At 65.0% G+C, this 49,574-nt stretch carries 40 protein-coding genes (1 of these 40 only partly in view); 26 read left to right on the plus strand and 14 right to left on the minus strand.

Annotated elements, in window-relative coordinates; genetic code table 11:
* A protein-coding gene (locus OKA04_RS11755; protein ID WP_264501357.1) for a S1 family serine peptidase crosses the window boundary here: on the plus strand, nt 1-1,769 show its 3' portion. It extends 592 nt beyond the left edge of the window; the window shows 1,769 of its 2,361 coding nt (coding positions 593-2,361); its start codon lies off the left edge, out of view; it ends in the stop codon at nt 1,767-1,769.
* Nucleotides 1,766-2,086, plus strand: a complete 321-nt coding sequence (locus OKA04_RS11760) for a hypothetical protein (RefSeq protein WP_264501358.1) — start codon at nt 1,766-1,768, stop codon at nt 2,084-2,086. The genes OKA04_RS11755 and OKA04_RS11760 overlap by 4 nt, the downstream gene beginning before the upstream one ends.
* A 78-nt stretch (nt 2,087-2,164) precedes the next feature.
* Here the strand turns inward: OKA04_RS11760 and OKA04_RS11765 are convergent, their stop codons facing one another.
* Complete coding sequence (locus tag OKA04_RS11765; RefSeq protein WP_264501359.1) at nt 2,165-2,875, minus strand: EF-hand domain-containing protein; 711 nt, start codon at nt 2,873-2,875, stop codon at nt 2,165-2,167.
* A gap of 790 nt (nt 2,876-3,665) precedes the next feature.
* On the opposite strand from OKA04_RS11765, the gene OKA04_RS11770 reads away from it, so the two are divergent.
* The 18 genes from OKA04_RS11770 to OKA04_RS11855 all read left to right on the plus strand — a co-directional run bounded on the left by OKA04_RS11770 (nt 3,666) and on the right by OKA04_RS11855 (nt 22,650).
* On the plus strand, nt 3,666-4,385 hold the full coding sequence (locus OKA04_RS11770; protein WP_264501360.1) for a cytochrome c3 family protein: 720 nt from the start codon (nt 3,666-3,668) through the stop codon (nt 4,383-4,385).
* A 69-nt stretch (nt 4,386-4,454) separates the two neighbouring features.
* Nucleotides 4,455-7,784 (plus strand): TAT-variant-translocated molybdopterin oxidoreductase, encoded by a 3,330-nt coding sequence (locus OKA04_RS11775; RefSeq protein ID WP_264501361.1) that lies wholly within the window; start codon nt 4,455-4,457, stop codon nt 7,782-7,784.
* 45 nt (nt 7,785-7,829) lie between these two features.
* Nucleotides 7,830-9,323, plus strand: coding sequence for an NrfD/PsrC family molybdoenzyme membrane anchor subunit (nrfD, locus tag OKA04_RS11780; protein WP_264501362.1), 1,494 nt, complete (start codon nt 7,830-7,832; stop codon nt 9,321-9,323).
* Between the two features lie 40 nt (nt 9,324-9,363).
* Nucleotides 9,364-9,957, plus strand: a complete 594-nt coding sequence (locus OKA04_RS11785; protein WP_264501363.1) for a DUF3341 domain-containing protein — start codon at nt 9,364-9,366, stop codon at nt 9,955-9,957.
* A gap of 45 nt (nt 9,958-10,002) precedes the next feature.
* Entirely contained in the window at nt 10,003-10,701 is a 699-nt protein-coding gene (locus OKA04_RS11790) for a c-type cytochrome (RefSeq protein WP_264501364.1), read from the plus strand.
* A gap of 13 nt (nt 10,702-10,714) precedes the next feature.
* The gene (locus OKA04_RS11795) at nt 10,715-12,097 is read left to right on the plus strand and encodes a hypothetical protein (protein WP_264501365.1); all 1,383 of its coding nucleotides are present in this window, start codon (nt 10,715-10,717) and stop codon (nt 12,095-12,097) included.
* A gap of 35 nt (nt 12,098-12,132) precedes the next feature.
* The gene (locus OKA04_RS11800) at nt 12,133-12,930 is read left to right on the plus strand and encodes a c-type cytochrome (protein ID WP_264501366.1); all 798 of its coding nucleotides are present in this window, start codon (nt 12,133-12,135) and stop codon (nt 12,928-12,930) included.
* 29 nt (nt 12,931-12,959) lie between these two features.
* Nucleotides 12,960-14,474 (plus strand): cbb3-type cytochrome c oxidase subunit I, encoded by a 1,515-nt coding sequence (locus OKA04_RS11805; protein WP_264501367.1) that lies wholly within the window; start codon nt 12,960-12,962, stop codon nt 14,472-14,474.
* Nucleotides 14,475-14,523: 49 nt separating this feature from the next.
* Entirely contained in the window at nt 14,524-15,267 is a 744-nt protein-coding gene (locus OKA04_RS11810) for a hypothetical protein (protein ID WP_264501368.1), read from the plus strand.
* A gap of 27 nt (nt 15,268-15,294) precedes the next feature.
* Entirely contained in the window at nt 15,295-16,074 is a 780-nt protein-coding gene (locus OKA04_RS11815) for a c-type cytochrome (RefSeq protein WP_264501369.1), read from the plus strand.
* A gap of 29 nt (nt 16,075-16,103) precedes the next feature.
* On the plus strand, nt 16,104-18,005 hold the full coding sequence (locus tag OKA04_RS11820; protein ID WP_264501370.1) for a cytochrome c oxidase subunit I: 1,902 nt from the start codon (nt 16,104-16,106) through the stop codon (nt 18,003-18,005).
* 54 nt (nt 18,006-18,059) lie between these two features.
* Nucleotides 18,060-19,973 (plus strand): cytochrome c oxidase subunit 3, encoded by a 1,914-nt coding sequence (locus tag OKA04_RS11825; protein WP_264501371.1) that lies wholly within the window; start codon nt 18,060-18,062, stop codon nt 19,971-19,973.
* A gap of 52 nt (nt 19,974-20,025) precedes the next feature.
* Nucleotides 20,026-20,397: a cytochrome C oxidase subunit IV family protein gene (locus OKA04_RS11830; protein WP_264501372.1), complete on the plus strand. Its 372-nt coding sequence runs from the start codon at nt 20,026-20,028 to the stop codon at nt 20,395-20,397.
* Between the two features lie 29 nt (nt 20,398-20,426).
* Complete coding sequence (locus tag OKA04_RS11835; protein ID WP_264501373.1) at nt 20,427-20,627, plus strand: hypothetical protein; 201 nt, start codon at nt 20,427-20,429, stop codon at nt 20,625-20,627.
* 21 nt (nt 20,628-20,648) lie between these two features.
* Nucleotides 20,649-20,873 (plus strand): hypothetical protein, encoded by a 225-nt coding sequence (locus OKA04_RS11840; protein WP_264501374.1) that lies wholly within the window; start codon nt 20,649-20,651, stop codon nt 20,871-20,873.
* A 15-nt stretch (nt 20,874-20,888) separates the two neighbouring features.
* Nucleotides 20,889-21,674 (plus strand): cytochrome c oxidase subunit II, encoded by a 786-nt coding sequence (locus OKA04_RS11845; protein ID WP_264501375.1) that lies wholly within the window; start codon nt 20,889-20,891, stop codon nt 21,672-21,674.
* Nucleotides 21,675-21,775: 101 nt separating this feature from the next.
* The gene (locus OKA04_RS11850; RefSeq protein WP_264501376.1) at nt 21,776-22,084 is read left to right on the plus strand and encodes a DUF3820 family protein; all 309 of its coding nucleotides are present in this window, start codon (nt 21,776-21,778) and stop codon (nt 22,082-22,084) included.
* 164 nt (nt 22,085-22,248) lie between these two features.
* Nucleotides 22,249-22,650: a hypothetical protein gene (locus OKA04_RS11855; RefSeq protein ID WP_264501377.1), complete on the plus strand. Its 402-nt coding sequence runs from the start codon at nt 22,249-22,251 to the stop codon at nt 22,648-22,650.
* Between the two features lie 49 nt (nt 22,651-22,699).
* On the opposite strand, the gene OKA04_RS11860 is transcribed toward OKA04_RS11855, so the two are convergent.
* Nucleotides 22,700-23,143, minus strand: coding sequence for a pyridoxamine 5'-phosphate oxidase family protein (locus OKA04_RS11860; protein ID WP_264501378.1), 444 nt, complete (start codon nt 23,141-23,143; stop codon nt 22,700-22,702).
* A 154-nt stretch (nt 23,144-23,297) separates the two neighbouring features.
* Here OKA04_RS11860 and OKA04_RS11865 point away from each other — a divergent pair, with 154 nt between their 5' ends.
* Nucleotides 23,298-23,849 carry a helix-turn-helix domain-containing protein gene (locus OKA04_RS11865; protein WP_264501379.1) on the plus strand — a complete coding sequence of 184 codons (552 nt, stop codon included), beginning with the start codon at nt 23,298-23,300 and terminating at the stop codon, nt 23,847-23,849.
* 12 nt (nt 23,850-23,861) lie between these two features.
* Here the strand turns inward: OKA04_RS11865 and OKA04_RS11870 are convergent, their stop codons facing one another.
* The 11 genes from OKA04_RS11870 to OKA04_RS11920 form a co-directional block, all read right to left on the minus strand.
* Nucleotides 23,862-24,860 carry a D-2-hydroxyacid dehydrogenase gene (locus tag OKA04_RS11870; RefSeq protein WP_264501380.1) on the minus strand — a complete coding sequence of 333 codons (999 nt, stop codon included), beginning with the start codon at nt 24,858-24,860 and terminating at the stop codon, nt 23,862-23,864.
* A 49-nt stretch (nt 24,861-24,909) separates the two neighbouring features.
* On the minus strand, nt 24,910-26,637 hold the full coding sequence (locus tag OKA04_RS11875; protein ID WP_264501381.1) for an ABC transporter ATP-binding protein/permease: 1,728 nt from the start codon (nt 26,635-26,637) through the stop codon (nt 24,910-24,912).
* Between the two features lie 57 nt (nt 26,638-26,694).
* Nucleotides 26,695-28,428 (minus strand): sensor histidine kinase, encoded by a 1,734-nt coding sequence (locus tag OKA04_RS11880; RefSeq protein WP_264501382.1) that lies wholly within the window; start codon nt 28,426-28,428, stop codon nt 26,695-26,697.
* A complete protein-coding gene (locus OKA04_RS11885; protein ID WP_264501383.1) occupies nt 28,425-29,111 on the minus strand; it encodes a response regulator transcription factor in 687 nt (228 codons plus the stop codon). Before OKA04_RS11885 ends, OKA04_RS11880 begins: the two co-directional genes overlap by 4 nt.
* Before the next feature lie 127 nt (nt 29,112-29,238).
* A complete protein-coding gene (locus OKA04_RS11890; protein ID WP_264501384.1) occupies nt 29,239-30,102 on the minus strand; it encodes a S1 family peptidase in 864 nt (287 codons plus the stop codon).
* Nucleotides 30,103-30,171: 69 nt separating this feature from the next.
* Nucleotides 30,172-31,383, minus strand: coding sequence for a M29 family metallopeptidase (locus tag OKA04_RS11895; protein ID WP_264501385.1), 1,212 nt, complete (start codon nt 31,381-31,383; stop codon nt 30,172-30,174).
* Nucleotides 31,384-31,516: 133 nt separating this feature from the next.
* The gene (locus tag OKA04_RS11900; protein ID WP_264501386.1) at nt 31,517-32,764 is read right to left on the minus strand and encodes a GNAT family N-acetyltransferase; all 1,248 of its coding nucleotides are present in this window, start codon (nt 32,762-32,764) and stop codon (nt 31,517-31,519) included.
* Between the two features lie 57 nt (nt 32,765-32,821).
* Entirely contained in the window at nt 32,822-34,171 is a 1,350-nt protein-coding gene (locus OKA04_RS11905) for a DUF1552 domain-containing protein (RefSeq protein WP_264501387.1), read from the minus strand.
* A 29-nt stretch (nt 34,172-34,200) separates the two neighbouring features.
* Nucleotides 34,201-36,741, minus strand: a complete 2,541-nt coding sequence (locus OKA04_RS11910) for a DUF1592 domain-containing protein (RefSeq protein ID WP_264501388.1) — start codon at nt 36,739-36,741, stop codon at nt 34,201-34,203.
* A gap of 107 nt (nt 36,742-36,848) precedes the next feature.
* On the minus strand, nt 36,849-37,340 hold the full coding sequence (locus OKA04_RS11915; protein WP_264501389.1) for a bifunctional nuclease family protein: 492 nt from the start codon (nt 37,338-37,340) through the stop codon (nt 36,849-36,851).
* Nucleotides 37,341-37,389: 49 nt separating this feature from the next.
* Complete coding sequence (locus tag OKA04_RS11920) at nt 37,390-37,623, minus strand: hypothetical protein (protein WP_264501390.1); 234 nt, start codon at nt 37,621-37,623, stop codon at nt 37,390-37,392.
* Nucleotides 37,624-37,650: 27 nt separating this feature from the next.
* On the opposite strand from OKA04_RS11920, the gene OKA04_RS11925 reads away from it, so the two are divergent.
* Both OKA04_RS11925 and OKA04_RS11930 read left to right on the plus strand, forming a co-directional pair.
* Nucleotides 37,651-37,902, plus strand: coding sequence for a hypothetical protein (locus tag OKA04_RS11925; protein ID WP_264501391.1), 252 nt, complete (start codon nt 37,651-37,653; stop codon nt 37,900-37,902).
* Between the two features lie 130 nt (nt 37,903-38,032).
* The gene (locus OKA04_RS11930) at nt 38,033-38,302 is read left to right on the plus strand and encodes a type B 50S ribosomal protein L31 (protein WP_264501392.1); all 270 of its coding nucleotides are present in this window, start codon (nt 38,033-38,035) and stop codon (nt 38,300-38,302) included.
* 272 nt (nt 38,303-38,574) lie between these two features.
* Here the strand turns inward: OKA04_RS11930 and OKA04_RS11935 are convergent, their stop codons facing one another.
* Nucleotides 38,575-39,759, minus strand: a complete 1,185-nt coding sequence (locus OKA04_RS11935) for a DUF6607 family protein (RefSeq protein ID WP_264501393.1) — start codon at nt 39,757-39,759, stop codon at nt 38,575-38,577.
* Between the two features lie 270 nt (nt 39,760-40,029).
* On the opposite strand from OKA04_RS11935, the gene OKA04_RS11940 reads away from it, so the two are divergent.
* The 3 genes from OKA04_RS11940 to OKA04_RS11950 all read left to right on the plus strand — a co-directional run bounded on the left by OKA04_RS11940 (nt 40,030) and on the right by OKA04_RS11950 (nt 48,888).
* Nucleotides 40,030-40,611, plus strand: coding sequence for an ECF-type sigma factor (locus OKA04_RS11940; RefSeq protein ID WP_264501394.1), 582 nt, complete (start codon nt 40,030-40,032; stop codon nt 40,609-40,611).
* On the plus strand, nt 40,589-42,805 hold the full coding sequence (locus OKA04_RS11945; protein ID WP_264501395.1) for a serine/threonine protein kinase: 2,217 nt from the start codon (nt 40,589-40,591) through the stop codon (nt 42,803-42,805). The genes OKA04_RS11940 and OKA04_RS11945 overlap by 23 nt, the downstream gene beginning before the upstream one ends.
* A gap of 221 nt (nt 42,806-43,026) precedes the next feature.
* The gene (locus OKA04_RS11950; RefSeq protein WP_264501396.1) at nt 43,027-48,888 is read left to right on the plus strand and encodes a beta strand repeat-containing protein; all 5,862 of its coding nucleotides are present in this window, start codon (nt 43,027-43,029) and stop codon (nt 48,886-48,888) included.
* Nucleotides 48,889-49,574 lie beyond the last annotated feature (686 nt).

A 49,574-nucleotide genomic window follows, 5' to 3' on the forward strand; every position in this document is an offset into this window, starting at 1 on the left:
GCTATCCGAACCGCCTGCAAGAGGTGGAGCTGCCGCTCGTGGATCTGGCGGTCGCGAATGCCACGCCCGTCTACAGCGGAACCCTGACGCAAAACATGCTGCCCGCCGGAGTCGCTGCGGGCGGGAAGGACGCCTGCTACGGGGACAGCGGAGGCCCGTTGATCGTGCCGTCTCCCCACGAGCCCGGCTGGATGCAGGCGGGGGTGGTGAGCTTCGGAGCCGGTTGTGCGAAGCCGGGCGCGTACGGGATCTACACGCGCATCGGGAATTTCCGCGACTTCATCACCGGCCACATCCGGCCGAACTACGCCGCGTGGGAGAGGGCGAACGGGCGCAGCGGCGAGAATCTCGATCCCGACGGCGACGGCTGGACGAATTTCGAGGAATGGGCGCTGCCCGATGGGGGCGTCATCGAGCGGACCGTCGTCGATAACTACCTCCGGATCCGCTACCTGCGTCCGAATGTGGCTCCGGAGGCGGACTACATCCTGGAGCATGCGGCGACCGATGCGGGCCCGTGGTCCCCGGTGGCCGCCCGAGACTGGGGGATGACGCGTCTGGACGATGTCATGATCCTCTCCGCCTGGCGGCTCCCGCTGTCGGCGGATCACGGGGTCTATCGCGTGCGGGTTGAGATCTCCCGCGACTTCGTGCCGGGGAATCGGCCCTTGGCCTTCCCCGGCACGGCCACCGGCCAGCTCGGCTCGCAGGACCGGAGGAGTCAGGGGCAGATCTACCAGACCTACGCGCTGGATTTCCCGCCCGGCACGGGGCGGGTGGCGATCTCGCTGCGCTCGACGGATTTCAAGGCGATGCTCAGGATTCAAGGGCTCGGTGCCGGTGGCACGATCGTGGATATCGATGGCAATCAGGGCATTGGCGTCGGCGGGACGGACGAGTGGCATGAGTTCACCCCGGAAGGAGGGCGCCGCTACCGGGTGTGGGTGACCACCACGGACAGCGGCGAGGCGGGCAGGTATCAGCTCAATGTCTTCGACCCGCTGGCTCTCGCTGCCATGCCGCCCTTGGCCGCCCCGCGGGCGAAGCCACTGGTCGGAACGCTGGCCGGCGACGAGCTCCCTGACCCCTTCTTTCTGCCGGGGAGCTTCTTCTTCAAGGATGACTACCGGCTCGACCTCGCGGCCCTGCCTGCCGGGCGGCTGCTGGAGGTCCGCATGACTTCAAAAGGGCGGCCTTTGAAGGAAATCGACGATTTCCTGTCACTCATCGATGGGGAGAGCGGCCAGATGATTGCTGCAAATGACAACTTCGCGGGCAAAAAGAATGACGCCGGGCTGCGATTCCTGCCCGTCCCGGGAAAGACGTACCTTTTGCGCACTTCCTCCGCGGTGGAGAGGGACGTCGGGACATATCAATTGGCCGCCACCTCGCCCGTGCCCGGTGCGAAGAAAAGCCCGCTCGGCGGGATAGGCATCGGAAGCTCAGTGAGCGGGAAATTGACCGGCTCCAGTGAACTCGACGACCGCTACGCCACCTTCAAGTACGACTACCTGCTCGACGAAACGACCGCCGACCAGAGGGTGGCGGTCACCTTGGAATCCGCGAAGTTCGACGCCTACCTGACCGTGCTCGATGCCTCCGATCTGACCGTGGTCACCGAGGGCGATTCCGGCGGGCCCGATGGCGTCCGTGACAATGCGCGGGTCGAATTCCTTGCACGCGCGGGACACCGCTATTTCATCAGGGCCACGACCTACGAGCGCCTTGAAAAAGGCCCCTTCATCCTCAAGACATCTGCTGCTCCATGACCGATCAACCCTGGTTTTTGCCTGCCGCCTTTGGTGCGGTGCTGTCCCTGCAACTCGTGCTGCTGGTCATCCTGCTGCGGCTTTCCTCGCGGGTCTCCGGCCTGTCGCGGCAGATCGCCCCGCCCGCCTCGTCACCCGCGGCCCAGGAGCTTGCGGAGCGGAAGGAAGCGACCGGCGAGCAGAAGAAGTTGTTCGCGGAATTCATCGCCGAGGATCCTTCGCGGAGCGACCTTCCGAAGAAGGAGCAGTTCGCGGAATTCCGCAAATGGCGCGACCGCAAGGGCCTGAATTGGAAGGGCTCGGGAGACGCGGTCTGACCTTTCCACCCGCCTGGAAAAAAGAAGGGAACGACGGTTGCCCGCCGTTCCCTCGCATGATGCGCAAACTGCTGGATATCAGAGCACAGGCTGCACCTTCGGTGCGCCCGGGTTCCACTCGTCGCGGGTGAGGACGCCGTTGTCGTCGGAGTCTTCCTTCGCGAACTTCTTGGCCACGGTGGTTTCCTTGGCGTTCTTCGGGAAGGTCAGGGCGAACTCGGCCATGGTGAGTTCGTCGTTGTTGTCGCGGTCGGCGAGGTCGAACTTGTAGTACTTCGCGCCTTCCGGGCCCTTTGCCTTGCCCTTCTTGTAGAGCGTCCACTCCGCGAGGGAGAGGCCGTTGCTTTCATCGGCGTCAGCCTTGAGGAAGCGCTTGATGATCTCGATGGGGACGGTGTTGCCGAAGGTGTCGTAGAACTCCTCGAGGCTGATCGAGCCGTTGCTGTTTTCGTCAGCGGCGGCGAAGGAGATCTCTTCCTTCGTCGGCGGCTCGATTTCGCCGACGGCGATGAGGTACTCGTTCAGGGAGATAAGTCCCGAGCGGTCGGTGTCAGCCTTCTTGAAGGAGCGCTTGATCTTCTGGTTGGAGGTTCCTTCCGGCAGGGTCGTGGTGTACTCCTCGACGGTCAGGCCACCGGATTCATCCGTATCGGCTTCGTTGAAGTCGATGGTACCCGGGCTCAGAACGAGTCCAGCGAAGGCAGCTCCACTGAAGGTGAGAGCGACAGCGGCGGTGCGCAGGCCGCTGATAAGGGTGCTGTTACGATTGGTCATGGTATTGTGCTGCATCTTGCGGATGCGACGTGCGGGCTATCCGCACATGTGTGGGGCGAGCAAGAGAAATTCCCGGAAAGAAGATGAATTCACACGATTTTCATAATCCAATGTGACACAATTGTTGATCGACATGGTTGGAATCTGTTAGATGAGTTGAGGGCGGAGTGATCGCCGGTCATCGGTTGCGGTGAGCGCGATCCATGTGGATCAATGGCTTGTCTCCATTACACGGCTCCCCTACACACCCTACATGGAGGCCTTACACGACTTCCGTGATGCGGTACGAGCTGCCGTGGCGAATTTGGCGGCGGATTTCACAGCTTTTGCTTCGCGGTGGTCTGTCCGGGCCGTCTGGTCGCATCAGTCACGAAGGGGTGTCGGAAACGCGTGGGAGGAAAAAGGGAGTTCCTAGGGGAGGGGAGAGGCTTCCGGTCTTGGCGATTTCCCGATCTCGCCCGGGATTTTCCGTGTCATCGGCCCGCGAATGGGTCGGAAAAGCGGTGATCGTCCCGTGAGAACCATCGGGTAGTGCGCAGGCGCGCATTCGGTCCCCGGCCCCCTTCTTATAATAGGAAGCGACTCTTGCCGGGGCGGATTCCAGCCTGATCCGGTCGTCCGCAATTGGGGTTGCGCAGGTTTTTTGGAATTCTATCCGTTTTTCCGGTTGCCAGTGCCGAGAGCGGTTTGCAGACTCCGCGCCCGCGCCGCCAGATCCCCACGGAATGGGTCGCGAAAGAGCTTGTGAAAAATTTCACAAGCGCCCTAAATTTCCTCGCCGAGCACGAACAGACGCACCTACGTCATGGCCAATTTCTTCCCTCGCTGGACCAATTTGCTGCCGCTGAAAATCGCCGTTTGTGCCGGTTCGGTCGCGGTTGGAGCGGTGTTTGCAGTTTCTTACTACGCGACGCCAAAGACCCTCGTGGAGGGCTATCAGCCGTCGCAGCCGATTCCCTTCTCCCACAAGATCCACGTGGACCAGCTCGGCCTCGACTGCCGCTACTGCCACTCCTTCGTGGATGTGTCCGGCACCTCGAATGTCCCGACGAACAATACCTGCTGGAACTGCCACCAGCACGTCGCCAAGGACAGCCCGAAGCTCCAGCCGCTGCGTGACCGCATGATCGATCCCGATCCGACCGACCCGTCGAAGCGTCACCCGGACTTCGGCAAGCCGATCGAGTGGGTCCGCATCCATAAGACGCCGGACTACGTGTATTTCAACCACTCCGCGCACGTGAATCGCGGCATCTCCTGCCAGAGCTGCCACGGTCGGGTGGACCAGATGGAAGTCGTTTACCAGGAGCACAGCCTCTCGATGGGCTGGTGCCTCGACTGCCACCGCGAGCCTGAGAAGCACCTGCGGCCGCTCGAGGAAGTCTACAACCTGAAGTACAGCGACGCCGACGTCTCGAAGTACACCAAGGACGCCGGGGTGAAGACCACCCAGGACCTCGGCCTGAAGCTCAAGGAGCACTGGAAGATCGCACCGAAGGAAAGCTGCGCGACCTGCCACCACTGATCCGATCCGCCCGCTCTTCCGTTTCTTTTTTCATCCCCTTTCCGCAATCCCGCCCGCCCGCACTAGCCCATGAGCAAACGCATCTGGCAACATCCCGAAGTCCCCGCCGGTGAAACCACCGTCTCTTGGCGTGGCGTCGGCCAGCTCGAGGACACCCCGGCCTTCCGCACGTGGATGGAGCGCGAATTCCCGCAGGGAGTCGCGGAAATGAACAACCAGGAGGACGCCGAGACCTCGCGCCGTTCCTTCCTGAAGCTCATGGGTGCCTCGACGGCGCTGGCCGGCTTCGGCCTCGCTGCCTGCCGCCGCCCGGAAAGCTACATCGTCCCTTACAACAAGGCGCCCGAGTGGGTCATCCCCGGCAAGGCGACCTACTACGCATCCAGCCGCCCGTCCGCCTCCGGCGCGGTGCCGCTGGTGGTGACTACCTTCGAAGGCCGTCCGACCAAGCTGGCTCCGAACAGCCTGCATCCGGACATTTGCGGCACGGATTCCTTCACCCAAGCCTCCATCCTCGACCTATACTCGCCATCGCGCTCGCGCAAGACCCTGAAACAGGGAAAGCCGGTCGCCCGTGGTGAATTCGAGGCCGTGCTGGCCACCCTGGCCGCCGACAAGGCTGCGAAGATCGGCTTCGTCTTCGGTGAAGACGTCTCCCCGACCCGCGCCCGCTTGGCCAAGGAGCTGGTGGCGAAATTCCCCGCCGCGCAGTTCTACAGCTACGAGGCACTCACCAGCGCGTCGCCCTTCCTCGGCGACGGCGTCCGCCCGGTGGCGGATTTCTCGAAGGCCGACCGGGTGCTCGCGCTCGATTGCGACTTCGCCTCGCTCGATTTCCACGGCTCCACCATCCCGTTCTTCCAGCGCCGCAAGCCTGAGGGCGGAGACTACTCGAAGAAGCCGGATGCCGCGGCGATGAACCGCATGTATGCCATCGAGAGCGCCTTCTCGCTCACCGGTGGCATGGCGGATCACCGCCTGCGCGTGAAGCCGAGCCAGATCGCCGGCATCACCGCCTACATCGCCGCCGCCCTCGGCGTCTCGCAGGTCACGCCTTCCGAGGCCACCACGGATGAGAAGGTCATTTCCTGGCTGAAGCCGCTGGTCGCCGACCTGCAGGGTGCCGGATCGAAGGCGATCGTGCTCGCCGGTTCGCGTCTGCCGGAAGGCATCCGCATCCTGGCTGCCGCGATCAATGAGAAGCTGGGCAACACCGGCGAAGGCAAGGCCCTCCGCTACGTCCGCACCGAGAACGAAGGCTTCGGCGACATCGCCAAGCTCAAGGCGGATCTCGACGGCGGCACGCTCGACACCCTCTTCCTCCTCACCCCGGGCAACCCCGTCCTCGATGCCCCGGCCGATCTGAAGATCGCCGAGTCCTTTGCCAAGGCGAAGACCGTGATCCACCTCGGCGAGCGCACCGACGCCACCGCCCGTGCCGCCACCTGGCACGTGCCCGCCAGCCACTACCTCGAGAGTTGGTCGGACGCCCGCACCGTGAACGGTGTCTACACCGTGGTGCAGCCGATGATCCTGCCGCTCTACGACGAGTGCGCGAGCGAGCTGGAAATCCTCTCCGCCCTGCTGACCGACGAGGGCAAGCTCGTCACCGGCGAAGGCGAGGCCGGCGCTCCTTCCCCCGCCTACACCGAGGTCAAGAAGACCTTCGCGGCGGTCGGCGGCAAGAGCACCGAGGCCTGGCGCAAGCTCCTGCGCGATGGCTTCCAGCCCGGCACTTCCTACGAGACCGCTTCCGTCACGCTGCCTGCGGGCAAGGTGACCCTGCCGACCGCTTCGGCTGAAGGCCTTGAGGTCGTCTTCGCGACCGACGCCTCCGTTTACGACGGCCGCTGGATCGACAACGGCTGGCTGCAGGAAGCTCCCGATCCGATTTCCAAGCTTTGCTGGGACAATGCCGCGCTCATCGCGCCGCAGACCGCAAAGGACCTCGGTCTCTATGACGAGATCGTGGCACTGGAGCACAAGCGCGCCGGCGTCGGCGAGGACGGCGAAGGCGAGCACCGCACCGGTCCGGTCATCCGCATCAAGCTGAATGGCGCGGAACTGGAAATCGCGGTGATGATTTCCTTCGGCCAGTCCGAAAACACCATCGTCCTCCCGCTCGGCTACGGCCAGGGCTTCGATGACGAGGACAAGTTCAACCGCGGACCGAAGCACACCGGCACCACCGGTCAGGTCGGCATGAATTCCGGCTTCAATGCCTACCCGCTGCGCACCACCGCCACCTCCTACTACGCCACCGGCGCGGTCGTGGAGAATGCGAACAAGCGCTACCCGCTGGCCGTGATCCAGGAGCACCACGCCATGTATGGCCGTGCGCTCGCCCGCGAGATCTCGACCATCGACTCCGGTGACCACAAGGGCGGCTTCGAGGAGCAGCTCCACAATGTGAAGCTTCAAGGCAACGACGGCCACGCGCCGCCGAACATCTCCCTCTACAAGCAGGAAGGCGTGAAGGGCGCGGATGGCAAGCCCACCCCGCACCTCAGCGACAAGCTGCACCAGTGGGCCATGACGGTGGACCTGTCCTCCTGCATGGGCTGCAATGCCTGCCTCATCGCCTGCCAGGCCGAGAACAACATCCCGATCGTCGGCAAGCAGCAGGTCGCCATGGGCCGCGAGATGCACTGGGTCCGCATGGACCGCTACTACGCGATCGACAAGGAGAACACCTTCGACCCGGGCAACCCGGAGCTCATCTGCCAGCCGGTCTCCTGCGTGCAGTGCGAGAGCGCCCCGTGCGAAACCGTCTGCCCGGTGAATGCCACGGTCCACACCGAGGACGGCCTGAATGCGATGGCCTACAACCGCTGCATCGGCACCCGCTACTGCGCGAACAACTGCCCCTACAAGGCACGCCGCTTCAACTTCTTCGACTACAACAAGCGCAACCCGCTCGTCGCCCACAACCTCTACAAGGGTCCTCTCGGCGAGAAGCAGGTCGGCACCGCGCCGCACCTCCAGCGCAACCCGAACGTCACCGTCCGCATGCGCGGCGTGATGGAAAAGTGCACCTACTGCGTGCAGCGCCTGAAGGATGCCGTCATCCGCCAGAAGCGCGGCCAGAAGCAGGAGGCCCTGCTCTCCGGCAAGGCATCCCCGGACTCCGGCGTCACCGAGAACACGCTGCGTGTCTCCGTCGATGGCCTGCGGGTCGCGTGCCAGGAGGCCTGCCCGGCCGGTGGCATCGAATTCGGCAACCTTCTCGATGGTGACAAGTCGGCGATGAACCGCGCCAAGGCGAGCGAGCGCAACTACGACCTGCTCCACTACATCGGCACCAAGCCGCGCACCAGCTACCTGGCCCGCGTCAAGAACCCGAATGCGCAGATGCCGGACTCCAAGTTCGTCGGCAAAGCCACCATCCACATGCACTGATCCCGGTCAGTCCCACGAGTTCAGTCTTTCTTCTTCCTCTCGATCATGGCCACTGCCACCGAACACGCGCCGAGCACTCCCCGCCAGGGACCGAAACTTCCGGTCCTGGAGCGCGAGAAGCTGATTCTCAACGGCCGCTCCTACCACTGGATCACCGAGCGCATCTGCAGCGTGGTGGAGAATCGCCAGCCCTTCCTCTGGTGGCTGCTCTTCATCCCGTCCGCCATCATCGCGGCACTGGGCGTCGGCCTCGGCCTGACCTACCTCGTCTCGACCGGTGTCGGCGTCTGGGGCATGTCGAACCGCGTCTTCTGGGGCTGGGACATCACGAACTTCGTGTTCTGGATCGGTATCGGCCACGCCGGCACCCTGATCTCCGCCGTGCTCTTCCTGACGCGGCAAAACTGGCGAACGTCCATCAACCGCGCGGCGGAGGCGATGACCATCTTCGCCGTGATGTGCGCCGGTATCTTCCCGGCCTTCCACGTCGGCCGTGTTTGGATGGCGTGGTTCCTCGCGCCGATCCCGAATGCCAACTCGATCTGGCAGAACTTCAAGTCGCCGCTGCTGTGGGACGTCTTCGCCGTCTCGACCTACTTCACCATCTCGCTGATCTTCTGGTTCATCGGCATGGTGCCGGACCTCGCGACCATCCGCGACCGCTGCAAGCCCGGCCTGCGCAAGACCCTCTACGGCATCTTCTCCCTCGGCTGGCGCGGCGGCAACCGTCAGTGGAGCCACTATGAAATGGCCTACCTGCTCCTGGCGGCCCTTTCCACCCCGCTGGTGCTCTCGGTGCACTCCATCGTGTCCTTCGACTTCGCCACCTCGGTGGTCCCCGGCTGGCACACCACCATCTTCCCGCCCTACTTCGTCGCAGGCGCCATCTTCGGTGGCTTCGCGATGGTGCTCACCATCATGGTCCCCGCTCGCCAGCTCTACGGCCTGCACGACGTGATCACGATGAAGCACATCGACAACATGGCGAAGATCATCCTGCTCACGGGCACGATCGTCGGCTACGCCTACCTGATGGAGCTCTTCGTCGCCTACTACTCGGGCGCGCTCTACGAGATGGAGGCCTTCCGCATCCGTATCACCGGTCCTTACTGGTGGGCTTACGTCTCGATGATGTTCTGCAACGTGATCGCCCCGCAGGTCTTCTGGTGGAAGGCATGCCGCGAGAACCTCTGGGTCATCATGATCGTCGCCATGCTCGTGAACATCGGCATGTGGTTCGAGCGCTTCGTCATCATCGTCACCACGCTGACCCGCATGTTCCTGCCGGGCGACTGGAAGACCTACTCGCCGAGCTTCGTGGAGATCTTCCTCTTCGTGGGAACCATCGGCATGTTCCTCACGCTCTTCCTGCTCTTCCTCCGCTTCCTGCCTTGCATCAACATCGCGGAAGTGAAGTGGACCCTCCGCGAGTCCGACCCGCATTTCGACGATCACCACGACCACCCGGACCACGGCGTCGCCGTCGAGGAGGCATACCAGCACGAGCTGCACTCGAAGGCCACCGAGGCCAAAGCGTGATCCCCTGCACACCGGAACTTCTTACTTGGCACTTCCAACAGTGAGTACTACCCGCAAACGCGTTTACGGTTACCTGGCCGAATTCGGCAGCGCCTCCGCCCTCTACAAGGCCGCGGAAAAGGTGCGCGACGCCGGCTACCGCAAATGGGACTGCCACACGCCCTATCCCGTGCACGGCCTCGACGCCGCCATGGGCATGAAGCGCTCCATCCTGCCGTGGTTCGTCTTCTGCGGCGGCACCCTCGGTCTCCTCACCGGCTTCTTCCTCGCCTCCGCCACCCAGACCGAGATCTGGGGCTGGATCCCGGGCCTGACGAAAGCCATCGAGAGCTACCCGACCGTGGTGCAGGCGAAGCCCGCGAACATCTTCACCGTCCCGGCCTTCTTCCCGATCATGTTCGAGCTGACGATCCTGTTCTCGGGATTCACGACGCTCTTCGGCCTGCTCGCGCTGATGAAGCTGCCGCGCCTGAATCACCCGCTCTTCGCGAGCCGCCAGTTCCACCGCGCGACCGACGATGCGTTCTTCATCGCCGTCGAGGCCCGCGACCCGAAATTCAACCAAGAAGGCACCCGCCAACTCCTCGAGGAGATCGGCGGCAAGAGCATCGAACTCGTCGAAGAAGAGGACTGATCCTCGGATTCCAGATCACCGGTTCCCCATTTCAGATCTCCAGTCGTGAAATACTTCTTCCTCGCTTACGCGATCATCGCCGCGCTCTTCATCGGCCTCATGCCGGTGCGTGGCAGCAAGTCCCCGGACACGCCGATCCGGCTGTTCCCGGACATGGACGAGCAGGACAAGCTCAAGCCCCAGAAGCCGAGCGAGTTCTTCGCCGATGGCCAAGGCGCGCGCTTGCCCGTCCACGGCACCCAGGCACTCGGTCTGAATCCGGAAGGCCTGAAGGAATTCGGCGGCATCCCCGAGCTTGAGTTCGGCGGCCCCGTCAGCCACCTCGCCACCGGCGGCATCGAGGACTACTTCGCCAATGGCATGCCGGAAGAGCTCCACCTCACGAACGAGAACGTGGGCGCCTTCCTCAAGCGCGGTGAAGAATCCTTCAACGTCAACTGCGCGATCTGCCACGGCAAGTCGGGCGACGGACAGGGCATGACCAGTCATTTCGGCATCCCCGGCATTGCCAATCTCACGCAGGACACCTACGCGCAGGCCGTCTACCCGGACGGCCGCCTCTTCCACGTGATCTCCGAGGGCAAGGGCAACATGGCCGCCTACAAGCACAACATCGCCCTGCGCGACCGTTGGGCGATCGTCGCCTACGTCCGCGCCCTGCAACTCGCACGCAAGGCACCTTACGACGTCGTGAAGGATGTCTTCGACAAGGCCGTCCCCGCAGCGCCCGCGCAAGCCCAGTAATTCCCTTTCCCAGATGGCACACCACCACGTCACTTCCGCCGATATCCCGGTTGACGGCGAACGCCTCGTCAGCTCGAAGGTCGAGGCCGTCAAGCGCATCGCCGGCTACACGTCCCTTCTGCTCAGCCTGATCAGCGCTTACCTGCTGTTCGGTGCCAAGCCGAATATCGCCGCGCCATTTGCCTACTCCTGGCTCTTCGCGCTGTTCTTCTTCTTCACGCTCGCCGCGGGCGGTTGCTTCTGGACGCTGTTGCACAATGTCTCGAACTCGGGGTGGGGGACTTCGGTCCGCCGCATCATGGAGAATCTCGGGTACGTGTTCCCTTTCATGTTCATCTTCGCCTGGCCGCTGCTTGTGCCCTCGGTCCAGCAATGGCTCTTCGAGTGGATGAACACGCACCGTGCCGCGGGTGGCGCGATCTTCGAGGGCAATATCGGCTCGCTCTTCGGCTTCTACGGCACCGACTCGATGGAGCAGGCGCTGACCGCGAAGCATGAGGCCCTGCTGGTGAACAAGCAGTGGTACATGAACCAGTTCGCCTGGTATGCCCGCTTCTTCTTCTACTTCATCGGCCTCGGTCTGGTGATCCACACGCTGCGCAAGTTCTCGGTCAACCAGGACACCGATCCGAACCCGACCACGAAGAACCTCTTCAAGGCGCGCTTTCACTCGACCTACACGCTGATCATCTTCGCGATCACGATCACCTTCGCCGCCATCGACTGGCTGAGCGGCCTCCGCTACGACTGGTTCTCCACCATGTGGGGTGTCTACATCTTCGCGGGCACCGCGCTGAACTCGATGGCCGTGATCATCATCACCGCCACCCTGATGCAGCGCGCGGGCTACCTGAAGCACGTCGTCACGCCGGAGCACTTCCACATCAAGGGCAAGCTGCTCTTCGCCTTCACCGTCTTCTGGGCCTACACCGGCTTCTCGCAGTACATGCTGATCTGGTATGCGAACATCACGGAAGAAACGACCTACTTCCTGATCCGCAACACCGGCGACTGGAATACCGCCAGCATCGCGCTCGTCTTCGGCCACTTCGTCATCCCCTTCGTCATCCTGCTGCAGGCCTGGCTGAAGAAGAACTCGAAGACGCTCTCCATCATGGCCGGCTACACGCTGGTGATGCATGCGCTGGATCACTACATCATCACCATCCCGGAGCGCTCCGTCTCGCTCTACGGCATGGCTTTCGCGGGCGACAAGCGCCTGGCCGACTTCCTGAATGTCTCCACGTCCGTCCCCGGTGCATTCTGGGGTGACATCCTCGCCTTCGTGGCGATCGGCTCCGGCTTCATCTTCTTCTACCTGCGTGCCCTGACGCAGACCGCGACCTACCCGCACCGCGACCCGCGCATCCTCGAATCCGCCAACGTTTCGAACTGATCCGCCCCGGCACCCCTTACCTGGCATCTTTCCAAATGTCCTCCACCAGCGACAATCCTCTGGCACGTTTCTCCGCCTTCTTCTGGGCGGTGGGTGTCTTCTCGCTCTTCGGCGTCATCGTGCTCGCGCTGAAGCTCTTCTCTTCCGATACCTCGGAGCACAATCCGCTGGAAGAAGAGGCTGCCAAGGCCCGCTACGAATTCCGCAAGACGACCGACGAGGCCCAGGCCGCGGGCTTCGCTTACAAGGAAGTCGAGAAGGGCAAGACCGTGCAGGTCCCGCCGCATGACATCTTCGCCCACCTCGGCGAGTCGCTGGTTTCCCAGAAGCCCGCTCCGGTGAAGGACGACGCACAGATCGTTCCGGGCTCCGACACCCAGGAAGACAGGAACAACCAGAAGGGTCCTGACATGTCCCTCGTGGACGCAAAGACCCCTGCGGCCGACACCCCGATCGACCCCGCCGTGATGGCCAAGGGTCAGGCCACCTATGCGATGTGCATGGCGTGCCACGGTGCTGCCGGTGAAGGCGGTCCGGTGGGGCCTCCGCTCGCGGAGTCCGAGTGGGTGACGGGCCCGGTTTCCAATCTCATCCGCATCCAGCTCCGCGGCTTGCAGGGCCCGATGCACATCAAGGGCCAGCTCTACACCCCGCTCGCGCCGATGACCCCGATCATCGCCACGCAGGATGACGAGACCATCGCCTCGGTGCTCACCTACATCCGCAACAGCTTCGGCAACAAGGCGGCACCGGTGCTGCCCGAGCAGGTCGAAATGCTCCGCTCCGAAGTCGGCAAGTCCATGCTGACCGAGGCCGACCTGATCAAGCCCTGATCCGACCAGATCTCTTTCCCTTTTTCTCCATGTCTGCCGCTACACCCCAGACTTCCGACGCGATCCGCCGCGCGGAGATCGACCTCTCGCTGCGCCACCCGGTGATGTTCTTCTTCACCAGCGGTGCTGCCTGGTTGGCCGTGGCCATCCTGCTCGGCATCATCTCGTCGGCGAAGGTCCACAGCCCCGGCTTCCTCAGTGACTGGGGATTCCTGAGCTACGGCCGCGTGCAGCCCGCGCACATGAATGCGCTCATCTACGGCTGGGGCTGCCAAGCCGCATTCGGCGCGCTGGTGTGGCTGATGGCCCGCCTGTCCCGCCAGACCTGCCGTGCCGCCGGTCTCATCCTGACCGCCGGTCACGTTTGGAATTTCTCCGTCAGCCTCGGCGTCATCTGCATCCTCGCGGGCAAGGGCACGGGCATCCCGTGGATGGAAATGCCGGTCTTCGCTTGGGTGCCGATGCTGCTCGCCTACGCGGCCATCGCGATCTGGTCGATGATCCAGTTCAAGGTCCGCCCGGCCGGTCACGTCTTCATCTCGCAGTGGTACATCCTTGCCGCGCTGATCTGGTTCCCGTGGGTCTTCGCCACCGCGCACATCTTCGTCCACGGCTTCTCCGGCTCCCCGCTGATGGCTGCGGCGATCAATGCCTGGTATCGCTCGGCACTGCTCTTCCTCTTCTTCCTCCCGGCTGGCATCGCTGCCGCCTACTACCTCATCCCGAAGGTGACCGGTCGTCCGGTGTATAGCTACACGCTTTCCTCCCTCGGCTTCTGGTCGCTCGCGATCATCGCCCCGTGGGCCGGCATGCAAAAGCTGGCCGGTGCGCCGATCCCGAACTTCCTGCCCTACGTCGGTGCCGCTGCCACCATCCTCGTGGCAATCCCGGCCATCGCCGTGGCGGTGAACCTGCTGAAGACCGCCGCCGGAGCTCCCGAGACGGTGGTGAACAGCCCCACGCTCCTCTTCACCGTCGCCGGTCTCTTCGGCCTGCTGGTGACCGGCTTCGCTGCCACCTTCCTGAATACCCCGGCCGCCCTGCCGCTCAGCCAGTTCTCGCTCTCGCAGTATGGCTTCGATATCCTCGCGCTCTACGGCTTCTTCAGCTTCGTCGCCTTCGGCGTGATCTACTTCGTCGTCCCGCGCGTGACCCGCCGCGAGTGGCTCTCCAGCCGTCTGATCAAGATGCACTTCTTCCTCTCGATCTACGGTGTGGTCACCATCGCGATCGTCGCCATCTTCGGCGGCCTGATGCAGGGCCATGCCCAGGAGGACTTCAAGCAGCCGTGGGAGAATGCGATGACCTACTCATACCCCTACGCCGTGGCCATCACGCTGGCGTGGTGCTTCCTGCTCTTCTCGAATGTCTGGTTCTTCATGCACCTCGCGCTGATGTGGCTGCGCCTCGGCCGCCGCTCCTCGCACCCGACGCTGCTCGGCCACGGCCACCACGACGACCTGCACGATGCGACCCACGGCCCCGAGGGCGACATCGACAACGCCGGCCCCGGCTCGGCACCCGCCCACTCCCACGCCCACTAATTCGTAAGGAGTACCCCTTTCCGGATCTGAGATCTCAAGTTTCCCTTCCATGACCTTCCGCTCCTTCGCACTCGGTCTCACCCTGGCCTTCGGCATCGCCTGGATGTCCGTGGTGGTCGTGCCGTTTTTCTCGATGCGCGATGTCAAGCCGGTCGCCTTTGACGAGGCTGCCGACGGCAAGACCGGCATCTATTTCCCGAAGCGCACCGGCCGTGTGGCCAATGGCGCGGAAGTCTATGCCGCGAACGGCTGCTACCTCTGCCACACCCAGGTGATCCGCACCACCGACGCCGGCAATGACCTCGGCCGTCCGGACTGGGGTGGCAACAAGCTGGATGAAGCCCGCGGTGACACCCGCCGCGAGTCCACCGTCTTCGACTACCAGGGTGAGAAGTTCGCCCAGATCGGTGTGTCCCGCCTGGGTCCCGACCTCTTCAACGTCGGCCTGCGCGTCGAGAACTACGTGAAGGATACCGGTGAGAACCCGAAGGCCTGGCTGCTGGAGCACCTCTACGACGCCCGCCTCGACCCGGCCAAGTCCACTTCCAAGTGCCCGCCGCATCCCTTCCTCTTCGAGGAAAAGAAGATCGAGGGCCAGACCCCGGCAGACGCGGTCCCCGCACCGGTGAAGGAAGGCTACGCAATCGTCCCGACCCCCGCCGCGGAAGCGCTGGTGAGCTACCTGCTCTCGATGAAGCACGATGACGCCCTGCCGAAGGCCATCAACCCTGCCCCCGCCAAGGCTGCCGCACCGGCCGCCGCCGCTGCCCCGGCTCCTGCCGCCGCCCCGTAAGGCTGAAACGTTTTTTCCCTGTCCGAGATGATCGATCCATCCAAGCCCGACCTCGAGGAATCGGTGAACGTCACCGAAGCCCACGAGCGCGTGATCCGCGGCGCCGCCGCCGCTTCCCGCGAGTCCAAACTCAAGGAGAACGGTGCAGAGCCGATCTCGCTCTGGGTGCTCATCATGTGCGCCGTGCCCCTGCTCGCCGCCGGATGGACCCTCGGCAAGGCAGGCAAGCTTTTCTCCTACAAGGACATCACCCGCGAGGGCTATGTCCGCTTGATCCCGGATGACGGGGAGGGAGTGAAATTGCCGCCTGTCCCATGGCTGGAAGCATCGATCAAGAAAGGTCATAAGGAGTACTCCAAGTGCACCGGTTGCCACGGCGCCGATGGCAAGGGTGACGGAGCTTCCTATCCCTCTCTCGCTGGTTCGAAGTGGGTGAACGGGGAGACGGAGGTCTTCGCGATGGTGATTCTTAACGGCCTCACCGGACCGACTTCTTCCGGCAAGACCTACGGTGTGATGCCTGCCCAGTCCGCCGGTCTCAGCGGTGAGAGCCTGGCCCACCTGATGAACTACATCCGCCACTCCTTTGGCAACGACGCGAGCGGCGGCGGCAGCAAGCCGGAAGCCGTGGTGACGAAGGAAATGGGTGCCACCGCGCTGGAGATTTCCGGGAAGCGCGCCAAGGCCGGTGCTGCAGTCACCGGCGACGAATTGACTGCAGACCACCACAAAAATCTCCCGGGCACCCCGATCGACCCCAAGATGATGGTCGATCCGATCACCCTCGAACCGGCGGAAGCCAAGTAACTTCAGCCTCTTAACTTTTTCTCTCAAGCATGAGCGCCCACGCCCACGCCGCCGACCACGGTCATGGTCACGGTCACGACGACCACCACCACCACGAGCAGAGCTTCATCCAGAAGTACATCTTCTCGACCGATCACAAGACGATCGGCATCCAGTACGGTCTGACGGCCATGGCCTTCCTGGCCTTCGGCTTCTACCTGATGATGGTGATGCGCTGGAGCATCGCCTATCCGCACGAGCCGCTGCCGGAGTGGATGAGCTGGCTCTTCACGGACAACTGGAAGGCCCGCTGGCTCCAGGATGGCAAGGTGACGGGTGAGACCTACAACATGTTCGGCGCCATGCACGGCACCATCATGGTGTTCCTCGGCATCGTGCCGCTCGGCTTCGGTGCCTTCGGCAACTACGTCACTCCGCTGCAGATCGGCGCGGTGGACATGGCCTTCCCGAAGCTGAACATGGCCAGCTACTGGATGTATCTCGCCGGTGGCCTGGTGATGTGCGCCTCCTTCTTCATGGAGTCCGGTGCCGCCAAGTCCGGCTGGACGAACTACTCGCCGCTCGCCGGATTCGCGGACGGCCAGATCGTGAACCAGTGGCTCGCGGGACAGACGCAGTGGCTCGTCGGCCTCGTGCTGCTGATCTCCTCCTCGCTGCTCGGCTCGGTGAACTTCATCACCACGATCATAAACCTGCGCGCCCGTGGCATGACCTGGATGCGCATGCCCTTCTTCGTCTGGGCGATGCTCGTCACCGGCTTCCTGCTCCTGCTCGCCTTCCCTCCGCTGGAAGCTGCCGGCATCATGCAGCTCATGGACCGGGTGACCCACTCGTCCTTCTTCATGCCGTCCGGCCTCTACACCTCGAAGGAAGGCCTGGCTGATCTCTCCGGCGGTGGTTCCCCGCTGCTGTTCCAGCACTTGTTCTGGTTCCTCGGTCACCCGGAGGTATACGTTCTCCTGCTGCCCGCCATCGCCTGCGTCGCGGAAATCATCCCGGCCAATACCCGCCGCCCGCTGTGGGGCTACAAGGCGATGGTCTATGGCGTGCTGGTCCTCGGCTTCCTGTCCTTCGTCGTGTGGGCTCACCACATGTATCTCACCGGCATGGGCCCGGTCGTCTCGACCTTCTTCCAGACCACCACGGTGCTGATCTCCATCCCGTCGGTGATCCTGCTCACCTCGATGATCATCTCGCTGTGGGGCGGCTCCATCCGCTTCACCCCGGCGATGGTCTGGGCCTGCGCCTTCCTGCCGATGTTCGGCATCGGCGGCCTCACCGGCCTGCCGCTGGCCTTCAACCTGGTCGACCTCCACCTGCACGATACCTACTACGTCATCGGCCACTTCCACTACGTGGTGGCCCCGGGCATCCTCTTCGGCCTCTTCGCCGGTGTGTATCACTGGTATCCGAAGATGACCGGCCGCCACATGAGCAACTTCCTCTCTCATGTCCACTTCTGGCCGAGCCTGGTGTGCATGAACCTGATCTTCTTCCCGATGCTCACGCAGGGCATGGCAGGCTTCCACCGCCGCTGGTACAACGGTGGCGATGCTTACCTCGCGAAGGCAAAGGACAGCGTGAACGTCTTCGGCCTGACCGTCGCCGAGCACATCGACCTGAACATCGTGATGTCCATGGCTGCCTGGGCCCTCGCCCTCGCACAGATCCCCTTCATCATCAATCTCTTCACCGCGTGGAAGATCGGCCGCAAGGTCGAGAGCGACAATCCTTACAACGCCACCACGCTGGAGTGGGCGACGCCGACGCCTCCGGGCCACGGCAACTTCCTCACCGAGCCCTCGGTCTACCGTGGCCCGTATGAATACAGCCGCCCGGATTGCGACGAGGACTACCTCCCGCAGTGGGAAGCACCGAAGCGGGACAGCGAAACGCCCGCCGAGAAACCCGCAACCCCGTCCGCTCACTGACGATTCGGTCCCGAGCCTGAGAAACTTGGCACTGAAAACCAGACCCTTTTCCCAATGGAAATCCCCTATATCGTCACCCCACGCAAGGACACGGGCCTCTTCAATTCGAAGATCGCCATCTGGCTGTTCCTCGCGTCGGAAGTCATGCTCTTCGGCGGCTTCTTCTCGGCCTACATCTTCCTCCGCATCGATGCGGACTATCCATGGCCGGAGCGCACGCTCCCGGTGCTGCCGGGCCTGATCAATACCTTCGTGCTGATCGCCTCGTCGGTCACCGTGGTCTTCGCCTGGGCGTCGCTGAAGCTCCGCCAATGGGGCAAGTTCCAGGCCTACATGCTCTTCACGGTCTTCTGCTCCTTCGTCTTCATGGGACTGAAGGGCATCGAGTACTACGTGAAGCTCCACCACCAGGCTCTCCGCATGCCGGACTACTCGGTCGTGGAAGGTCACCTCGGCTACAAGCCGAAGGACGGCGTGCATCTTGGCCACGACGAAACACTCAAGGACGACCAGATCGCCCGCGACGTCAACGGCAAGAAGCTCGAGGAAAACCTCATCAACTTTGAGGCCTCGCAGATCACCTATAACACCGTCCGCTACTACAAGCCATGGGTGGAGGGCGTCATCGTCCGCGCTGCCGAGCAGTTCGACACCGTGGTGTTTGAAAAGACCTTCGTTGCTGGCATCGAGGAGGCTGCAGCCACCGCGCTGGAGTCGGAAATCGACAACTTGAAGGAAGGCGAGGCCGACCCGGCGATTCCTGATGCAGCAAAGGTATTCCGCAAGGGAGATGAAATCACCGTCGATGGTCTTCGCCGTTTCATTGCCGAGCAGGAGGAAGCAGAAGTTCCTGCCTTGGCCCGGGAGAAGAAGATTGCCGAAACCCTGATCGCTGCCGCGGTCAATAAGCCGGCCACCGTCAAGCTCGCTGCCGATCTCAAGCTTCAGACCGCTCCGGGCAAGGAAGTTGTCTTCGCCAAGGGCACGGATCTTTCCGTCAAGCTGCTCGACGACATCAAGGCTGCCCACCTGGCCGCCCGCTCGAACAACTCTTCCCACCGCATCGACAGCCTGCGCGAGGAGTGGGACAAGGCTCACAAGGAGAATCCCGGCAAGAAGGGCTGGGAGATCGCCGACAAGGTGAAGGTGAATGAAGAAGCCATCGCCAAGGACATCATGCCGGAGGCGGCCACGGTCGCCTTCAAGGTGAGCCCGGCCACAGTCTTCCACTTCCGCCCTCGCGATATCCAGGAAGGCGCTGCCGCCGGCACGCTGCGCGATGCCACGGCTGTGGCAGGCAAGATGCTCGAGAGCCCGATGAACTTCCACTACGTGGACGCCATCGACTTCCGCCACCTCGCGATGAAGGTGTCCGAGAAGATCGGCCGCCACGACGAGGCCGCGATCGAGAAGGCCATCGAGGAATCCTGGCTGCTCAAGGAAAACGCGAAACTCCGCGAGGTCTGGGAGAAGCAGCAGAAGGCCCTCGGCCAGCTCACCGAATTCCTCGCCACCAAGGGCAAGGTGCCGACCGCCAAGGACAAGTACCGCATCGGCTGGCAGGAGATGGATTACTACATGACGACCGACCTCGCCAACGTGCAGATCGACCCGTCGAAGTACGCAATGCCGAAGTCCAAGGAGAACCTGAAGGAGGAATTCTTCGGCCCCGACTACAGCACCCGCAAGTTCCCGCACCTCGAGGTGCCGCGCGATAAGGTCCAGTTCTCCTCGAAATTCGAGCCGGCTTGGAACACCTATTACGCGATCTACTTCACGATGACCGGCCTCCACGGCCTGCACGTCATCGGCGGTGCGCTGGTGCTCGCCTACTACCTCTTCTGCGGCAAGAGCATGTATCTCAGCAATCCCGAGTGGCTTGCGAACCGCGTCGAAGTCGGCGGCCTCTTCTGGCACTTCGTCGACCTGGTCTGGATCTTCCTCTTCCCGATCCTGTATTTGATGTAAGTTCCCGGAAGACTTCCCACTCTCGCCTCTCAAATTTCAGATTCCCGCATCCATGGCCGATTCTCCTGAAGCAATCCAGAAGTCGCTCCGCCTTTACAAGCTGATCGGTGCCGCGCTCTTCGTCGGCACCGTGGTCACCGTCGCGGTGGCCACCGTCCCGGCGCTCGACTTCGGCAAGCACGGCTTCGACACCGCCGACATGGTCCTCGGTCTCGCGATCGCGTCCGTGAAGGCCTCGCTCGTCGCGGCCATCTTCATGCACCTCAATCACGAGAAGAGCCTCATCTACTGGGTCTTCGGATTCGGCATCATCGGTGCCGTCATCCTGCTTCTTCTCACCGGCCTCGCCGAGTCGGATCCGCTTCACTACAATGGATTCAAGGATGGCGTGCCCGGCTCCGATGTGAAGATCCAGCACCACTGATATCCGATCCACCCGTACGTCCCGCTGCCATGTCACTCCGCGCCTTCCACATTGTTTTCGTCACGGTGAGCACGCTGCTCTTCGTGTTCCTCACCGTGTGGGCCTTCGCGTTTGCGGCGGACCGGACGGCCATCATCACCACGCTCGGCGCGATCAGCGCGGTCTGCGCGGTGGTCATGCCGGTCTATGGCGTGTGCTTCTACAAGAAGGTCCGCAACATCGTCCTCTGAATCCCTGATCCCGATACGGCCATGATCGATACCCTGCTTGCCTGCGCCACCTGCGCCGCGAATTTCAAGGACGACGGTCCGAATGCGGCCGGCTGGTCCATCTTCGTGATGCTCTGCATCATCCTCCCGATGCTCGCCGGCGTGGTGTTCTTCATGGTCCGCCTCATCCGCCGCAGCGACCTAGGTCTCGATCCCGAGCTGCGCGACGATCTGCCTGCTGCTGCCGCCGCCGCTCCTACCCGCTGACGCCTTCCCTTTTCCATGAGTCCCTCGAAATTTCTCAGCATCCCCGAAAACTTCTCCGCCCACGGCGGCCGGGTGGACCACCTCATCGATGTGGTCCACTGGTTCATGATCGCGCTTTTCGTGGGGTGGACCTTGTTCTTCCTCTACTGCCTTTTCCGCTTCCGCGCTTCCGTCCATCCGAAGGCGTCGTATCACGGCGTGCGCAACCACATCTCCAGCCACCTGGAAATCGCCGTGGTCATCATCGAGGCCGTGCTGCTGCTCGGCTTCGCCATCCCGCTGTGGAAGGAGCGCACCGATACCTGGGAGACGGTGCAGAAGCAGGATCCGGTGCGCGTCCGCGTCGTCGGCTGGCAGTTCGGCTGGACCTATCACTACCCCGGCAAGGACGGGAAATTCGGCCGCATCAATCCGCTGGTCCGCACCGCGAACAATGACGTGGCGCTCGATCTGGACGACCCGAATGCGCAGGACGACTTCATCGCTTCCAACCTGAAGATCCCGAAGGGCCGCCCGGCGATCCTGATGATCACCTCGAACGATGTGATCCACAACTACGCGATCGTCCCGATGCGCATCCAGCAGGACGCCATCCCCGGCCGCGAGATCCCGATGTGGTTCACGCCGACCAAGACCCTCGAGACCTCCGTGGTCTGCGGCCAGCTCTGCGGTGAGAAGCACGGCGACATGGTCGGCCTTATGGAAGTGGTCGAGGACAAGGCCTTCCGCGAATGGGCGGACACCGAGTCCGACAATGCGCTCAAGAGCCGCGCTCCGAAGGAGACGACCGCGAGCCGCTGAGACTCTGCCGATCCAGATTCTTTTCCCAAGGCGGGAAGCTCTCACGGGCTTCCCGCTTTGTCGTTTCCACGTGGCCGGTGTAGCGTGGCCGTGTGATGGACATGGACCGCGAGGACTTCCGCAAGCTGCTCGGCGAGATCGGCCAGATGCGGATGCCATTTGGCAAGTACGGGCCCGCCGGGGTGCCGCCGCGAGGCATGCCGATTTACGACCTGCCGCCGGAGTATCTCTCGTGGTTCAAGCAGCGCGGCTTTCCAAAGGGGAGGCTGGGCGAGCTGCTGGCGATCGTCTGTGAGATCAAGGACGTGGGCATGGACCTCGTCTTCGACCCGCTGCGCGAGGCGAATGGCGGTCGCGTGACCTACCGGGTGAAGCGCCCGCGCGAGCGGAATTTCGGGGAAGGGGATTGAGCGGGGAATGTGGAAGTGAAAGTGGCCGCGGCTTCCAGCCGCAGGTCTTCACAGGACTGGTGCAGGGGCTGGTGCGGGGCTTGCGGCTGGAAGCCGCAGCCACTTTTTGCGCAACTCGGAATGCCGCTTGACCCTGAAATGAGTGATCGGCAGTTAAGTTCGGCGTGAAGGCCTCTTTCCTGATCCTGGTGACATATGTCGGTTTCGCGATCACGGCACATGCCGGTCGCGGCGATGGAGGTTCACCGACCGCGCCGCCTGTAATCATTGGCGGTGGAACGGTCGGAGGTGTGGATCCGGAACCTGCCGCTCCCGAGTGGAAAGCGATCGTGCTGTCCGCCTACGCTGACGGTGTCCTGAGCCGTCCGGAGCGGCGGGTGATCGTCCGCTTCCTGGCCGGGATCCCCAAGGGCGAACGAAAGAGCTACTTCCTCAGTTGGGTCCGCTTGCAAAGCCAGATCGGCAGGAAGGCGAATCCCGCCGTCGTGGCCGGAACGGTCGCCGCGTGGGCGGTCTCCGACTCCGCGGGTGGGGCCGATTGGCTCGCCAATCAGCCGGGGCGTTGAGGGGGCTGTGCAAGGCTTGCGGCTGGAAGCCGCGGCCACTTTGTGGGTGCTACAGCGGCACCTCATGATACTCCAGCGCCCATTCCTTCATGAAGCGGACACGGCTCGGCTCGATGCGATACACGACCAGCTCCGGGTTCTCCGGGGTGCCGAGATACATCCGCAGCAGCGGGTTCTTCTCCCAGATCGCATCTAACAGATCGCGGTCGGTCTCCACCTTCGCGGTGCCGGTGATGCGCACCTGATGGTGGTGCTCGTCCATGTAACAAAGCTCCACGCGCGGGTTCGCGGCGATATCGCCGGTCTTGTGATAGGCCCGCAGGTTCGCGACCCACACCGTGAAGTGCTCCGTCTTCACCGGCGAGACGGGGCGCAGCCGCGGCTGGCCGTCGTCATCGGTGGCGAGCATGGGGAACTTCGCCGACTTCATCGTCGCCATCGCGAGTTCGGGGAGCTGCGCGGGATCGACCGGCTCGGGCTGGGGCTTCGGCATGCTGGGAAGATCGACGGGACGGGCGTTCTTGAGAAGCGGAACTTGCCATCCTGCCGCTAGCGATGGATTGCACTTTTCCTTGGTCCATGGATTGCTAGGATGGCCGTGCCCGGTCCGGTCGTGCACTCGGGCGCCAAGACGATTTCCCCCGGAAATGCCCCGCCTCTCGAAAGACCAACACTCGCAACTCACCGGCCAAGTGGACCGGTGGCTGAAGAAGACCTACCGCGAGCAGCTCGACCTGCCGGCGCTCGCCCGGGAGATCGGCATCACCCGTTTCCTGCTCTGCCGCCTCTACCACGAGCGCTCGGGCAAGACGATCCGGCTGAAGCAGCGCGAGATCCGCATCCATCACGCGGCGAAGCTGCTATCCAGTGGCAGCCGCAAGATCAGCGACGTGGCGCGCGCGGTCGGCTACGGCAGCGCGAGCCATTTCACGAAGGCCTTCCTGGAGGAGAAGGGCGTGCTGCCCACCGTGTGGAAGAGCCGCCCGAAGATCGTCGCGGTGCCGGAGACCGCGGGCAGTCTGCCGCCGCCGGGGCTCACCTTTGTGCGCGCGACCGTCGGCGAGGTGCCGCCGGAGCTTTCCTATGGCTCGGGCCAATGGCTGCCGGCCTGGAGCGGTGCGAGCCAACCGCAGGCTGCGCGCCGCGCTCCGGTGCGTGGCAGGAAGCGCGCGCTGGATGGCAATGCCTTCGCCGACTGACCGCGGCGCGGATCAATAGCCCTTCGCCGGATCGACCCGGTTGCTCAGCGCCATGCCGCGGGCAAAGCGGGAGAGATTCGTCAGGACGAGCTGGTCCTGTCGCTCCGGCCGTTGGTCGGATGCCCAGGCGACGTGGGGCGTGATGACGACATTGTCCATCTTCCACAGCGGGTGATCCTTTGGCAGCGGCTCGGGATCGGTCACGTCGAGACCGGCACCGGCGAGCTTCTTTTCCTGGAGTGCCTTCACCAGCGCATCGGTGTCCACGATCTTGCCGCGCGAGACATTGATGAGATACGCGCCCTTTTTCATGGCGGTGAATTGGGCGGTGCCGAGCATCTTCTCGGTCTGCGGCGTGTGCGGCACGCAGCTCACCACCACGTCCGCCTCGGGCAGCAGTTCATCGAGTTCGTCCGGCTTGCCGCTGCGGTCGAGAGTCTGGGAGATCGGCAGGTCCTTCGGATCGATCGCGATGACCTTCATGCCGAAGGCCTTCGCCCGCTCGGCCACCTGCGTGCCGATGCCGCCGTAGCCGATGACCATCATCGTGCGGCCGCGCAGCTCGATCATCGGCAGCTTCGCGTCATTGCGGCCCCATGCGCCGTCGGCCTGCGCGCGCTGGTAGGCGGCCATGTTCCGCGTTAGCGAAAGCAGCAGGGCAAAGGCGTGGTCGGCGATCTCCGGGCCCTGCTGGATCTTGAAGTTCGTCAGCGCCACCGTCCCGTCCTTGATCTTCGGCAGGGCGGTGTAGCGCTCGATGCCCGCGCCGTGGATGTGGACCCATCGCAACTTCGCGCCCGTCTCTAACAGGCCCTCGTCCGGCGTGCCGACGTAGCCTTCCGCCGTCGCGATCTTCTCCTTCGCCTCGGCGGCGTTTGCATAGAAGTCGAGCTCCAGCGTCGGGTGCTTTTCGGCCAGCCCTGCCACCTCGGCCTTCATCGACTCCGGCAGGAGCACGGTCTGTGCGGAGGCGGTGCCGAGCAGGCAGGCGAGGATGAGGGCGGCTTTCATGATCCGCAGCTATACGCGAAGGAGGGCCCCCGCGAAACAAGGAAAGGAATCATGAGGTGGTCTTCTCCAGGTCCGCGGTCTTCGTGATCTCCCATGCACCGTCCTTGCCGATCCTCATCAGCCAGTCGTGATACTTCAGCAGCGTCGAGCGATGGCCCACGCTGACATAGGTGTAGCGGTGCTCCTGGAGGTAGCGGTAGAGCAGTTCCTCATTCGGCTCGTCGAGCGCGCTGGTGGATTCGTCGAGGAAGGCAACGGCGGGCCGCTTCATCAGCAGCCGTGCGAAGGACAGCCGCTGCTGCTCTCCGAGAGAGAGCATGTTCGCCCAGTCCGCCTCGCGGTCGAAGTCGCCTTCCACGCGCTTCGCGAGGTCGGGCAGGTTCACCGTCTCCAGCACTTCCTGCAGCGTGGCGGGGTCGGTATTCCGCCGCGCCTCCGGGTAGTCGAGCTGCGTGCGCAGGCTGCCCGGCACCATGTAGGGGCGCTGCGGGAGGAACATCATGCTGCGATACGGCGGGCGGCCGATCTTGCCGTCGCCGGAATTCCACAGCCCGGCGATGGTGCGCAGCAGCGAGCTTTTCCCGGAGCCGCTCTCGCCCATGATGAGCAGGCTCTGGCCGGGCTCGAGCTGGAAGCTGAGGTCGCGCAGCAGCGTGCGCCCGCGATCCGGCGTCTCCACGGTGAGGCCGTCGAGCGTGATGGTGCGGCTTTCCTCGCTGATCTCGATGTGCTCCTCCACCTCGACTTCCAGGTCATCTTCCACGTCGCGCTCGTCGAGGAATTCCCACAGCGATCCGAGGCGTGTGACGCCTGCCGCGAAGGCGCTCAGCCGCTCGAACTGCGTGATGAAGAGCGACACCGCCGCGAGGAAGGCCGCGAAGGCACCCATGGCCTGCGTGATGGTGCCAAACTCGACCTTCCCCTGCAGGAAGAGCGGCGCGACGATCGCCAGCGGCAGGATCAGCGCGAGGGAATTGTAGCCCGTGGTGAAGAAGGCGAGGTTGCGGTTCCAGCGGATCAGCACCGACATGTTTCCCACCACGCCGCCGAGCCGCCGCCGCAGGTCGCGCAGTTCTTTCCGCTCGCCGCGGTAGAAGGCGATGGACTCCGCATTGTCCCGCACGCGCACGAGTCCGTAGCGCAGGTTTGCCTCGCGTTCGTACTGGAGGTAGTTCAGCCCGATAAGGCGGCGGCCGATGAGGAAGGACATCAGCGTGCCGAATGCGGCATAGCCGATGAGCACGGCGACCAGCGTCCCGGAGATCATCCACAGCTCGCGCGCGAAGCCGAGGATCTGGATGACCGAGTTGATCACCAGCAGGGTGAAGGAGAGGGAGGTGGTGGTGAAGTTCTTCGCGTCCTCCGAGATGCGCTGGTCGGGGTTGTCGATTTCCTCGTGGCCGTGCAGCCGGTAGTAGGCCCGGTTGTAGAAGTACCGGATCATGAAGGTGCGCGAGAGGAAGTCGCGCCAGTTCAGCGCGAGCCGCTCCTCCACATACCGGTAGAAGGCGGCGAGCGGGATGCTCGCGGCGAAGGTGCCGATGTAGATCCACAGCGCGCGCTGGAAGCCGACGGTATCCTGCTTCTCCAGCGCGGTCATCACGTCGCGCATCACGCGCAGCGAGAAGATGGCGACCCACGTGACGGCCACGGAGAGCGTGACCAGCGTGCCGAGCTGGATCCATGCGCGCGGCCACGTCCTGCCGAAGAAGTAAGGACGGATCAGCCGCCACAACTGCTTCCAGACATGGCGCGTGAATTTCGGCGGCTGATCCATGGGCAACCTCCACCGGTCGGCGAGGTCCGTGAATCCCGCGAGCGAAATTCGTGTCGCTCACCGGGCGGCCAGCGGCAGCACGAGGACGAAGCAGGCACCTTTTTCCGACTTCGCCAGCAGGAGATCACCACCGGCGGTCCGGGCGAGGCGGCGGGAGAGCGAGAGGCCGAGCCCGACGCCGGGGCGGCTCTCCGCAGCGGCGGCGGCGGACTTGTGAAAGGCGCGGAAGACGCGGCGGTGCTCCCGCGCGGGAATACCGGGGCCATGATCGCGGACCTGCAGCTCGAGCGAGCGGCCCTTGAGCACGGCCTCCAGGTGTAACTCGGGTGGCGTCGAGCCCGCGGCATACTTCGCGGCATTGTCGATGAGATTGAAGAGCACGTGCTCCACCGCGGTCACGTCCGTCCTCACGATGGCCTGCCATGCGGGAGCATCGAGATCCGCCTTCAGGGAAAGCCCGGTTTCCAACAGCCGCTCGGCAAGCCGCTCGATCATCGGCCGCACCAGATCCCCCGCGCCCAGCTCCACGGTGGTCGCCCGCGCGCTGCCGCGCTCGATGCGCGAGAAGGCGAGCACGTTCTCCACGAGGTGCGAGAGCCGCTCGGCTTCGCGGCGCAGCGTGCGGAAGTAGGCGCCGCGCTTCTCCTCCTTCACCGCGCCGCTCTCCAGCATCTCCGAGTAGAGCTGGAAGGTGGTGAGCGGCGTGCGCAGCTCGTGCGTGACGGCGGAGACGAAGGACGCGCGCTTTTCACTCAGGCGGAAGAGTCCGCCGACGAGCAGCCAGGTGGCGGCGATGGCGAGGATGGCGGTGATCCAACCCGCGGCGAGCGGCAGCCAGATGGCGCGCGGGATCTCCGGCGCGAGGGCCATGGCGTCGGTGCCTGCCTCGAATCTCAGCGGGAAGCTCGCGAGCATCATGCCTGAGCTGTCATCGGGGCTCGCCGCACGGGTGAGGCGGGCATTCGGGAAGAGATCGCCGATCCTCGCGAGCAGCGCCTGCTGGAGCAGCGCGGCATCGATCCACGTGCCCTGGATGGCGCGCAGCAGCGAGCCGTCCGTGGTCTTCCACTGGAGATGTCGTAGCAGGAAAAGTTCGCCTGAGACCCATGCGGGGCGGGGCAGGCCATTGCGCGCGAGTGCCCAGTCCGGGGCGACATTCCAGGTGGAGTGCGGCACCGCATTCTGGAGGAATACCTGGTCCTCATACTTCGCCTGGCTGACGTCCAGCGCGCCCTTCACGGCCTGTCCGCGGGTGGCGAGTTCCTTGCGGTTCGCCTCCACCTGGTAGGCGCTCGTCGCGCGCTGTTGTTGCTGCTGCTGTGCGATGGCCTTCCCCTCCTGCGGCGGGGCGGGGGAGGGAGGGGGGGCGGACCATGACATCGGCAGGTCCGGCATGGCATTGCAGACCGAGGGGAAGATTTCGCTGTCGGAGGTGCCGAGGCCGAGCACGGAGCGCAACTCGGCGGAGACCTCCGGGCGATCCAGCACGAGCGAGCCGTCTTCCCGAGCCTCGAAGCGCAGGCGGATCTCCTGCTTCGGCGGCTCCTTCGATGGCGGGGAAATCACCGGGCGCTGTGCTTCATCGGCGATCCATGCGGTGGCGGCGGCGTCCATGCGCCAGAGGGCGAGGCGGATGTTTTCCTGCTCGATGGCGCGGGACTCGGCGAGCGCGCGTTCCCGCTCCGCGGAAATGGTGCCGCGGGTGATGGCCGCCATCGCGCCGAGCAGGGCGACCGCGCACACGGCCACCAGCCCGTGGACCAGCAGGCAATCTTTCCGCTTCAGGCTCATGTGTGGAATCTCCATCCCTTGCCACGCACTGTCACCAGCATCTGCTGGTCGCGGTCGCGCAGCTTTGTCCGCAGGTGCATGATGTGCATGTCCAGCGTGCGTGTCTCCGTCCGCCCGGGATCCAGCCCCCAGACGTGGCGGAGGATTTCATCCCGCGAAACGACTCTGCCCGCGGCATCCAGCAGGTAGCGCAGCAGCCCGGTCTCGCGTTCGGAGAGATCCGCGCCATCGCCATCGTGGAAGGCGATCTTGCCCGAGGTGAGGTCCACTCGGCCGCCGGGCAGGTCCCGCTCCTCCGCCGGGGCGGGGCGCTCGCAGGTGCGGCGCAGCACGGCCTCCACGCGGGCGAGGAGCTCGCGCACGCTGAAGGGCTTCATCACGTAGTCGTCCGCGCCGAGGCCGAGCCCGCGCACGCGGTCATTCTCCTCGCCGCGTGCGGACAGGATGATCACCGCCTGGCCGGGCCGCTTCTTCTTCAGCTCGGAGAGGATGGAGAAGCCGTCGCGCCCCGGCAGCACCAGGTCCAGCAGCAGCAGCCGGTAGTTTGCACGCAGCGCGAGATCCAGCCCGCCGTTTCCCTCGCCCGCCTCCAAAGTACGATAACCACCGTACTCCAGCGCATCGACGACCCCGCGGCGGATCGCGGCGTCGTCCTCGATCACGAGGATGGTGGTATCAGACATGACTTGCCGGAATCATCTCACCGGCTTCCCGGACAAAAGAAAAGGAGGTTCTCATCACGAGAACCTCCTATCCGGAAACCGGGGCGCCGTCCGTAAACGGCGTGTAAATTCAGCTTCGTGCGCGGCTTTACTTCGCGCCTTCTGCCAGCGCGCGGATGGCATCCACGGGCACGCAGTTCTTCACGACCATCTGCATCGGGCCGTTCGGGGTGCCGTCCTCGGAGTTGTAGTAGATGGTCTGGGTGCTGGAGACCATGCCGACCACTTCGCCCGCGGTATTGAAGACAGGGCCGCCGGAAGAGCCCTTCGCGTAGTCCGCGGTGATGGACATCCAGGTGGCGGCACCCTTCTCGCGGTGTGCGGGCTGGTGGTAGTAGCGAGAGACCTCGCCGGAGGTTTGCATGAAGTAGCGGCGTCCCGGGTGGCTGATCACTCGGATCTTTTCACCGATGGGTGCGGCCTTCCCCAGCGGCATCGGTTGGAAGCCTTCGCCCTTCACGCGGAAGAGCGCCACGTCCGCGTCCGGATCCACGGCCACCACGGAGGTGATGGGGTAGCACTTGCCCTCGCGGTCGCAGATGCCCATCGCCGCGCCCTTGGCGGATGCCAGCACGTGGGCATTCGTGGCCATCAGGCCGTCCTCGCTCACGCACCATGCGGTGGCCACGCCGCCGGCGTGCCAGTCCGAGCACTTGTCGCACTTGTAAACCGAGCCGACGAGGAAGATGGACTTCGAGATCTGCTCGTAGTCCGTGGAGGCCACCGGCTTCTGCTCCAGCGTGATCGGCTGCTCGGAAGCAACTGCGGCCTTCGAGGTTTTCGCGATGTCATCGGCGGCCGGGATGCCTTCGTTGCCGACGAATGCGCCCACCCCGGTCTGGAAAGAGCGCATCAACTGCCCGTCGTCGATCACGGGCGGCGCCGCGATCGACAGGACGGGAGACAGCAGGATGGCGAGCAGCAGCGGCTTGAAAGGAGGCAGGTGGGGCATTACGCAGATAAAGCGAGTCAGCCCCTGTTTTTTTCTATTATTCGGATTTTTCCAGCGGAAAAACGCCGCTCAGCCCTGGCTGCCTGCCAGCGCATCCATGAGATAGCGCGCCGGGCGGAAGTTCTCGATGAGCACCTCGCGCTGGTTGCCGCGCTTCATGCGGACCTGCTTGATGTTGAAGTTCGGCGTCTTGTGCGGAGCGAAGAGGATGTCGTCGTGCGTCGAGTTCTCGTGCTTCTTGAACATGTCCGGCACGATGTCACCGCCGAGATGATCGTCGCGGCCGGTGGCCAGGTGGCAGGTGCCCAGCACCTTCTCGTCCTGGATGTCCGCGCCGGAGACGGGCAGCACCTGCGTGCCGAATCCCAGCTCGCCGAGCGTGCCGGTCATAGGGTCGTCCTGCAGGCGGGCATTGTGGGCGTCGATGGTGGCCTGGTTTCCCTCGATCAGCTCGGACTTGATGATGTTGCGGTTCTCCACCGTCAGCACGCCGAGGGTGCCGTCCTCGTATTTCATCGGGAAGTGGCCGCGTGCGTCCTGCGGCACGAAGTAAACTTCACCGGCAGGCAGGTTTGCGATGTCAGGCATCTCGCCCTGGCAAAGGCCGTGCGACTTCTGGGCCTCCTGACCGCCGAGGCCGAGCCACGCGGTGAGGATGCGGCCGTCTTCCAGCGCGAAGTCGATCTCGATGTCGTCCGCCTTCGTCAGCGCCAGGCGCAGCTTCTCGGCGTCCTTCGAGACTTCCTCGTAGTCCACGGCCAGGCCGGAGCCGAGGATGATGTCATTCAGCCCGTGCAGCGTCGCGCCGCGGAAGCCGAATTCCTTCGCCTTCGCCGTGAGCGGCGCGGTGGCGGAGAAGGTGGAGATGCAGAGGATGAGGTCGTACTTCGTGTAGATGTCCGCATCCAGCGAGAGCTGCTTGCCGTCCGTGTCCCACACCTCGTCCTGCAGGTCGAGGTTCGAGCCATGGGTGGTTTTGTATGCAAACATTTCGCCGCCGGTCATGCCGAGCTCGGCCATGGCGCCGTTCTTCAGGCCTTCGTAGAAGGCCTCGTGTGCCTTCTTCTGCACCGGGAAGCCGGGCTGGGTGAGGAAATTGAAGTCCTTGATGAGCCCCGCAGGCTCGTCGAAGTCGGTCAGGATGCAGACGCGGCAGCCCTGGGTCGGCAGGAAAACGGTGCCCAGCAGGCGGACGAGATCGAAGGCCGGGAAATCGCGCTTCTCCGGGTGGAGCATGATTTCCTCGGAGAGGTAGGCGGGGAGGCTGGCGCAGGAAGACATAGGGCCTGAAGCTAGGACCGATGACCGGCGGCGCAAGGGCACTTTTCTGTCACTCGGGACACGTCAGGGCGGCGGATGGGTTTCCGGAAGCGGGGATTCCGGCTCGCGTGGATACGAAATCCCCGCCCTGACCTCAGGCCTTCGCCACGGTCTTGAAGGGGTTCCGCTCCGGTGCCTCGTCGTGCTCCACGCAGAGCAGCAGGCGCTTGATCAGGGTATTGAGCACCGGTTGCCGGTGGCGGAGCATCACGCCAAAGGATTCCGGCTTCGCGCCGAGCGCGGCCTTTGCCTCTAGCGCGGTGCGGCCAAAGGAAACCCGCCTGCATCCCAGCGCGATGGCATCGGAGATCCCGGCGTGGAGCAGCCTCAGGTAAACCGGCAGCCCGGCCGCAGCCTCGCGGTCAAATCCGATGTGGTAGGCGTACGCGGTCTCGCCGTCCGCGAGGGTGATGAGGAAGCCCAGCATTTCATCCCCCCGCCAGATCGCGCTGCAGCGCATGCGCTCGCCGACGGCCTGCTGCAGGGCGGGGAAATACTCCGGCCTCAGCTCGCAGGGCCGGAAGTCCGCCTTGCGGTGCACCTCGCGATAGAGCTCGTGGACGCGGCCTTGCTGCGGGCCGATGTCCGGCAGCAGCCCGACGGTGCAGCCCGCTTGCTCGATGGGCTTGAAGACATTGTTGCGGATCCCCGCGCGGTACTTCGACGAGAGGCTGGCGAGGTAGTCGCCGTGGGAAGTCCACGAGGGATCGAGCGCGAGCACCATGTTCGGCTCCGTTTCCACATAGCGGAAGCTGAGGTTCGCGAGCGACGAGGCTCCCGCGCGGTAGGGCGCGTGGATGTCCTTGATCAGGACGAAGTGGGTCTTGCCGCGCAGCTTGTCCGCCATGCGGACGCGGTAGAGGACTTCGGCCACACCGTGCCAGATGATGTCTTCCGGGAAGTCCGGCACGAAGGCGACGCCGTGCTGGCCGTAGCTCAGGAGATTCCCGCAGATCAGGACCCGCTGGTTCACCTTGCCCGCCAGCTTTTCCAGTGAGGGGCACGAGCACGAGCAAGCGTCCGGTGCGGGTTCCCTCTGCTTCCGCACCTGGCCGATGCCGATGTCGGCGAGCTGCATGCAGACCGCCGCGACGGGCCGGTGCGTGGCGTCGTAGATGAGGGCGTAGCGCGGCTGGATATTCGCGGGCAGCACGCCCTCGAGCGTCGCTAGGTAGCTGCGGGACAGGAAGAATCCCGCGCTTTCCGTCAGGAGGTTCCACGCGTCCGCATCGAGCATCCCGATCCGGTCGGCGATGGCGTAGTGGAGCCCTGCCGGGCCGCGCAAGCGCTTGCGCTCGGCGAGCATGTCGCGCACCGCGAGCGCCCTGCGGATGATGTTCATGAGGGACTATCTGACAGATCTTTGGCCGGACTCAACCCCGGCTTCGCGTCGCACCACTCACAGCATCTCCGTGAATTCGCCGGAACTGTCGGAGAAGGCGGGGCTTTCCACGCCCATCTTCTGGGCGACGGTGAGGAGGACGTTCGTGAGCGGCGGGTGCTTCTCCGGGTCGTGGGCGATGTGGCGGCCGTGCTTCAGGCCCCAGGCGGAGCCACCGGCGACGAGCAGCGGCAGGTCCTTCGGCGAGTGGTCGCCGCCCGGGCCGCTGTTCATGCCGGAGCCATAGACGACCATGGTGTGGTCGAGCATCGGGCGGCCGCCCTCGTCGGTGGACCGGAGGAAATCGAGGAAGCGGGCGAGGCGCTCGAGGTAGCCGCGATCGACGGCGGCGAGCTTTTTCAAGGTGCCGGGGTCGCCGCCGTGGTGGGACAGCTCGTGGTGATTCTCCCCGCCGACGCCGAAGCCGCCCGCCTCGCGCGCCCACTCGAAGGTGATGACCCGCGTGGCATCGGTGACGAAGGCGAGGTAGGAAAGCTCCAGCATCACATCCAGCCACATCGGGCGGTCGTGCGCATTCCCCGGCTGGCTGTCGAGCTGCAGGCCGTCGCGGGCGATCTCCGGCTTCGGCACGTCGACCCACTCGACCTGTCGCTCCACGCGGCGCTCGGTCTCGCGCACGGCGGCCAGGTACTCGGCGAGCTTGTCGCGGTCGGCGCGGCCGAGCTTCTTGTCGAGCGCCTTGGCCTCGCCGAGCACTTCATCGAGCACGCTGCGCTTCTCCGCATAGCGCTTCAGCGTGGCATCGCGCGAGCCCGCGTCATCGGCCACGAACATGCGCTCGAAGAGACGCCGCGGGCTGTTCTCCGCGGGCAGGGGCGTGCCATTGCGGTCAAAGGCCAGCGTGTGGCTGTGCAGGGCGGTGCCGGTGCCGGATTCATCGCCGATCTCCAGCGAGGGGAAGCGGGTGTGCGCGGCGGTCCGCTCCGCGATGATCTGGTCGATGGAGACCGTGTTCGTGTAGTCCTTCCCCGGCACGGAGCGCAGGTCGGCGCCGGTCAGCCAGGTATCCCCGCCGCTGTGGCCACCGGTGCAGCGCGGATGGCCCAGGCCGCTGAGCACGGAGAAGTGGTCTCGGTGGTCGCGCAGGGTCTCCAGCGTGGGCGAGAGGGTGTAGCCCTTCCCCTGGTCCTTCGGCAGCCAGTCGAGGATGTTCACGCCATTCGGCACGTAGCAAAAGATCGCGCGCGGCACCGGGGCGCTGCCGGACTTCCCGAGCGGGCGGTAGGTCGATGGCGCGGCCTGCAGCGAGCGCGGCAGCATCGCCTCCAGGAAGGGCAGCCCGAGCGTGACGCCCAGGCCGCGCAATGCCATGCGGCGGGGAATCGGGGAATGGAGGAGCGGTTTCACGGGTCAGCTTGGCTAGGTGATGGCGTGGCTTACTTGGTGAGGAAGGCCTCGGACAGGACGATGGCCTCGATGAGTGAACGTAGCGTGTAGCCGCCGCGTTTCATCTCCGCCGCGTAACCGCGCACCGCCGGTTGGTCGGCGAATCCGAGTTCGCGGCCGAGCGCGTAGGTCGCCAGCCTGCCGGAGAGTGCATTGAGGAAAAGGTCCTCATCCTTCAGGAGCTGCTCCTGCAATCCGGCGACGCCATGGAATGCGGTGCCGTCCGGCATCTTCGCGCTGGCGTCGATGAGCGGGTCGTCCCGCTCGATGCGGCCGTTGTAGCCGTGGCCCTCGCGGTCGCGCCATTCGCCGGCAGCATTGAAGTTCTCGAGCGCCAGGCCTAGCGGGTCGATCTTGTCATGGCAGCGCGCGCAGGACTCGACCTGCCGGTGGATCTCCAGGCGCTGGCGGACGGTCGCCTTGTCGATGCCGGGGACCTTTGGCTGGATCTCGCCGACATTCGCGACCGGCAGCCCGGGATCGCGGCCCAGCAGCGTCTTCAGCACCCAGGTGCCGCGCAGCACGGGCGAGGTGCGGGTGCCATTCGAGGTGATGGAGTGCATCGACGCCTGCGTCACCAGCCCGCCGCGCGCGCTGCCGGGCGGGACGGCCACGCGGCGGATCGCATCGCCCTTCACGCCGGGGATGCCGTAGTGGCGGGCGAGCCGTTCATTGATGGTGACGAAGTCGCTGCGGATGAAATTCCTCGCGTCGAGGTCGTGGCGGAGGATCTCGGCGAAGAAGCCCTCCGACTCGCGGACGATGGAGATCTCCAGATGGCGGTCGTAGTCCGGGTAGAGCGCGGGCACCGGGGGATTCGCGCCGACCTTGCGCAGGCCCAGCCACTGCCCGGCGAAGTTCGTCACGAGCGCGCCGCTGCGCGGGTCGGCGAGCAGGCGGCGGACCTCGGCCAGCAGCACTTCCTTTTTCAGCAGGGTGCCATCGTCCGCGTGGCCGCGCAGCTTCGCATCCGGCATGGAGGACCAGAGGAAGTAGGACAGGCGCGAGGCGAGCTCGTGGGCATCCAGGTGCCGCGGCGCATCGCCCGCGGTCTCCGGCTCCACCAGGTAGAGGAAGTGCGGGGACGCAAGCGCGGCGGCGAGCGGCACCTTGATCGCGGCGGTGAAGGTCGGCTTGTCGGCCCGCACCTTGTGGAAGAGCGCGAGCTTTGACGCCACCTCGGCGTCGCTCACCGGACGGCGGTAGGCCAGCGGGAGGAAGCGCGCCAGCACCGCGCGGGCGCGGGCGTCCTCGTCGGTGGTCTCGGCGCTCCCAAGCACCTGGGTGGCGGACGCGGGCGGCCAGCTTTCCACCAGCGGGCCTTCCAGCTCCAGCCAGTCGACCAGCAATTCCGGCCGGGCGAAGGAGTCGCGCTCCTGCATCCAGAAGTTCTCCAGATGGCGCGGGACGTCGTAGGCGTAGTCGAGCGAGATGCCCGCATCGGCGGGGGTGAGCCGCAGCTTCACCTCGTAGGTCGCGGGCTGGGCCACGGGGGCATCCACGTCCATCTCCGCGATCACCAGCGGTGCCCCGCCGAGGTGCCGCGTGATCTTCACCCGCGGCGGGCCGTAATCATACATCCGGTGGGTGCGGAAGTGCGCGACATTCGTGGCAAAGCCCTCGCGATGGTATTTCTCGCCGCCGGGGTCATTGGCGAGCTGATCGTCGAGTTGCTTTTGCAACAGGTCCGTCGCGCTCTTCACCACCTGCGCGCGGGTCGGGATGCGGCCGGCGGCGCGGAAGCGCAGGATGTATTCGCCCTCCGCCGGCACGCTGAAGGCGCGGAAGCCGATGCCCCGGTCCCAGGAGGCGTGGTGGACGACGGTGAAGCCGTTCTCCACCGCATTCTCACCGCGGTTCAGCAGGATGTTGTTCCCGTCGCGCTTCACCCGCAGGCGGTCCATGCCCGCGGTGTTTTCCTCGGGCTCGAAGCGCCATTGGATCGGCTCCGGCCGCGGGCCTTCCGGCATGGCCAGGTCGAGCGCGCGGGAGGCGGCGGCATAGTAAAGCTCCACCTGCATCGGCGAGATCGTCAGCGCCTGGCCGATATTGTCGAAGCCGCCCGCCGAGGGGTCATCGGGAAAGGTGTCCGATGGCGAGTAGTCGATCCCGAGCAGGTCCTGGATCGTCCGGTCATACTCGGAGCGGTTCATGCGCCGCATCACCACGCGTCCCGAGCGGCTGGCGATCTCGGCGCGGGCGAGCGCCTGCTCCACCCACAGGGCGAATTTTTCCACGTCCCCGGCGTCCGGCTGGGGCTCGTCCTCCGGGGGCATCTCGCGGGCGTTCACCGCGTTCAGGACTTCCTTCCACTTTTCCGCCGCGTGCGGATTGGCAAAGTCCGGCGACAGCGTGTCCAGCCGCAGGTGGCCCTTCTGCTTGTCCGGCCCGTGGCAGGAGATGCAGTGCGCCTCGAGGAAAGGCGCCACCGCTTCCCGCATGCCCGCGGCCTCCGGCTCCTGCGCGAGGAGACACGGCATCAGCCCGGCGAATCCTGTGAATCCGGCGAGGAACCGGACACGGCGGGGCACGGCGGGTGGGCGGAACATGCGCCTCCATGTGAGGCGATGGTGTCCCTTTTGGCGAGGAAATCCCCGGGAAAGGTCTTCCTGTGGCCGCCTCGGGCCCGTCGCGCTATTCAGGCGCCGCCGCCGAGGTCCATGCCCTTGTCACGCATGTCCTGCAGGACGGACGTCATGTCCTCCAGCGTCTCCCACAGCTCGCGCAGCACGAAGATGGGTGCCCCGGCGCGCACGGCTATGGCGATGCAGTCGCTCGGGCGGGCGTCCAGCTCCACGATCTTGCGCTCCATGATCTCGTTTTCCGCCTCCAGGATCAGGCGGGCGTAGTAGATTTCCTTGTCGATGGCCACGATGACCGCGCGGCGGACCTTTGCGCCAAAGGCCTCCAGCGTCAGCAGGTAGAGATCGTGGGTCAGCGGCCGCGGCGGGGTTTCCCCGGCGAGGGCGGCATTGATCGAGGCCCCGATCGCGAGGTCGATGTAGAAGACGATGGACTTCTGCCCATCCCCCAGGAAGACGGCACAGCCGGCAGGGGTGGGCAGCAGGGCGATGGGTTCGACGCGGACCAAGTCAGGCACGTCGCATTTCTCGCCGCGGAACCGTGGCAATCCAAGATGAAATCGTGCCGTGCTGACAAAGCGCGGGGCGGGAGGATCCTCAACAGGACTTCCGGCTCGACCGGCGGACCCAGAATGCGATTCCAGCCAGCGGGATGACAAGGAGCATGATCTGTAAAAAGCCCTGTCCGTCCGCCATCAGGGAAAGTCCCAGTAACCCGGACAGAGCGGACAATCCGGCATACAGGGCCAGGAGCGAGATGGGGAGGCTGACGAGAATCAGGATGAAGAACCTGAAGCAGCGCGCGGCCTTGGTCTCAGCGGGGTTGCTCATTGTCTGAGTTTAGTTCATCTAATGACGATGAAACCAGCCTATGAAGACGGGTGGAACCCTTCGAAGGTTGCTGAATATCTTTTGGCGAACCCTTACTACGTTGAATGGTATTCAATCGAAGAGCAGCCGACACAGTGGATCGCTGCTGATGGCAGGCTTTTCGTTATGATGGATGACGATGAGGCTCGTTGGCTCGCCACATGGAAATTTGTCGAGGACAGGGGCCGGGTGACGAGGGCGGAGCTGCTTGCGGAATTCGGTGCTCCACAGGCCGATTGAGGCGATTCCGACCGCGGGATACTTTAAAAATTAGGCCTGCGTCACCCGGTCCGCCCGCTTGACACCGGGCTGGTGGCGTGCATCCTCCGCCCTCCCGTCGCGTCGGTAACGTGCCGGGCCCTCTACCGTCATGAAAAAGGATCTCCATCCCAAGTACAATCCGGTCGTCTTCGTTGACATGACCACCGGTGCCCGTTTCGTCAGCCGCTCGACCAAGTCTTCCGACAAGAAGGAAGTCATCGACGGCGTGGAACACTCGCTCATCTCGATCGGCATCACGTCGGACTCGCACCCGTTCTTCACGGGCAAGTCCACCTTCGTCGACACCGAAGGCCGTATCGACAAGTTCCAGAAGCGCTTCGGTGCGGTCCGCCGCGCCACCAAGCCGAAGGTTGGCTAAGCCGCTTCGCGCAGCAATTTCCCAAGCGCCCGTCCGCATCCGCGGCCGGGCGTTTTTCTTTGGCTGGCATTGGAAGCTAAAGAAAGGACCGGGATGGATGGGATGGATAGGATGGGATGCAGATAGGGACCTCCGGCTGAAAGCCGGGGCCACGGAGGGAGAGGATTTCAGGGACGCGCTTCTGCAAGTTCCCGCGATCCTTCTCCTGCCTTTATCCGATCCATCCTATCCATCCCGGTCCTTGAATCTCCCGGTCCTCCAAATGAACCGGCTCAGGGATTGAGGAAGTGGCCGATGGTCTCCTGGGCGTGCTTGAGATTGTCCCCGGCGTCCTCGCCTTTCTCCAGCTTGGCGGCGTGGCCGAAGTGGATCATGAAGAGCTGCTTGCCGTCGTAGGTGTCCTTCATGGAAAAGGTCTCCTTTTCCTTCAGGATCGTGGCCCAGGTGTCGCGGACGTCCTTCCAATAGCCGTTGGTCTTCGTCCAGTAGTCGTTGAAGGCGGGGGCGAGTTCCGGGGCGGTGATTTCCTCGTAGCGGTCCACGCCGATCTCCTTGCCGACGGTCCTGCGGGTGCCGTCCTTGTCCACCTGGACCTTGGCGTTGTTCTGGATGTGGACCCAGCCGTTCGGCGTGATGCTGATCTCGTGGATGCCCGAGAGGACGTTGTAGTCCTTGCGGATGGTGTGCTCGCGGCGGGGCAGCGGGCGCGGGCAGTCATCGCTGCGCCAGGTGGAGAGCCCGCCATCGTGCGTCCAGGTGCCGGCCACCTCGTAGCGCGGTGAATCGTCCACCTGGAAGACGGCCTGCGACCAGCGGCCCTTGCGGTCCGGTGTCCACTGTTTCTTCCAAGTCATGTCGCCCTGATAGACCTGCAATTCGGGATCCTCCCACGTCCAGTCCTGCCGCCAATGCTTCATGACGTGCGGGCCACTGGTCTCGCCCTTCTCGTCCTTGAAATACATCACCAGCGAGTGCTGCAGGCTGACGAAGTCGGCGGAGTCCTCGATTACGGTGACGTTCTCCGTGCCCCAGGAGAAGTACGGCCGGGTTGGCTTGAAATTCTCCGCGAGGCCGAGGGTCTCGGTGAAGTCGAAGCTCACGCGGTAGTTCCCCGCCATGGCGAGGATGGCGCGGCGGTCCTGCTCCTGCTTGGCCAGGCCGGGCTCGTGGAGCTTCTTCCAAGAATCCTTCGCGCCTTCGAAGAGCGTGACCTCGGAGCCCTGCGTCGTGCCGCCGCGGGGCTTCATCTTTTCCCACTCCATGAAGGGCCAGGCAAAGATGTGGCCGCCAGCGGACTCCGCCTTGGCCTTGGTCTCCGGTTTCGCTTCCGCCTCGGGCTTTGCTTCCTCCTTGGCGGGCGCAGGGGCGGCGGGTGCGGGCTTTGCCTCTTCGGCGGGCAGGGTGGTTTGCAGTCCGGCGCAGGCCGCGAGCGAGAGAAGGAAAGTAGGACGCTTCATGGGAAAAATCGGGGAGAGCCTAGGCCGCTTCACGATTTCCTCAACGGGAGATCTTAGCGGCAGGATGCGCCGGAGTAGCCGTGAAGTGACGCGGCTGTCGGGTTTCGTGCGGGGATTCCGTTCTTTCTTTCACAGGGATCGCAGTCGTTCCCGAAAACCCGAGCACATCTCCGGCCTGTGGTATTCACCCGTCTCCGCGCGAGCCGGGTGCGGACACTTCTTCCCATCGACAAGCTTCACCCGGGATCCTAGGCTGTGAAAAACCCAATTTTGAGCGAACTCACGCGCATCCTCGAGACGGCTGGCGGGAACGCGCTCCCCATGTCGGCGGAGCTGTTGCCGCTCGTCTACGATGAGCTGAGGAATGTCGCGCGGGAACGCATGTCGAACCTCGCGCCCGGGCAGACGCTGCAGCCGACGGCACTGGTCCACGAGGCATGGCTGAAGCTCTCCAGCGAGGAGGGGCGCGTGTGGAATGACCGCGCGCACTTCTTCCGCTCCGCCGCGCAGGCGATGCGCCAGATCCTGGTCGATCGCGCCCGGGCAAAGGCGACCCGCAAGCGCGCGGTGAATCCCGAGGTCTTCGAGATGCAGCAGTTCGACCTGGCGGACGCGACGCTCGACGAGCGCGTGCTGCTGGTGGACGAGATGATGACGCGGCTGGAGGCGGAGGAGCCGGACAGCGTGCGGCTGATCACGCTGAAATTCTTCGGCGGGCTGACGAACCAGGAGATCGCGGCGATGGACGGGGTGACGGAGCGGACCGTGGAGCGCCACTGGGCGTATGCGAAGGCGCTGCTCTACCAGATGATCCGGGAGGAGACCGGCGATGAAGCAGCCACCGTCGATTAACCGGCTGCTCTTCGTCGCGGCGTCGAATTTTTCCACCGCGGAGGAGAGGCGTGCCTTCCTGGAATTCGCGTGTCGTGGTGACGAGGCGCGGCTGAAGCGGCTGGAGGTGCTGCTGGAGGCGCGGGGCGAGGCGGAGGAGTTCTTCGAGTTCCAGCCCGCGGTGGAGCCGGTGCAGGAGACGCCGGGCGAGGGGGAGGGCGGCCTGGGCGCGCGCATCGGCCCCTACCGGCTGATCGACCGGCTCGGTGCGGGCGGCTGTGGCGTGGTCTATCTCGCGGAGCAGCAGGAGCCGGTGAAGCGGAAGGTGGCGCTGAAGATCATCCGCCTCGGGATGGATACGGAGAGCGTCATCGCGCGCTTCGCCATGGAGCGCGAGGCGCTGGCGCTGATGGACCACCCGAATATCGCGCGCGTGCTGGATGCCGGGACCACCGCGTCCGGCCGGCCGTTCTTCGCGATGGAGCTGGTGGATGGCGAGAGGATCACCGACTACTGCGACCGCAAGCGCCTGGACCTGCGCGAGCGCCTGGAGCTTTTCACCCGCGTCTGCGATGCCATCCAGCACGCGCACCAGAAGGGCGTCATCCACCGCGACATCAAGCCGTCGAACGTGCTGGTGCGCGACCACGACGGTCGGGCGGAGCCGAAGGTGATCGACTTCGGCATCGCGAAGGCGACGGCGGGCGGCTTCGAGGGCGACGTGACCTACACGAAGCTCGGGCAGCTCGTCGGCACGCCCTCCTACATGAGCCCGGAGCAGGCGGAGGGCGGCACGGACATCGACACGCGCAGCGACATCTACAGCCTCGGCGCGATGCTGTGCGAGCTGCTGACCGGACGGCCGCCTTTCAGCCCGGAGCAATTCAAGGACCGCGGGCCGGACGAGATCCGCAGCATCCTGCGCGACGAGGAGACGGGCATGCCGTCGAGCCGCCTGCGGAGCGTCTCGAAGGACGAGATCGGCATGATCGCCGAGCACCGGGCGGCGGACCCGCAGCGGCTGCGAGCGGAGCTGGCCGGTGATCTGGACTGGATCGTCATGAAGGCGATCGAGAAGGACCGCGGCCGCCGCTACGAGACGGCGAATGGCCTGGCGATGGACGTGCAGCGCTACCTCGCCGAGGAGCCGGTGCTGGCGCGTCCGCCGAGCCGGGGCTACCTGCTGATGAAGATGGTGCGGCGGAACCGCATCGCCTTCGCCGCGGGTAGCGTGGCGCTTTTCGGGCTGGTCGTCGGCTTCGGGACATCGACGTGGCTTTTCCTCAGCGAGAAGAGCGCGCGCGAGGAGCAGGCGCGGCTGCGCGAGGTGGCGGAGCGGGCGAAGACCGTGGCCGAGCAGGCGCGCGCAGAGGAAGTCCGCCTGCGCGAGAAGACCCAGTCCGCGGATCTCGTCACGCAGGCCGCGGTGCTCGTCCGCTACAGCGAGCTCGCGCGAGCGGATGCCCTGCTCGCCGGGCTGACACCGGATCGCACGCCGCTTTCGCTGGAGGCGGCGGATACCTTGCGCGCGGTGGCGGACTGGAACCTGCTGCAGGGGCGGTGGAAGACGGCCGCGGAGAGATTCAGCGCGCTGGTGCCCGCCATCACCAGCGTGGACATGACGGACACCGACCAGATGTCGCGCATCCTGCTGCCCGCCGCCACGGCCATCAAGGAGTGGGGCGAGCCGGACCAGTATGTGCGCTTCCGCGAGCTGGCCATCCGGAGATTCGAGTCCTCGGGGAATCCCGCCGTGGCCGGGCAGGTGATCAAGGCCGTGCTGCTGGAGCCCGCCGACGAGGAGACGCTGGAGGGCGTGGTGACTCTGGCCACCGTGCTGGAGACCTCGATGCACGGGCCGGAGATGGAGGGGAATCCCTACCTCGCGGCGTGGCGGCAGTTCTCCCTCGCGCTGGTCGCCTACCGCCGGGGAAATCTCGATACCGCGGGCTACTGGTCCCGCCGCAGCTCCGCCTCGCCCGCCACCACGGGCTCGCTGCGCACGTCGAATGGCATCCTTCTGGCGATGATCGATTTCAAACAGGGCCGCCTGGAAGACGCGCGCACCGCGCTGCTGGACGCCCGCGAGCAGGTCGCCGGGTGGGAGAGCACGCCCTTCCAGCTCGGCACCTCGGTGGACCTGTGGTTCGACTGGGGGAATGCCCGGATATTCCTCCGCGAGGCGGAGGAGATGATCGTGGGCTCGGAGGACTGAGGCGGGCGGGGAGTATGCCGATTCTGGAGGCAACGGTGCTTTAATTATCAGCAATTAAACGATCTTCGGAATTGGCGAAAAAAGTTCCCGGAGGTGTGTCGGGGTTTTCCCGGTCTTCTCGTTTGTCCCGTTGAAACCTTCTCCTCGGCCTTTTCCGAGGAGCGTCCCCACGCCCAATGGGGACCACCCAAAGCTAGCTTTAACCCAGAGCCAGAGAACCCATGAAATCCAAGTATTCCCCGATCCCGGCGATAGCCATCTCCGTGTCGCGCGCTGCTGCGCTCATGACCCTCGCCGCCACCCCCGGTGCCTTTGCCGTGAGCGCCACCTGGACCGGCGCGACCGATGCGACCTGGGCCACCGCCGCGAACTGGAGCGCCTCGCCGGTGCCTGGCTCCGCGACGAATGAAGTCGCCACCTTCGCCACGGCAGGCGGAGCGGACGACGTGATCAATCTCGGCAGCGGCGTGACGGTCCGCTCCATCCTCTTCGACACCGCGGCAGCAGCGCCCTACGTCATCGGCAGCGGCGCGGTGGGCAGCCAGACGCTCACCATCGAGGGCGCGGGCGGCATCACCGTGAATGCCACGGTGGCGGCGAACCAGGTGGTGAATGCCAACCTGAACCTCGGCACGGCAGCCGGTGCGGAGGGCGTGACCCTCACGAACAGCAAGGCCGCCGCATCCAACAGCCTCACCGTCGCGGGCGGCATCTCCACCACCCAGACCGGCACGAAGACGCTGACCGTGGCGGGCACCGGCGTGACGAATGTCAGCGGCGCGATTTCCAACGGCTCCGGCACGCTCGCCCTCGCGAAGACCGGCGCGCACGTGCTCACGCTTTCCGGAGCGAACAGCTACTCCGGCGGCACGACCATCTCCGGCGTCCTGAACGCGGCGAACAGCTCCGCGCTCGGCACCGGTGGCGTGACCATCAACAGCGGGAACAACCAGCTCCAGCTCGGAGCCGGGGTGAACATCGCAAATGCCCTCACGCTGAATGGCGGCGGCATCACCGGCCAGGGTGTCATTCACCTGCCGGGCGACAGCGCCACCTACAGCGGCCCGATCAATATCACCGCGGCGACCAATGCCGGTGGCGTCTTCGCCACGGCTGGCACGGGCAAGCTCACGGTCAGCGGTGCCATCACTTCCACCATCCCCATCACCGTCCGCTCCGGTCACGTGGTCTATACCGGCGCGCAGGCCTACACCACGGGCACCGCGATGGGCACGGTGGACAGCCGCTCGATGATCCAGTTCGGCAAGATCGCCTCGATGCCTGCCACGGGTGCGGTCACCGCCACCTCGGGGAACAGCGTCGCGATCAATGTCGGCGGCACGGGTGAATTCACCGCCACCGGCACGGGCGCTGGCACCATCGCGGGACTGCTCGCGGGGACCGGCGGCCAGGGTGCCGCGGTCACGCTCCCGGCGGGCACCTCGGTGGGCATCGACACCACGAATGCCCCGGGCACGGTGACGTATGGTAATGCCTTCACCACCACGAACAACCTCGGCCTCATCAAGCTGGGCACCGGCACGCTGGAGCTGACCGCAGGCGGCACCTACACCGGAGCAGGCGCGGCGGCCTTCCCGCTCGTCGTCCGCCAGGGCACGCTGCTGCTGAATGGCGGCGCGCACACCCCGAACGGTGAAGTCGTCATCGGTGGCACCTTCGGCCGCGCGAACGGCTCCACGGGCCTCGATGCGAAGCTCCGGCTCGATGCCGGTTCGCTGACCACGAGCAACTGGCTCTCCATCGGTCGTGGCAATGGCATCGGCGGTGTCTCGTCCGACCTCGAGCTGAACAATGCCGCCGCCATCACCGCGGGCAATGTCAGCGCGGGCTTCGACGGTGGCAGCGCCGCGAACCTGCCGAAGGGCACCATCACGCTGAACGGCACGTCTTCCATGACCATCTCCGGGAATGGCGAGCTGAAGCTGGCGGAGTCCGCGGGCACGAACATGACGATGACCCTGAACGACTCGGCCACGCTCACCGCGGCCGGCACGGGCATCAAGTATCTCGGCAACGGCGGTCTCGGCACCTTCAACGTGAACGGCAGCAGCACCGTCAACTTCGGCACCGGCATCACCTACATCGGCTTCCAGACGGGCACCGGCGTTGCGACCCAGAGCGGCGGCACCTTCACCACCGGCGGTGAAGTGCGCGTCGGCGGCTCGGTCACGAATGGCACCGGCCCGAATGGCACCGGCTCCTTCACGATGACCGGCGGCACGGCGAACTTCAACGCGCTGACCATCGCCCGCGGCAACAACAACCAGAACACCGTGGCAGGCACCGTCACCGTGGGTGGCACGGGCACGCTGAACACGGTCAACGACGTGATTCTCGGCTTCGCGGGGAACAACAACCTCGGCAAGCTGGTCGTCAGCGGCGGCACGCTGAACCTGGGATCCGGCGGCGCGAAGTGGCTGATCTCTTCCTACTACGACACGGCGAAGGGCCAGGTGGACGTGACCGGCGGCTCGCTGAACCTGATCAACAATTCGTCGATCAAGGGACTCATCGGAAACACCGGCAGCTCCGGCACCTCGGTGATCAACCAGACCGGCGGCTCGGTAACCTTCTTCAGCGACGCGGGCACCACCGTGGGCGGCACCGGCGTGCTGGACCTGGCCCTGAGCGGATCTGCCACTTCGTCGAGCATCTACAATCTCGACGGCGGCACGCTCACCGTGCCGTCCGTGGTTTCCACGAACACCTCGGGCACGCGTCTCTTCAACTTCAACGGCGGCACGCTCAAGGCGGCGGCGAACGGCACGCTGATGAACTTCGGCGGCAGTATGACGACGGTGCGCGCCAACGTCCGCGATGCAGGCGCGATCATCGACACGAACGCCCACAACGTGACCATCCAGCAGACGCTGGAGCAGAGCAACGTGGTCGGCGACGCCGGCACCGGCGGCCTCACGAAGAAGGGCGCGGGCACGCTGGTCCTCGGCGGCTTCGGCAACAGCTACACCGGCACGACGAACGTGGATGCCGGCACGCTGGACGTGCAGGGCACCATGGTCTCGCCCATCGTGGTGAAGAGCGGCGCGACGCTCGCGGGCTCGGGCTCGACCAGCGGATCGCTGACGATGCAGTCCGGCTCCACGCTGTCCGCTTCGACCACCTTCCCGCTGGTTGCGAACGGCGTGACCTTCTCGGGTCCGACGAACCTGGTCTTCAGCGGCACGCCGATCAATGGCAACCCCTACACGCTCTTCCAATACGGTGCGGGCGGTGTGACGGGTCTCGCGAACCTCTCCTCGTCCGGCTTCCGCACGGTCATCACGAATGACACCGGCAGCCAGCAGGTCATCGGCACCGTCACCACGGGCAGCCTGACGTGGAACTCCACGAACGGCACCTGGGGCGTGAATACCACGGGCTGGAGCGGTGGCTTCAGCAACTACTTCAATGGCGACGCCGTGACCTTCAACGAGCGCCCGGCCGCCAGCACGGTCACGCTCAATGGAACGCTGCTGCCCGCCTCGGTGGTGGTGAACAACACGGCGAACCCGTATTTCTTCACGGGTAGCGGATCGATCGGCGGCGAGACGACCCTCACCAAGACCGGTGCAGGCACGCTCACCATCGCTGCGGCGAATACCTACACTGGCGGCACCACGCTGGAGGCAGGCACGCTGAACATCAACGGCGCCACGGCGCTCGGCACCGGCTTGCTGACGATCAATGGCGGCATGCTCGACAATACGAGCGGCGAGGCGATCGTGATGACCTCGAACTTCCAGCAAGCCTGGAATACCGACATCAACTTCATCGGCTCCAGCAGCCTCGACATGGGTACGGGCGGCGTCTCGATGTTCGATGCGGTGCTGACCGACCGCACCGTGACGGTGGCGGCAAACACCCTGGGCGTGGGCGAGATCACCTCCGGCGCACTGGGCCTGACGAAGCAAGGCACGGGCACGCTCGTGGTGGCCAGCAATGGCGCACAGGCAGCGGGCAGCGTCATCGGCGGCACGCTGAATGTCGCGAACGGCACGCTGCAGATCAACCGCAGCGGCACGGACGGTGCCCACAGCGGCGACTTCACCGCGACGGGCCTCGCAGGCACCGGCACCATCACGAACGGTGCCGCCGTGGAGCGCTGGCTCTTCATCAATCCAACCGCTGACCAGACCTTCGCCGGCACGCTGGCGAATGGTGGCACGGGCGGGCTCGGCATCAACAAGGGCGGCACGGCGAACGTGACGCTGTCCGGCACGCTCTCCTACACCGGCACGACCACGGTCGGCGGCGGCATCCTGAGCATCCCGGTGGCGAATACCGGCACCGGCACCGGAGCGTCCGTGAATGCGGGCACGCTGGTCCTCGGCAATCCGACCGCGCTTGGCACGCCTGCAAATCCGGCTGCGCCAAACGTGATCCGCATGGCGGGCACCTCGACGCTGGATCTGGCGCACGATGGCGGCGGGCCGATCTACGGCTTCGCCACGGGCACGCCGGTCGTTTCGACCGTGCTGCTGAACCGCTCGGCCGCGGGCGCAGGCATCACCCATGCCCTCACCACCGCGGGTGCGAATGGCGTGGGCGGCGGCACCATCAGCGTGACCAATGGCGCGAATGTCACCTCGGGCACGAGCCACCTGAACCTGGCGCAATTCGGCCTGGGTGCAGATACGGTGCAGACCACGATCCTGAATCCCGTGGCGACGGAAGCCGCCGGAGTGGGCATCACCATCGGCACCGTCTCGAAGCTCGTCGGAGCCACGGCGCAGACGCTGGAACTCGGCGGCACCACCACCGACAACCAGATCACCGGCCTGATCTCGAATGGCACGGCGGCTGTGACGCTGGCGAAGACGAACAGCAGCACCTGGACGATCTCCGGCGCGAACAACACCTACACCGGCGGCACCCGCATCGGTGCGGCGAATGGCGCAGGCGTGCTCCGCGTGACGGCCACCGCCGCGCTCGGCACGGGCACGGTTTCCTTCGACGGCACCGGCGGTGCCGCACCGGGCGGACCGACCAGCCGTCTCGAGCTGGCCGGCGGCATCACGCTGGCGAATGCGATGACGCTGAACCAGCGGAACAACGCCAGCGCGGCCATCCTGAATGTCAGCGGGAACAACACGCTCAGCGGCTCGATCGACCTCTTCACCGGTGGCAACCGGGCGAACATCCAGTCGGACGCCGGCCTGCTGACCTTGTCCGGCGCGATCCTGACCACCACGGGCAATGCTCGTAACCTGTATCTGGGTGGCGCGGGCAATGGCGTGGCGAGCGGTTCCATCTCGAATGGCACCGGCTCACTGAGCGTGACGAAGGAAGGCACCGGCACCTGGACGCTGAGCGCGACGAACATCTACACCGGCGCGACCACGGTGAGCGGCGGCACGCTGAGCATCGCCCAGCCTTCACTGGCCGATGGCGCGGCGGTGAACGTGGCTGCGACCGCGGTGCTGAACCTGACGCACAGCGGCACGGACACGGTGGACCGCTTCCAGATCGACGGCGTGGATCAGGCCCCGGGCACCTGGGGTAGCCTGACTTCCTCGGCGACGAACAAGACGGCCCGCATCACCGGCCCCGGCATGCTGCTCGCGACGAATGGCACCACGCCTCCGACCGGTGGCTTCAGCACCTGGGCGACGGCGCTGGGCCTGACCGCGGCGAACAACCTGCCCGGCCAGAATCCGGACAACGATGGCTTCGATAACGGCCTGGAATACATCCTCGGCGGCCACCCGCTGGACGGTGCGAACAACCCGAAGGTCCACACCTTCATCACCGACAGCAGCGATGCCGGCACGGAGAAGGAACTGGTGATGACCATCGCGGTGCCACAGGGCACGCCTGCCTTCCCGACGGGTGTGGCGAATCCGAGCGTGACCTTCGAGGGCTACACCGTCCGCGTCCGCGGCGGCACGGACCTGGCGAGCTTCAATACCGTGGTGAACGTGGTCGATCCCGTGACCACCGGCCTGCCCGCCGCGACGTTCCAGCAAGGCGGCATCACTTATGAATATCGCTCCTTCAGCCTTGGAGGATCGAACGGCACACCCGGCAAGGGCTTCCTGCAGGTGACCGTGACCAATCCCTGATCGGATAGCCGGTCTCTTGGGTTAAATGGGTCGCCGGGAACCGTGGGAACGGTTCCCGGCCTTTTTGTGTCCGGAAGTCGGAAGTCGGAGGTCGGGAGTCGGAAGTCGGAAGTCGGAAGTCGGAAGTCGGAAGTCGGAAGTCGGAAGTCGGGGGCATTCTACAGGGCCAACGGCCCGGCCATTCCTCAGCCCGGGCCATCGGCCCGGGTATGCGGCACCGGACGATCGGCGGCCTGAAGGGACGCGATAGGGGAAATGACCGCCTTCACCAACACGCCCCCGTACCATTCGCCGACACCATCGCCCTCTTCACCGGCGATCATCCCACCGGCGGACATCCCCACCCGTATCGCGGCCCTTCAGGCCGCCATCATCCCCGCGTCCACACCCGGGCCGATGGCCCGGGCTGAGGGATGGCCGGGCCTTTGGCCCTGAAGAACCCGATCAACGGACCCCGCCATAAGATCCACCCCTGTCCGGTTCGTCGGTCCAGATTCAAGACGTGGGTAACCCGCACCGTGTCCCCATGTCCTGACTGTGCCCTCTGCCCTCTGCCCTCTGCCCTCTGCCCTCTGCCCTCTGCCCTCTGCCCTCTGCCCTCTGCCCTCCGCCCTCCGCCCTCCGCCCTCCGCCCTCCGCCCTCCGCCCTCCGCCCTCCGCCCTCCGCCCTCCGCCCTCCGCCCTCC

The sequence above is a fragment of the Luteolibacter flavescens genome, from assembly GCF_025950085.1.
Classification (GTDB): Bacteria; Verrucomicrobiota; Verrucomicrobiia; order Verrucomicrobiales; family Akkermansiaceae; genus Haloferula; species Haloferula flavescens.

What these genes read in the sequence shown, in the direction of transcription:
- OKA04_RS11760 (WP_264501358.1), top strand. Translation starts at nt 1,766, where the DNA reads ATGACCGATCAACCCTGGTTTTTGCCTGCCGCCTTTGGTGCGGTGCTG.
- OKA04_RS11765 (WP_264501359.1), bottom strand. Translation starts at nt 2,875, where the DNA reads ATGCAGCACAATACCATGACCAATCGTAACAGCACCCTTATCAGCGGC.
- OKA04_RS11770 (WP_264501360.1), top strand. Translation starts at nt 3,666, where the DNA reads ATGGCCAATTTCTTCCCTCGCTGGACCAATTTGCTGCCGCTGAAAATC.
- OKA04_RS11775 (WP_264501361.1), top strand. Translation starts at nt 4,455, where the DNA reads ATGAGCAAACGCATCTGGCAACATCCCGAAGTCCCCGCCGGTGAAACC.
- nrfD (WP_264501362.1), top strand. Translation starts at nt 7,830, where the DNA reads ATGGCCACTGCCACCGAACACGCGCCGAGCACTCCCCGCCAGGGACCG.
- OKA04_RS11795 (WP_264501365.1), top strand. Translation starts at nt 10,715, where the DNA reads ATGGCACACCACCACGTCACTTCCGCCGATATCCCGGTTGACGGCGAA.
- OKA04_RS11800 (WP_264501366.1), top strand. Translation starts at nt 12,133, where the DNA reads ATGTCCTCCACCAGCGACAATCCTCTGGCACGTTTCTCCGCCTTCTTC.
- OKA04_RS11805 (WP_264501367.1), top strand. Translation starts at nt 12,960, where the DNA reads ATGTCTGCCGCTACACCCCAGACTTCCGACGCGATCCGCCGCGCGGAG.
- OKA04_RS11810 (WP_264501368.1), top strand. Translation starts at nt 14,524, where the DNA reads ATGACCTTCCGCTCCTTCGCACTCGGTCTCACCCTGGCCTTCGGCATC.
- OKA04_RS11815 (WP_264501369.1), top strand. Translation starts at nt 15,295, where the DNA reads ATGATCGATCCATCCAAGCCCGACCTCGAGGAATCGGTGAACGTCACC.
- OKA04_RS11820 (WP_264501370.1), top strand. Translation starts at nt 16,104, where the DNA reads ATGAGCGCCCACGCCCACGCCGCCGACCACGGTCATGGTCACGGTCAC.
- OKA04_RS11825 (WP_264501371.1), top strand. Translation starts at nt 18,060, where the DNA reads ATGGAAATCCCCTATATCGTCACCCCACGCAAGGACACGGGCCTCTTC.
- OKA04_RS11830 (WP_264501372.1), top strand. Translation starts at nt 20,026, where the DNA reads ATGGCCGATTCTCCTGAAGCAATCCAGAAGTCGCTCCGCCTTTACAAG.
- OKA04_RS11835 (WP_264501373.1), top strand. Translation starts at nt 20,427, where the DNA reads ATGTCACTCCGCGCCTTCCACATTGTTTTCGTCACGGTGAGCACGCTG.
- OKA04_RS11840 (WP_264501374.1), top strand. Translation starts at nt 20,649, where the DNA reads ATGATCGATACCCTGCTTGCCTGCGCCACCTGCGCCGCGAATTTCAAG.
- OKA04_RS11845 (WP_264501375.1), top strand. Translation starts at nt 20,889, where the DNA reads ATGAGTCCCTCGAAATTTCTCAGCATCCCCGAAAACTTCTCCGCCCAC.
- OKA04_RS11850 (WP_264501376.1), top strand. Translation starts at nt 21,776, where the DNA reads ATGGACCGCGAGGACTTCCGCAAGCTGCTCGGCGAGATCGGCCAGATG.
- OKA04_RS11860 (WP_264501378.1), bottom strand. Translation starts at nt 23,143, where the DNA reads ATGCCGAAGCCCCAGCCCGAGCCGGTCGATCCCGCGCAGCTCCCCGAA.
- OKA04_RS11865 (WP_264501379.1), top strand. Translation starts at nt 23,298, where the DNA reads ATGCCCCGCCTCTCGAAAGACCAACACTCGCAACTCACCGGCCAAGTG.
- OKA04_RS11870 (WP_264501380.1), bottom strand. Translation starts at nt 24,860, where the DNA reads ATGAAAGCCGCCCTCATCCTCGCCTGCCTGCTCGGCACCGCCTCCGCA.
- OKA04_RS11875 (WP_264501381.1), bottom strand. Translation starts at nt 26,637, where the DNA reads ATGGATCAGCCGCCGAAATTCACGCGCCATGTCTGGAAGCAGTTGTGG.
- OKA04_RS11880 (WP_264501382.1), bottom strand. Translation starts at nt 28,428, where the DNA reads ATGAGCCTGAAGCGGAAAGATTGCCTGCTGGTCCACGGGCTGGTGGCC.
- OKA04_RS11885 (WP_264501383.1), bottom strand. Translation starts at nt 29,111, where the DNA reads ATGTCTGATACCACCATCCTCGTGATCGAGGACGACGCCGCGATCCGC.
- OKA04_RS11890 (WP_264501384.1), bottom strand. Translation starts at nt 30,102, where the DNA reads ATGCCCCACCTGCCTCCTTTCAAGCCGCTGCTGCTCGCCATCCTGCTG.
- OKA04_RS11895 (WP_264501385.1), bottom strand. Translation starts at nt 31,383, where the DNA reads ATGTCTTCCTGCGCCAGCCTCCCCGCCTACCTCTCCGAGGAAATCATG.
- OKA04_RS11900 (WP_264501386.1), bottom strand. Translation starts at nt 32,764, where the DNA reads ATGAACATCATCCGCAGGGCGCTCGCGGTGCGCGACATGCTCGCCGAG.
- OKA04_RS11920 (WP_264501390.1), bottom strand. Translation starts at nt 37,623, where the DNA reads ATGAGCAACCCCGCTGAGACCAAGGCCGCGCGCTGCTTCAGGTTCTTC.
- OKA04_RS11925 (WP_264501391.1), top strand. Translation starts at nt 37,651, where the DNA reads ATGAAACCAGCCTATGAAGACGGGTGGAACCCTTCGAAGGTTGCTGAA.
- OKA04_RS11930 (WP_264501392.1), top strand. Translation starts at nt 38,033, where the DNA reads ATGAAAAAGGATCTCCATCCCAAGTACAATCCGGTCGTCTTCGTTGAC.
- OKA04_RS11935 (WP_264501393.1), bottom strand. Translation starts at nt 39,759, where the DNA reads ATGAAGCGTCCTACTTTCCTTCTCTCGCTCGCGGCCTGCGCCGGACTG.
- OKA04_RS11945 (WP_264501395.1), top strand. Translation starts at nt 40,589, where the DNA reads ATGAAGCAGCCACCGTCGATTAACCGGCTGCTCTTCGTCGCGGCGTCG.
- OKA04_RS11950 (WP_264501396.1), top strand. Translation starts at nt 43,027, where the DNA reads ATGAAATCCAAGTATTCCCCGATCCCGGCGATAGCCATCTCCGTGTCG.